The sequence below is a fragment of the Agrobacterium sp. NPDC058088 genome (genome assembly GCF_042885035.1).
In the GTDB taxonomy this organism is placed as follows: domain Bacteria; phylum Pseudomonadota; class Alphaproteobacteria; order Rhizobiales; family Rhizobiaceae; genus Agrobacterium.
On sequence record NZ_JBHVSU010000001.1, the window covers coordinates 616,231 to 669,776 of the forward strand.

The window sequence follows — 53,546 nt, forward strand, 5'->3', positions numbered from 1 at the left end:
AGGAAAACCCGCAGAAGCGTGGTGTTTGCACCCGCGTTTACACGACGACCCCGAAGAAGCCGAACTCGGCTCTCCGTAAGGTTGCCAAGATCCGCCTCACCAACGGCTTCGAAGTCATTGGCTACATTCCGGGCGAAGGTCACAACCTTCAGGAACACTCCGTAGTTATGATCCGCGGCGGCCGCGTAAAGGACTTGCCGGGCGTTCGTTACCACATCATCCGCGGTGTTCTCGATACCCAGGGCGTCAAGAACCGCAAGCAGCGCCGCTCCAAGTACGGTGCGAAGCGTCCGAAGTAATTCGGGTTTAAACAAATTCCGGCGCTGCGCGAGGTTCTCCGCGTGGTAAAGCGTCAATAACATTGAGAGACAAAGAATATGTCCCGTCGCCATAGTGCAGAAAAGCGTGAGATCAACCCGGACCCGAAGTTCGGCGATCTGGTCGTCACCAAGTTCATGAATGCCATCATGCTTCATGGCAAGAAGTCGGTTGCAGAAAGCATCGTTTACGGCGCGTTCGACGTCGTTCAGGGCAAGACGAAGCAGGAGCCGCTCGGCGTGTTCCACTCCGCCCTCGACAACGTTGCTCCGCACGTTGAAGTGCGTTCGCGCCGCGTTGGTGGTGCAACCTACCAGGTCCCGGTCGACGTTCGTCCGGAGCGCCGCCAGGCTCTCGCCATCCGCTGGCTGATCACTGCTGCTCGCAAGCGCAACGAAACGACCATGGTCGATCGCCTTTCCGGCGAACTCATGGACGCTGCGAACAACCGTGGTTCCGCTGTCAAGAAGCGCGAAGACACGCACAAGATGGCCGACGCCAACCGCGCATTCTCGCATTACCGCTGGTAATCTTAAACGGTCGCATATCGAAAGGCAGTCCATTATGGCTCGCGAATATAAAATCGAAGACTACCGCAATTTCGGTATCATGGCGCATATCGACGCCGGCAAGACGACGACCACCGAGCGTATTCTTTATTACACCGGTAAGTCGCACAAGATCGGCGAAGTTCATGATGGCGCTGCCACGATGGACTGGATGGAACAGGAGCAGGAGCGTGGTATCACCATCACGTCTGCTGCGACCACGACCTTCTGGAAGGGTCGCGACGGCAAGATGCGCCGTTTCAACATCATCGACACCCCCGGCCACGTTGACTTCACCATTGAAGTCGAGCGTTCGCTGCGCGTTCTCGACGGCGCCATCGCGCTGCTCGACGCCAACGCCGGTGTTGAGCCGCAGACGGAAACCGTCTGGCGTCAGGCTGAGAAGTATCATGTTCCGCGCATGATCTTCTGCAACAAGATGGACAAGACCGGTGCTGACTTCTACCGCTCGGTAGAAATGATCAAGACCCGTCTCGGCGCCATTGCCGTTGTCATGCAGCTGCCGATCGGCGCTGAGACCGAGTTCAAGGGCGTTATCGACCTGATCGAGATGAACGCACTCATCTGGCGCGACGAATCGCTCGGCGCTCAGTGGGACGTCGTCGAGATCCCTGAGGACATGAAGGCCAAGGCTGACGAATATCGCGAAAAGCTGATCGAGACCGTTGTCGAGATCGACGAAGAAGCGATGGAAGACTACCTGAACGGCATCATGCCCGACAACGACAAGATCCGTGCGCTCGTTCGCCGCGGCACCATCGACGTGAAGTTCCACCCGATGTTCTGCGGTACCGCGTTCAAGAACAAGGGCGTTCAGCCGCTTCTCGACGCCGTCGTCGACTACCTGCCTTCTCCGCTGGATATCCCGGCGATCAAGGGTATCGACTTCAAGACCGAAGCCGAAATCGAGCGTCATGCCGATGACAGCGAGCCGCTTTCCATGCTCGCGTTCAAGATCATGAACGACCCCTTCGTCGGTTCGCTGACCTTCGCACGCATCTACTCGGGCAAGCTCGAAAAGGGTACGTCTGTCATCAACACGGTCAAGGACAAGCGCGAGCGCGTCGGCCGTATGCTGCAGATGCACTCCAACAGCCGTGAAGACATCGAAGAAGCCTTTGCCGGCGACATCGTTGCTCTGGCTGGCCTCAAGGAAACCACCACTGGCGATACGCTCTGCGATCCGCTGAAGCCGGTTATCCTTGAGCGTATGGAATTCCCCGAGCCGGTCATCCAGATCGCGATCGAGCCGAAGACCAAGGGCGACCAGGAAAAGATGGGCCTCGCGCTCAACCGTCTGGCTGCTGAAGATCCTTCGTTCCGCGTCAAGACCGACGAAGAGTCCGGTCAGACGATCATCGCGGGCATGGGCGAACTTCACCTCGACATTCTCGTTGACCGTATGCGTCGCGAGTTCAAGGTTGAAGCCACCGTCGGCGCGCCGCAGGTTGCCTATCGCGAAACGATCACGCGTCAGCACGAAGAAGACTACACGCACAAGAAGCAGTCCGGTGGTACCGGTCAGTTCGCTCGCGTGAAGATCATCTTCGAACCGAACCCCGAAGGCGAAGACTTCAAGTTCGAGTCGAAGATCGTCGGTGGTGCTGTTCCGAAGGAATACATCCCGGGCGTTCAGAAGGGTATCGAAAGCGTTCTGTCTTCCGGTCCGCTCGCTGGCTTCCCGATGCTCGGCGTCAAGGCGACGCTGATCGACGGTGCATTCCACGATGTTGACTCGTCGGTTCTCGCCTTCGAAATCGCATCGCGTGCCTGCTTCCGTGAAGCAGCGAAGAAGGCTGGTGCACAGCTTCTCGAGCCGATGATGAAGGTCGAAGTCGTAACGCCGGAAGACTATGTCGGCGACGTTATCGGCGACCTGAACTCCCGTCGTGGTCAGATCCAGGGCCAGGAAAGCCGTGGTATCGCCGTCGTCATCAATGCACATGTTCCGCTCGCGAACATGTTCAAGTACGTCGACAACCTGCGCTCCATGTCGCAGGGTCGCGCTCAGTACTCGATGACGTTCGACCACTATTCGCCGGTTCCGTCGAACGTGGCGCAGGAAATCCAGGCTAAGTACTCCGGTCAGAAGTGATCGGGGTACGCCCCACCGAATTTTGAAGATTATTCCCGTCAAGGGACAAGAATGGAGAGCCACTAATGGCAAAGAGCAAGTTTGAGCGCAATAAGCCGCACGTCAACATTGGCACGATCGGTCACGTCGACCACGGCAAGACGTCGTTGACTGCTGCGATCACGAAGTATTTCGGCGAGTTCAAGGCGTATGACCAAATCGACGCCGCTCCTGAAGAGAAGGCTCGTGGTATCACGATTTCGACGGCCCACGTTGAGTATGAGACGCCGAACCGTCACTACGCTCACGTTGACTGCCCCGGCCACGCCGACTACGTGAAGAACATGATCACCGGTGCTGCCCAGATGGACGGCGCGATCCTGGTTTGCTCGGCTGCTGACGGCCCGATGCCGCAGACCCGCGAGCACATCCTGCTTGCCCGTCAGGTTGGCGTTCCGGCAATCGTCGTGTTCCTCAACAAGGTCGACCAGGTTGACGACGCCGAGCTTCTCGAGCTCGTCGAGCTCGAAGTTCGCGAACTTCTGTCGTCCTACGACTTCCCAGGCGACGATATCCCGATCATCAAGGGTTCGGCACTTGCTGCTCTTGAAGATTCCGACAAGAAGATCGGTGAAGACGCGATCCGCGAGCTGATGGCTGCTGTTGACGCCTACATCCCGACGCCTGAGCGTCCGATCGACCAGCCGTTCCTGATGCCGATCGAAGACGTGTTCTCGATCTCTGGCCGTGGTACGGTTGTGACGGGTCGCGTTGAGCGCGGTATCGTCAAGGTTGGTGAAGAAGTTGAAATCGTCGGCATCCGTCCGACTTCGAAGACGACTGTTACCGGCGTTGAAATGTTCCGCAAGCTGCTCGACCAGGGCCAGGCTGGCGACAACATCGGTGCACTCGTTCGCGGCGTTACCCGTGACGGCGTTGAGCGTGGTCAGATCCTGTGCAAGCCGGGTTCGGTCAAGCCGCACAAGAAGTTCATGGCAGAAGCCTACATCCTGACGAAGGAAGAAGGCGGCCGTCATACGCCGTTCTTCACGAACTACCGTCCGCAGTTCTACTTCCGCACGACGGACGTTACCGGTATCGTTTCCCTGCCGGAAGGCACGGAAATGGTTATGCCTGGCGACAACGTCACGGTTGCAGTTGAGCTGATCGTTCCGATCGCGATGGAAGAAAAGCTGCGCTTCGCTATCCGCGAAGGCGGCCGTACCGTCGGCGCCGGCATCGTGGCTTCGATCGTCGAGTAATTTCGACCGTTGAAATTCTGACTGGCGGCGGTGTGAACAACACCGCCGCCGGACTTTTCATAAAAAGCCTGGCGGCGTTGCATTTTTAGTGCTTGAAAAATTCGGTGAAAGCGCGTAAACGCGCACTCACAATCACCGCTGGATTCGCAAGCGATTGCGAAGCGCGGTGTTTTTAGCAATACAGACTACTGAAATGATTGGGGTGCGACGCGCATCTCCTCTCGATTTTTGAAAATCTGCGGCGCCACGATCAATAGAAGTTCATGTGTTTCCGCGTGCGGAAATGAATAACAAAGAACAAGGACAAGACGAATGAACGGCCAGAATATCCGTATCCGCCTCAAGGCGTTCGATCACCGGATCCTCGATGCCTCTACCCGTGAAATCGTGTCGACCGCAAAGCGCACCGGCGCCAGCGTTCGCGGCCCGGTTCCGCTCCCCACCCGCATCGAAAAGTTTACCGTCAACCGCTCTCCTCACGTTGATAAGAAGAGCCGTGAACAGTTCGAAATGCGGACGCACAAGCGTCTTCTCGATATCGTTGACCCCACCCCGCAGACTGTCGATGCTCTGATGAAGCTCGACCTCGCTGCTGGCGTTGACGTGGAAATCAAGCTCTAAGACCCGGCCCGATCCATCCAAGGTGAGGGCTGAAATAACAAGGAAGGTACGTGGAGCAATCCAACGACTTCCAAACCGGAGACCGGAAACATCGTGAGATGTCGAAGGGCACTCCTTAACAAAGGCCAGAGAGGGTTTTCCCTTCAAGGCTCGCAAGAGGATGAACCAATGCGTTCAGGTGTGATTGCACAGAAAGTGGGTATGACACGCGTCTATAACGACGCAGGTGAACATATCCCCGTAACAGTATTGCGACTGGATAACGTACAAGTCGTTGCCCAGCGCACGGAAGACAAGAATGGCTATACCGCAGTTCAGCTCGGTGCCGGCCAGTCCAAGGTCAAGAACACGACGAAGGCGCTTCGCGGTCACTTTGCCGCTGCCAATGTCGAACCGAAAGCCAAGCTCGTCGAGTTCCGGGTTTCCCCCGAGAACCTGATCGACATCGGTGCAACACTGACCGCAAATCATTTTCAGTCCGGCCAGCTGGTCGACGTCACTGGAACCACGATCGGTAAAGGTTTTGCCGGTGCTATGAAGCGTCACAACTTCGGTGGTGGCCGCGCTTCGCACGGTAACTCCGTATCGCATCGTGCACACGGTTCGACCGGTAACAACCAGGATCCGGGCCGCGTCTGGAAGGGCAAGCGCATGGCTGGTCATATGGGCCAGACGCGCGTTACGACCCAGAACCTCGAAGTCGTTTCGACCGATGAAGACCGTGGCCTCATCCTCGTGAAGGGTGCAGTTCCCGGCTCGAAGGGTTCCTGGATCATCGTCCGCGACGCCGTCAAGTCGGCTGCGAAGTAAGGGAGCCTTATCATGGAATTGAACGTCAAGACCCTCGAGGGAAAAGACGCCGGCAAGGTTTCTCTGTCGGATGAGATCTTCGGCCTCGACCCCCGCCAGGACATCCTGGCCCGCATGGTTCGCTGGCAGCTTGCAAAGAAGCAGCAGGGAACCCACAAGTCCAAGAACCGGTCGGAAGTTTCCCGCACCGGTGCGAAGATGTACAAGCAGAAGGGTACGGGCCGCGCTCGTCACCATTCGGCTCGCGCACCGCAGTTCCGCGGCGGCGGCAAGGCCCACGGCCCGGTCGTTCGCAGCCATGCACACGACCTTCCGAAGAAGGTTCGCGCGCTCGCTCTGCGTCACGCCCTGTCTGCAAAGCTGAAGGCTGAAGAACTGATCATCGTCGATCAGCTCGTTGCGTCCGAAGCAAAGACCAAGGCTCTGCTGGGCAGCTTCGCTTCGCTTGGCCTGACCAACGCTCTCGTTATCGGCGGCGCTGAACTTGATGGCAACTTCAAGCTCGCTGCTCAGAACATCCCGAACGTGGACGTTCTGCCGGTACAGGGCATCAATGTTTACGACATCCTGCGCCGTGGCAAGCTGGTGCTTTCCAAGGCTGCTGTAGAGGCTCTGGAGGAGCGGTTCAAATGACGGATCTTCGCCACTACGATGTGATCGTATCTCCTTCGATCACGGAAAAGTCGACGCTGGTATCCGAACAGAACCAGGTCGTATTCAACGTCGCCAAAAGCGCTTCCAAGCCTGAAATCAAGGCTGCCGTGGAAGCTCTCTTCGGCGTCAAAGTCACGGCTGTGAACACGCTTATCCGCAAGGGTAAGACCCGTCGTTTCCGTGGGTTCGCCGGTAAGCTTAAGGACGTCAAGAAAGCCGTCGTTACGCTCGCCGAAGGTCAATCCATCGACGTGTCCACCGGACTCTAAAGGTTAGGCCCAAGCGGGCAAAGACCCAAAAGGGAACAAGAATATGGCATTGAAAAGTTTCAATCCGACCACGCCGAGCCAGCGTCAGCTGGTTATCGTGGACCGCGCTTCGCTCTACAAGGGCAAGCCGGTAAAGGCTCTCACCCAGGGCCTCAGCTCCAAGGGTGGCCGTAACAACCAGGGCCGGATCACCGTCCGTTTCCAGGGTGGCGGTCACAAGCGGACCTACCGTCTGGTTGACTTCAAGCGTCGCAAGTTTGACGTTGAAGGCACCGTTGAACGTCTGGAATACGACCCCAACCGCACCGCGTTCATCGCGCTGGTTACGTATACCGACGGCGAACAGGCTTACATTCTCGCGCCACAGCGTCTCGCTGCTGGTGACAAGGTGATCGCCTCCGACAAGGCAGTGGACGTGAAGCCCGGCAATACCATGCCGCTTCAGTACATTCCGGTCGGTTCGATCATCCACAACGTCGAGATGAAGCCGGGCAAGGGCGGTCAGATCGCTCGCTCCGCCGGTACGTATGTCCAGCTCGTCGGCCGCGATGCCGGTATGGCCATCCTGCGTCTCAACTCGGGCGAACAGCGTCTGGTGCACGGCTCCTGCCTCGCATCGATCGGCGCTGTTTCGAACTCGGACCACGGCAACATCAACGACGGCAAGGCCGGTCGTTCTCGTTGGCGCGGCAAGCGTCCGCACGTTCGCGGCGTCGTCATGAACCCGGTCGACCACCCGCACGGTGGTGGTGAAGGTCGCACGTCGGGTGGTCGCCACCCGGTTACTCCGTGGGGCAAGCCCACGAAGGGCAAGCGCACCCGTTCGAACAAGTCGACCGACAAGTTCATCATGCGCTCGCGCCATCAGCGTAAGAAGTAAGAGAGGTAGTCACTCATGGCTCGTTCAGTATGGAAAGGTCCGTTTGTTGACGGCTATCTTCTCACCAAGGCTGAGAAGGTGCGCGAGAGCGGACGTAACGAAGTAATCAAGATCTGGAGCCGTCGCTCCACGATCCTGCCGCAGTTCGTCGGTCTGACGTTTGGCGTGTACAACGGCAGCAAGCATGTGCCCGTCTCGGTCAACGAAGACATGGTCGGACACAAGTTCGGTGAATTCTCTCCGACCCGTACCTATTACGGTCACGGCGCGGACAAGAAGGCAAAGAGGAAGTAATCATGGCGAAGGCTAAGACCGAACGCCGGCTGAAGGACAATGAGGCTCAGGCCATTGCCCGTACGCTCCGCGTCAGCCCCCAGAAACTGAACCTGGTTGCCGCTCTTATCCGTGGCAAGAAGGTTGATCGCGCTCTCGCCGAGCTCGAATTCTCCCGCAAGCGCATTGCAGGCACCGTCAAGAAGACGCTCGAATCTGCAATTGCCAATGCGGAAAACAACCATGACCTCGACGTCGACGCTCTCGTCGTCGCCGAGGCCTATGTTGGCAAGTCCATCACCATGAAGCGTTTCCACGCTCGTGGCCGTGGTCGTGCTTCCCGCATTGAAAAGCCGTTCGCTCACCTCACGATCGTTGTTCGTGAAGTTGAGGAAAAAGGGGAGGCCGCATAATGGGTCAGAAAATCAATCCGATCGGCTTCCGCCTCGGCATCAACCGTACCTGGGATAGCCGCTGGTACGCTGACACCGCAGAATACGGCAAGCTGCTGCATGAAGACCTCAAGATCCGGGCTTACCTGATCAAGGAACTCAAGCAGGCCGGTATCGCCAAGGTCGTCATCGAGCGTCCGCACAAGAAGTGCCGCGTCACGATCCACTCGGCTCGTCCGGGTCTGATCATCGGCAAGAAGGGTGCAGACATCGAGAAGCTTCGCAAGAAGCTTTCCGAGATGACCAACTCCGAAACGCACCTCAACATCGTTGAAGTGCGCAAGCCGGAAATCGACGCGACGCTGGTTGCCCAGTCGATCGCTCAGCAGCTCGAGCGCCGCGTGGCTTTCCGCCGTGCGATGAAGCGTGCTGTTCAGTCCGCAATGCGTCTTGGGGCCGAAGGCATCAAGATCACCTGCGGCGGCCGTCTCGGCGGTGCTGAAATCGCTCGTACCGAATGGTACCGCGAAGGTCGCGTTCCGCTGCACACGCTGCGTGCGGACATCGACTACGGCACGGCTGAAGCTGAAACCGCATTCGGCATCTGCGGCATCAAGGTCTGGATCTTCAAGGGCGAAATCCTTGAGCACGATCCGATGGCCTCTGAGCGTCGCGGTCTCGAAGGCGACGCACAGGGCCCTGCAAGCCGTGAGCGTGGCGATCGTGGCGATCGTCGTCGCGAAAACGCTTGATTGACGCTGGCGAAAGATAAGCTCGGAGAAGTAAGAAAATGTTGCAGCCAAAGCGTACTAAGTACCGTAAGCAGTTCAAGGGACGCATCAAGGGCGTCGCCAAGGGCGGCTTTGACCTGGCATTCGGTGAATTCGGCTTGAAGTCGCAGGAACCGAACCGCGTGAATGCACGCGAGATCGAAGCGGCCCGCCGCGCGATCACGCGTTACATGAAGCGCGCAGGTCGCGTGTGGATCCGCGTATTCCCCGACGTTCCGGTAACGGCAAAGCCGACCGAAGTTCGTATGGGTAAGGGCAAGGGTTCGGTCGATTACTGGGCATGCAAGGTCAAGCCCGGTCGTATGATGTTCGAGATCGACGGTGTGTCCGAGGAGATCGCCCGTGAGGCGCTTCGTCTCGGCGCTGCCAAGCTCTCGGTCAAGACGCGCTTCGTACAGCGCATCGCAGAGTAAGGAGCAAGGCACATGAAAGCCGATGAAGTTCGCGGCCTCAGCGCCGACCAGCTCAAGGACAAGCTCGCCGATCTGAAGAAGGAGCAGTTCAACCTGCGCTTCCAGAAGGCAACTGGTCAGCTGGAGAAGTCCTCGCGCATCAACGAAGTCCGCAAGGATATCGCCCGCGTTAAAACCATTGCCCGCCAGAAGGCGGCAGAAGCCAAGGCCTAAGGAAGAATAATATGCCGAAACGCATTCTGCAGGGCGTCGTTGTGTCCGACAAGAACGAGAAGACTGTCGTAGTTCGTGTTGAGCGTCGATTCGCTCACCCGCTGCTTCAGAAGACCGTTCGTCGTTCGAAGAAGTACAAGGCACACGACGAAAACAATCAGTATAAGGTCGGCGATGTCGTTTCCATCGAGGAATGCGCACCGATCTCCAAGGACAAGCGCTGGACGGTCGTTTCCGCCCAGGCTTAATTTCATCAGAATCGCGCCTTGTGTCTTGCACTTGGCGCGAATTCCTGTATGAAGCAGCGCAAGGACGCTCGTGACCCGAGCGTCTTTTGCTTTGATGCGCACGGAAGGTCCTTCGGGAAACCACCCTGTCACGATTTTTCCGCGCAAAAAAAGAGATATTCATAAGCTGGGGCAGGGGGCTCGCTCGGGAGAGTTTGCCCAACCGTTCCGGTAACAACAAGAAGGCGACCTGACATGATTCAGATGCAAACAAACCTCGACGTGGCGGATAATTCCGGCGCACGTCGTGTCATGTGCATCAAGGTGCTGGGCGGCTCGAAGCGCAAATATGCTTCTGTTGGCGACATTATTGTCGTTTCCATCAAGGAAGCTATTCCGCGCGGCCGCGTCAAGAAGGGCGACGTGATGAAGGCGGTTGTCGTGCGCACCGCCAAGGACATCCGCCGCGCTGACGGCAGCGTCATCCGTTTCGATAACAACGCAGCCGTTCTTATCGACAACAAGAAAGAGCCCATCGGCACCCGTATCTTCGGACCGGTTCCGCGCGAACTTCGCGCCAAGAACCACATGAAGATCATCTCGCTGGCTCCGGAAGTACTGTAAGGAGCGTATGCGATGCAGAAAATTCGTAAAGGCGACAAGGTTGTCGTATTGACCGGTAAGGACAAGGGCCGTACCGGCGAAGTAATCCAGGTTTTGCCGAAGGAAGATCGGGCCGTTGTGCGTGGCGTTAACATGGTGAAGCGTCACCAGCGCCAGACCCAGGCCCAGGAAGCCGGCATCATCAACAAGGAAGCATCCTTGCACATCTCCAACATCGCCATCGTCGACAGGGATGGCAAGCCGACCCGCGTTGGCTTCTCTGTTGTGGATGGCAAGAAGGTCCGCGTGGCCAAGCGTTCGGGAGAAGTGATCGATGGCTGATAAGTACGAGCCGCGTCTCAAGACGGAATACGTTTCCCGTATCCGTGGCGCCATGCAGGAGAAGTTCTCCTACGCAAACGTCATGATGATCCCGAAGCTTGAAAAGATCGTGATCAACATGGGCGTTGGCGAAGCGACTGCCGACTCCAAGAAGCCCACCATCGCTGCCGGTGATCTGGCTGCGATTGCCGGCCAGAAGCCGGTCGTTACCCGCGCTCGCAACTCGATCGCTGGTTTCAAGGTTCGCGAAGGCATGCCGATCGGTGCGAAGGTTACACTTCGTGGCGCCCGCATGTACGAATTCCTTGATCGTCTGGTCAACATCGCGCTGCCGCGCGTTCGCGACTTCCGGGGCCTGAACCCGAAGAGCTTTGACGGCCGTGGCAACTTCGCCATGGGCATCAAGGAACACATTGTGTTCCCTGAGATCAACTACGATAAGGTTGATCAGATGTGGGGCATGGACATCATCGTTTGCACGACGGCGACGTCGGACGACGAAGCTCGGGCTCTGCTGACAGAGTTCAACTTCCCGTTCCGTCACTAACCGTAACGACGAGCGTAGAAAAGGAACTCCGATATGGCGAAAACAAGCGCAGTTGAAAAGAACAAGCGCCGCCGCAAGTCGGTCGCTCAGCAGGCCAGCAAGCGCGCTGCCCTCAAGGCGATCGTGATGAACCAGTCCCTTCCGATCGAAGACCGGTTCAAGGCCACTCTGAAGCTCGCTTCGCTGCCGCGTGACGGCTCGAAGACGCGTATCCGCAACCGCTGCGAAGTAACGGGCCGTCCGCGCGCGTTCTATCGCAAGCTCAAGATGTCGCGTATCGCGCTTCGTGAGCTGGGCAATTCCGGCAAGGTGCCGGGCATTGTCAAGTCGAGCTGGTAAGGAGACGGGCACATGACCATGACTGATCCTTTGGGTGATATGCTCACCCGCATCCGCAATGGTGCTGCTCGCCGTAAGTCTTCGGTAAGCACGCCTGCTTCCAGCCTGCGCGCACGCGTTCTCGACGTGCTGCAGTCTGAAGGCTACATCCGCGGTTATTCCAAGGTCGATTTTGAAAACGGCAAGTCCGAATTCACCATCGAGCTGAAGTACTACGAAGGTGCGTCGGTGATCCGTGAGATCGGCCGCGTTTCCAAGCCGGGCCGCCGGGTTTATGTCTCGGTAAAGTCCATTCCGCAGGTCGCGAACGGCCTCGGCATCACCATCCTTTCGACCCCGAAGGGCGTGATGGCCGATCACCAGGCTCGCGAACAGAACGTTGGTGGCGAGGTTCTTTGCTCGGTCTTCTAAGGCCCGAGCAAGGATCTCCATAACGAACAGACAGGATTGAATAATGTCTCGTATCGGTAAAAAGCCCGTTCCGGTTCCAGCAGGTGTGACGGCCAATGTCGACGGCCAGAAGGTTACTGCTAAGGGCCCGAAGGGTGAACTGTTTTTCGTCGCTAACGACGACATTCAGCTGAAGCTCGAAGATAACGGCGTTTCCGTAACGCCGGCTAACGGCACCAAGGAAGCTCGTTCGAAGTGGGGCATGTCCCGCACGATGATCGAGAACATCTTCAAGGGTGTTAAGGACGGCTATGAGCGCAAGCTCGAAATCAACGGCGTTGGTTACCGTGCCGCCATGCAGGGCAAGAACCTGCAGCTGGCTCTCGGCTTCAGCCACGACGTTGTTTACGAGCCTCCGGTCGGCATCACCATTGCCGTTCCGAAGCCGACGGAAATCATCGTTTCCGGCATCAACAAGCAGCAGGTTGGCCAGGTAGCCGCGGAAATCCGCGAATACCGCGGTCCCGAGCCCTACAAGGGCAAGGGCGTGAAGTACGCTGAAGAGCGTATTGTCCGCAAAGAAGGCAAGAAGAAGTAAGGATCACGCGAAATGGCTAGCAGGAAAGAAGCACTTGCACGTCGCGCGAGCCGCGTGCGCCGCCAGATCAAGGCGGTTGCCAACGGCCGTCCGCGCCTGTCGGTTCATCGCTCGTCGAAGAACATCTATGCCCAGATCATCGATGACGTTGCTGGCAAGACGCTTGCGTCTGCCTCCACGCTCGAAGCTGATCTGCGCGGTTCGCTCAAGACCGGCGCCGACGTTGCAGCAGCAGCTGTTGTCGGCAAGCTGGTTGCCGAGCGCGCCGTCAAGGCTGGCGTCAAGGAAGTCGTTTTCGACCGTGGCGCGTTCATCTATCACGGCCGCATCAAGGCCGTGGCTGAAGCTGCCCGCGAAGGCGGTCTGAACTTCTGATCTTTTTCTGCCCGGACAACGATCCGGGCAGAATTTCACCGGACCATGCGGATCTCCTCGTTGAGGCCGCTGGTCTTTTCGTTTGCCGTTCCACCCGTAAAAGAAAAAGGACAAGGACAATGGCACAGGAAAAAAGAGGTTCTCGCGACGATCGCCAGAACCGTGAAGAGCGCGATAGCGAATTCGTCGACAAGCTGGTCGCGATCAACCGCGTTGCAAAGGTTGTTAAGGGTGGCCGTCGCTTCGGCTTCGCCGCTCTCGTTGTTGTTGGCGACCAGAAGGGGCGCGTTGGTTTCGGTCACGGCAAGGCTCGTGAAGTTCCGGAAGCAATCCGCAAGGCAACTGAAAGCGCAAAGCGCGATCTGATCTTCGTTCCGCTGCGTGATGGCCGTACGCTTCATCACGACGTCAATGGCCGTCACGGCGCAGGCAAGGTTCTGCTGCGTTCGGCCAAGGCCGGTACCGGTATCATCGCCGGTGGTCCGATGCGCGCCGTTTTCGAAACGCTCGGCGTTCACGACGTTGTTGCGAAGTCGACCGGTTCGTCGAACCCGTACAACATGGTTCGCGCTACGTTTGACGCTCTGAAGCATCAGGTTCATCCGAAGGACATCGCTGCACAGCGCGGTCTGAAGTATGCGACCCTTCAGGCTCGCCGTGCCGCTTCCGGCAACGCTTCTGAAGAATAAGGAGCTGGATCATGGCCAAGAAGACTACTGAAGCCAAGAAGACTGTTACGGTCGAACAGATCGGCAGCCCTATTCGCCGCCCGGCAATCCAGCGTCAGACGCTGGTGGGTCTGGGTCTCAACAAGATGCATCGTCAGCGTACCCTGGAAGATACTCCTGCGGTTCGCGGCATGATCCGCGCGGTCCAGCATCTCGTTCGCGTCGTTGACGAGAAGTGAGACGGAGTAACCTATCATGAAACTCAATGAAATCAGAGACAACGAAGGCGCCTCCAAGGATCGTATCCGCGTAGGTCGCGGTATCGGTTCCGGCAAGGGCAAGACCGGTGGTCGCGGTGTGAAGGGTCAGAAGGCTCGTTCGGGCGTCGCCATCAACGGCTTCGAAGGCGGTCAGATGCCAATCTACCGTCGCCTGCCGAAGCGCGGTTTCAACAACATCTTCGCTTCCGAATTTGTTGTCGTATCGCTCGGCCGCATTCAGACTGCCATCGACGCCAAGAAGCTTGATGCTTCCGCAACGATCGATGCCGCTGCTCTCAAGGCTGCCGGCGTCATCCGTCGCGCCAAGGACGGCGTACGCATTCTCGCCGACGGCGAGCTGAAGTCCAAGGTCTCGTTCGAAGTTGCCGGCGCTTCCAAGCCCGCGCTCGAAAAGATCGAAAAGGCTGGCGGCTCGATCAAGCTTCTCGCAGTTGCAGTTGAAGCTTCCGAGTAATATATAAACTTCAGACGCCCGGTGCGCATGTCGCTCCGGGCGTTTGCGCTCCCTGGCCGCTGTTGCTTTCGATCTAAATCGATTTATAGAGCATCAGGGCAATCTCTCGCGGTGTGCTTTCTTGGCCCCGCTTGCGGCAGAAAGTGCCGCAGGGAGAGCCTCACAGTTCTTGAACTTCCATAGGGGAGGGGATAGGACATAAAAAACAGGGTGAGGCATGATGGCGGCCAAGAGCTGCATTCGTCCGAAGCCCGGTTTTGACCAGTATCTTTTAGACCTTTCCGCATTGGCCGGTATTGCTGGCTGGCAAGGGTCATTCGGAGAAATTTATGGCTTCAGCAGCGGAACAACTGGCTTCGAACCTGAATTTTTCGACCTTCGCTAAGGCGGAGGATCTGAAAAAGCGTCTCTGGTTTACTCTTGCCGCACTTCTCGTCTACCGTCTCGGCACCCATATTCCGCTTCCGGGCCTGAACCCCGAAGCCTATGCGCAGGCCTTCCGTGGCCAGGCCAACGGTATTCTTGGTCTTTTCAACATGTTTGCGGGTGGCGCTGTCGAGCGCATGGCAATTTTCGCTCTCGGCATCATGCCTTACATCTCCGCTTCGATCATCGTGCAGCTCATGACCTCGGTCGTGCCCTCGCTCGAAGCGTTGAAGAAGGAAGGCGAAGCCGGCCGAAAGATCATCAACCAGTACACACGCTACGGCACGGTGCTGCTCGGTACGCTGCAGGCCTATGGCATTGCGGTCGGCCTTGAAAGCGGCAATGGCCTTGTGGTTGATCCGGGCATGTTCTTCCGCATTTCCACCGTCATCACGCTGCTCGGCGGCACGATGTTCCTGATGTGGCTTGGCGAGCAGATCACGTCGCGCGGTATCGGCAACGGTATTTCGCTGATCATCTTCGCGGGCATTGCCGCAGGTCTGCCCAAGGCGCTTGCCGGCACGCTTGAGCTCGGCCGTACCGGTGCGCTGTCGACGCCGCTCATTCTCATGGTCGTCATCGTCGCCATCGGCGTCATCGCGCTGATCGTCTTCGTGGAGCGCGCCCAGCGCCGCCTGCTGATACAATATCCGAAGCGCCAGGTGGGCAACCGGATGTTCCAGGGCGATACCTCGCATCTGCCGCTGAAGCTCAACACCGCCGGCGTCATTCCCGCGATCTTCGCATCGTCGCTGCTGCTTCTGCCGGCAACGGCTGCGGGCTTTGCAGGTAACACCAACCTGCCGACCTGGGCGACTTCGATCATCGCGTCGCTCCAGCATGGCCAACCGCTGTTCATGGTGCTCTACGGCTTGCTGATTGCTTTCTTCGCCTTCTTCTACACGGCGATCGTGTTCAATCCGAAGGATACGGCTGACAACCTCAAGAAGCATGGCGGCTTCATTCCGGGCATCCGTCCGGGCGAGCGCACCGCGGAGTACATTGATTACGTTCTGACCCGCATCACTGTGGTCGGCGCGATTTATCTGGTCTTCGTCTGTATCCTTCCTGAGACACTTATCGCACGTACGGGCATTCCATTAGCCCTTGGTGGTACTTCGCTTTTGATCGTTGTCAGTGTAACTCTGGATACGGTTGCGCAGATTCAGGGTCACCTGATCGCCCAGCAGTATGAAGGTCTGATCAAGAAGTCGAAGTTGCGTGGAGGAAAGAGGGGACGATGAGACTGATATTTTTGGGTCCGCCGGGTGCGGGCAAGGGAACCCAGGCCAAGCGGCTGACTGACAAGTACGGGATCCCCCAGCTTTCAACCGGTGACATGCTGCGCGCTGCGGTCAGCGCGGGCACCGAAATCGGCAAGCGCGCCAAGGCCGTCATGGACGCCGGCGGGCTGGTATCCGACGATATCGTCAATCAGATCGTTTCCGAGCGCATCGAAGCTCCGGACTGTGCCAAGGGTTTCATTCTCGACGGTTATCCGCGCACCGTTCCGCAGGCGAAGGCGCTTGCCGACAACATGCGCAAGAAGAACCTGGTTCTCGACGCCGTCATCGAGCTCAAAGTGGATGAAGAGGCGCTGATTCGCCGAATCGAAAACCGCGTGGCTGAAACCATTGCCGCCGGCGGTACTGTTCGCTCTGACGATAATCCGGAAGCTTTCCGCAAGCGCCTGACTGAATATCGCGAAAAGACTGCGCCGCTGTCCGCTTATTACAGCGAACAGGGCGAGCTCGTGACGCTGGATGGCATGGCGGATGTCGACGCCGTCACCGAGGCTATCGAGCGCGTTCTCGAGAAAGCCTCTGCCTGATCGAAGGAATGAATGGGTGAGGACTGTTGCGTTCTTGCCCATATTCCTTTTCCGAAAGGCGGCTGATCCTTTGGATCGCAAAAGAATCTTGGCGGAGCCGGTTGCTTTTTTGCGCTGATTCCGTTAAACACCGCGCCAACTCGCGACATCCCAAGCGACTGGCGCGGATTTCCCTTAGGGAAGGGAGATCCGGGTTCGGTCGTTTTGACTTGTCACGGACACCAATTTGAACTGGCGGTCTTTCGGCCGCTCAAATGGAATCACCACTTGCCGGATGGCAACTGGAACCAAGGAGAAAAGACGTGGCACGTATCGCTGGCGTCAACATCCCGACTGCGAAGCGCGTTGTTATTGCGCTGACCTACATTCATGGGATTGGTCCGAAATTTGCGCAGGAAATCATGGACAAGGTCGGTCTTCCGGCTGACAAGCGCGTTCATCAGCTGACGGATGCTGAAGTTCTTCAGATCCGCGAAGCTATCGACCGCGACTATCAGGTCGAAGGTGACCTGCGTCGTGAGACCTCGATGAACATCAAGCGTCTGATGGACCTCGGTTGCTACCGCGGCCTGCGTCACCGTCGTGGCCTTCCGGTCCGCGGTCAGCGCACGCACACCAACGCCCGCACCCGCAAGGGTCCGGCGAAGGCTATCGCTGGTAAGAAGAAGTAATTTTCCGGTTCTCCGGAAAGGGGAGGCTGGTGCAGTCCGCGCCAGCCTTTCTGAGTTTGGCGAAAAGCTCGAATACGGGCTGATTGCCGGTGTAGCCGCTGGTGTTACGGCGGTGAAGAGATCAATGAAAGGTATAAAATGGCCAAGGAAGCCGCACGCGTCCGTCGTCGCGAACGCAAAAATATCACGTCTGGCGTCGCGCACGTCAACTCGACCTTCAACAACACGATGATCACCATCACCGACGCACAGGGCAATGCTATTGCCTGGTCGTCCGCTGGTGCCAAGGGCTTCAAGGGTTCGCGTAAGTCGACCCCGTTTGCTGCTCAGATCGCTGCTGAAGATTGCGCGAAGAAGGCTCAGGAACACGGCATGAAGTCGCTTGAAGTTGAAGTTTGCGGTCCGGGTTCCGGTCGTGAATCGGCACTTCGCGCTCTGCAGGCTGCCGGTTTCATGATCACTTCCATTCGCGACGTGACGCCGATCCCGCACAACGGTTGCCGTCCGCGCAAGAAGCGCCGCGTCTGACGCGACCGTGGTTCGGAAATTCCGCCTTTCCTCAGGTCTGGCGGAATTTTCGTGTATCTGGCGTGTGCGCGTCGATTTCGATCGACGGACTTGCGCTCAAGAACCCACCGATGAACCACTGAATTAGGTTCCTCTCGGTGTTTTCATGCTCGGTCCGTCACGATTGGATGGTGGCGGCGAACGGAAGGTTTAAAGATGATTCAGAAGAACTGGCAGGAACTTATCAAGCCGAACAAGGTCGAGTTCACCTCGTCCAGCCGCACCAAGGCAACGCTGGTTGCCGAGCCGCTGGAGCGTGGTTTCGGTCTTACCCTCGGCAACGCGCTGCGTCGCGTTCTCTTGTCTTCTCTGCGCGGCGCCGCTGTTACGGCCGTGCAGATCGACGGTGTCCTGCACGAATTCTCCTCCATCCCCGGCGTTCGGGAAGATGTGACGGATATCGTGCTCAACATCAAGGAAATCGCCATCAAGATGGATGGTGACGATTCCAAGCGCATGGTCGTGCGCAAGCAGGGCCCGGGTGCCGTAACCGCTGGTGACATCCAGACGGTTGGCGACATCGAGATCCTGAACCCCGACCACGTGATCTGCACGCTCGACGATGGCGCTGAAATCCGCATGGAATTCACCGTCAACAACGGCAAGGGTTACGTACCGGCTGAGCGCAACCGCGCGGAAGATGCCCCGATTGGCCTCATTCCGGTGGACAGCCTCTATTCTCCGGTCAAGAAAGTGTCCTACAAGGTGGAAAACACCCGTGAAGGTCAGGTTCTCGACTATGACAAGCTGATCATGACGATCGAGACCAACGGTTCGGTTTCCGGCGAAGACGCCGTTGCCTTCGCCGCTCGCATTCTTCAGGACCAGCTGGGCGTCTTCGTCAACTTCGACGAGCCGCAAAAGGAAGCAGAAGAAGAATCGGTTACGGAACTCGCGTTCAACCCGGCGCTTCTCAAGAAGGTCGACGAGCTCGAGCTGTCGGTTCGTTCGGCAAACTGCCTGAAGAACGACAACATCGTTTACATCGGCGACCTGATCCAGAAGACCGAAGCCGAAATGCTCCGCACGCCGAACTTTGGTCGCAAGTCGCTGAACGAAATCAAGGAAGTTCTCGCTTCCATGGGTCTGCACCTCGGCATGGAAGTGCCGGCATGGCCGCCAGAGAACATCGAAGATCTCGCCAAGCGTTACGAAGACCAGTACTAACAATCAAAAAGGCAGACCTTAAAGACTGCCTTTCCCCGTCAAACAGCAGATAAGTCATCTGCATGTGCCAGGAAACGGCAGGCCTTAGAGAAGGAACCTGCGTAGAAGGAGAATAGCAATGCGCCACGGTAATTCAGGCCGCAAGCTCAATAGAACCGCCAGCCACCGCAAGGCAATGTTTGCCAACATGGCTGCTTCGCTCATCACCCATGAGCAGATCGTCACCACCCTTCCGAAGGCGAAGGAAATCCGTCCGATCGTCGAGCGTCTCGTGACGCTGGGCAAGCGCGGCGACCTGCACGCTCGTCGTCAGGCCATCTCGCAGATCAAGGATCAGGATGCCGTTCGCAAGCTGTTCGACGCGATTGCTTCGCGTTACGCAACCCGCAATGGCGGCTACCTGCGTATCATGAAGGCTGGCTTCCGCCAGGGCGACAACGCGGCTCTGGCCGTCGTTGAATTCGTCGAGCGCGACGTTGACGCCAAGGGCGCAGCCGACAAGGCTCGCGTTGCTGCTGAAGCTGCTGCTGCTGAAGCTGCATAAGGTCTGACGCCGTTCAGGCGTCGTGAGTTAAAAAAGCCGGGCGAGGATCGCCCGGCTTTTTTCGTTCAGATATCAACCGACAGAATAAATAAGATTTTGCACCGTGGCGAAGTGTTGGAGTGGGGATGGTTAAACCCATACTTAGCGATGCATCTACTCGTATCCGCCAACCATCACTAAACCCTCATCAGGCGCGATTAGGGTTATCGAGTTTGTTAGCTGGACTTGAAAATAGCCGCCGTTGGCTGATGTTCGCTCAAAGAGCGTTTGCAGCTTCTTGTCTTTGATGCAGTCCAAACTACTAACAAAATCAGCGATCCGGCGATCCATGGCGTAGTTCGCCTCCAGCACCGGTGCCTCAGCCCAGGGCGTAGATGTTGCCTTGTTTAGAGAAAGCAATCCATTCCGACGGACCTCATCCATGAAAACGGAGTCGAGCTTGTAAATGGCGACAGCGCATTCAAACCATCTGTTATTGTAGTATACCGTCTCACCAGCGGGGATGCCGTCCGGGATATCGCCGCGTAAACGATCAGGTGAATCCACACCACAACCGGCCAAAGCGATTAATAGGAATGCGAATATAGGGCCGCCAGTTCTATTGTTGGATTTCAGGCCCACGCGCTTGGCTGTAAAACTTGCGAGACTTGAAAAAGCCTTGGAGTAATTCATCTCTCTCACTCCGGGACGTGAATACGGGCCTTGATGTGCTTGAGATGGGCAACGATCGTGAAAGTCATGATTACCAGCAGCGACCATGAGCTCCATTTCCCGATATGCACCACGGACCAGGCGCCGAGTTGGTCCGGATATTTCCAGATGCCGAAGAAGGTGGAGATGTTTTCCGCCAGCCAGACGAAAAATCCTATGAGGACGAATGAGAGGAGCAGCGGCATCTTTCGATCACGGTCATAGGGGCGGTAAATCACGGTCGCGCGGGAATAGAGGCCGATGGCGCAGGCGGCGATATACCAGCGATAGTCGCCGATGAAGTGATGGGTGAAGAAGTTGGCGTAGATGGCGATGCCGATCAGCGTCGCCATCCAGTAGGTGGGATAGTGGCGAATGCGCACATCCAGCAGGCGCCATGCCTGAATGATATAACTGCCAACGGCGGCGTACATGAAGCCGGAGAAGAGCGGCACGCCGAGAACCTTGCTATAGGCGAAGTCGGGATATGACCAAGACTGTATGGCGCTTGACGTCTTAAACACCTCCAACGCGAAACCGACGATATGGAACAGCAGGATGGCCTTGGCTTCGTCAAGCGTTTCCAGCCTGCTCCAGATCATGAAGAACTGAATGCCCAGCGCAATGATCAGCAGCACGTCATAACGGGGGATGCCCAGCACTCCGCCATGCGGTACCACGAAGATGGAAACGAAAAACAATCCCGCGAACAGGCAAGCACGGGCTTCCTTGATGCCGAAATACAGAAACTCGACGATAAAACGCCTGATGCCCTTGAGTTCACCCCAGGGATAGGTATCGCAGAGAAGATTATCCAAGACGGAGAGGCGGCTTGCGGTCAGGCTGGTTGCTGTGCTCATTTTCCGTCCCGATCTTTGTTCGTCACTTTTCATACGAAAACCCGAAGGAACCCGTATGGGCAAGCCGCACGTATCCCCACCTTATTTTATCCGCATCCAGCTTCTCGCGGGGGCAATGGCGGTGATCGTGTGCGGCCTTTGCCTGCGGACCTTCGGTTACGATGCAGGACTACCGTTCGTGGTGGTAAAATATGGCGGATCCGTGCTCTGGGGGGCGATGATCTATCTGCTGCTGGCAGCCTTCTTTCCATCCCGCTGGCAAGGCTATGGGGTTCATATGGCCATTGTTGCCGTTGTTCTCGTGGAACTCGTCCGGCTTGTTCATTTTCCGGCACTGGACGCGTTTCGTGCGACGACGGCCGGCGCTTTGCTGCTCGGCCGTGTTTTTTCGCTGTGGAATATAGTCTGTTATGTCGCGGGGATTGGGGGCGCCGCCATCATCGCCGGACGGGTCTCGCGCGTTTGGCTCTTTTCATCGACATGATCGAGGGCCGTACCAGCCGATAGCCCAACAGCACCACCATCGTGCTGATATAAAATACCGGCTCCAGCGTGATCGATTTTCGCGCCAGCACGAAATGCAGCACGCCGACGATGAGCACGAGGTAGACGAGTTTATGCAGCGTGTTCCAGCGGCTTCCGAGCTTGCGGATGGAACAGCGATTGGAAGTGAGCGCCAGGGGCAGGAGCATGACGAGCCCCGCCATGCCGAACATGATATAAGGCCGCTTCAGGATATCACCAGCGATGGAACTGAAGACGAGGCCACGGTCCAGCACCAGATAGACGGTGAAATGCGCCAGTACGTAATAAAAGGCAATCAGGCCCAACGCCCGACGATAGGCGATGAGGTTGATGTTGAAGAGATCGCGCAGCGGCGTGACGAGCAGCCCGAGACAGAGGAAGCGCAGCGCCCAGATGCCGAGAAGGTGCTCGAAATCTTTGACCGGGTTGAAGCCGAGGCCTCCGGTTGCGGCGAGGTAGAAATACCAGACACCGGGAGCAAGGCCGATGACATACAGCGACCAGATTGCAGTCGGCTGATAGCGCTTCGGCAGTGAGGGTAAGGTGAGGGCGAAGGCCATGGTCAATAGTTCGCCTTCAGGTCCATTCCGGCATAAAGGCTCGCGACCTCGTCATAGCCGTTGAACATCAGGGTCGGGCGGTTCTGGGTGCCGAAAAAGCCGCCTTCGCCAATGCGCTGCTCCGTCGCCTGGCTCCAGCGCGGATGGTCCACATGCGGATTGACGTTTGAATAGAAGCCATATTCGCGGGCATTGGAGTTTTTCCAGGTCGTTTCCGGCTGTTTTTCGGTGAGCGAAATCCGGACGATGGATTTGATTCCCTTGAAACCGTATTTCCACGGCACGACGAGCCGGATCGGTGCGCCGTTCTGGTTCGGCAGGGTTTCCCCATAAAGCCCGACGGCGACGATGGTGAGCGGATGACGCGCTTCATCAAGACGCAGGCCTTCGACATAAGGCCATGAAAGAGGCTGGAACAGGCCGCTCTGGCCCGGCATTTCCTCAGGCCGCACGATCGTCTCGAAGGAGACGTATTTCGCGCTGCCCAGCGGCTCGACCTTGTCGAGCAGGCTGGCAAGCGGGAAGCCGATCCAGGGAATGACCATCGACCAGCCTTCGACGCAGCGCATGCGATAGGTGCGTTCCTCCAGCTGATATTTCATCAGCTCTTCTATGCCGAATTCCTGCGGCTTGGAGACGAGGCCGTCCACCTTCACGGTCCAGGGCGTGGGTTTGAACTTGCCTGAGTTTTCCTTGGGGTCTGATTTCCCGACGCCGAATTCGTAGAAATTATTGTAGCTCGTCACCGCGTCGAGCGGGGTGAGCTTCTCATCCAGCTTGTAAGCACTGGCCTTGGCGGACAGCGGCGCGGCGATGGCATCGCGTCCGGTCAATCCTATCGCAGCGAGGCCTGCCGCCGTTCCGAGGAAGTTGCGTCGGGACATATAAAAGGACTTAGGGGTGATCTCTGAAGACGCGATATGGGGCGGACGATAGGCGGGCATTGAAACCTCCACAAAAGCCGGGTGCATCGGCGATAAATCGATTATGATAGCCAATACGGTCGCTGCACAGATATGTTTCAGCGCGCTGCAGAAAAACAACGCCGAACAGGTGGTAATCGCGCATTTGTGATGGCGTGTCCTTTGCGGATGGCGCTGAATAGAAAGCGTACCGTACCGAACCGTACTGTTTTGCCCGAAGGTGACAGTGACAGGGCTTGCGGTTTGCGCTAGAAAAACCGCAAAATAGGGCAGGAGCTATTTTTAACCGCACTTGCGGAAATGCGCTTCTGGCCAGAGATCGAGGAAAACACCATGCCAGCCTATCGCTCCAGAACGACAACCCACGGCCGCAACATGGCGGGCGCGCGCGGCCTTTGGCGCGCCACCGGCATGAAAGACAGCGATTTCGGCAAGCCGATCATCGCGGTGGTCAATTCCTTCACGCAGTTCGTGCCCGGCCACGTGCATCTTAAGGATCTCGGTCAGCTGGTGGCCCGCGAGATTGAAGCGGCCGGCGGTGTTGCCAAGGAATTCAACACCATCGCGGTCGATGACGGCATCGCCATGGGCCATGACGGCATGCTTTATTCGCTGCCCTCGCGCGAGATCATCGCTGACTCGGTCGAATATATGGTCAACGCCCATTGCGCCGATGCGATGGTGTGCATTTCCAACTGCGACAAGATCACCCCCGGCATGCTGAATGCGGCCATGCGCCTTAACATCCCCGCGGTCTTCGTGTCCGGTGGCCCGATGGAAGCAGGCAAGGTTGTTCTGCACGGCAAGACAGTCGCGCTCGATCTCGTCGACGCCATGGTCGCTGCTGCTGATGACAAGATTTCCGACGAGGACGTCAAGGTCATCGAGCGTTCGGCCTGCCCGACCTGCGGTTCCTGTTCCGGCATGTTCACCGCCAATTCGATGAACTGTCTGACCGAGGCGCTGGGCCTGTCTTTGCCCGGTAACGGCTCGACGCTCGCGACCCATTCGGATCGCAAACGCCTGTTCGTTGAGGCCGGTCATCTGATCGTCGATCTTGCTCGCCGTTATTACGAGCAGGAAGACGAAACCGTCCTGCCGCGTACCATCGCCAACAAGGCGGCGTTTGAAAACGCCATGTCGCTGGATATCGCCATGGGCGGCTCTACCAACACGGTGCTGCATATCCTCGCTGCCGCGCACGAGGGCGGGGTGGATTTCACCATGGAAGACATCGACCGTCTTTCCCGTAAAGTTCCGTGCCTTTCGAAAGTTGCGCCCGCCAAGCAGGACGTTCACATGGAAGACGTTCACCGCGCCGGCGGCATCATGCGTATTCTCGGCGAGCTGGAACGCGGCGGTCTCATCAACCGCGATACCTATACGGTGCATGAAACGACGCTTGGCGACGCCATCGACCGCTGGGACATCACCCGCACTAACAGCGAGACGGTTCGCGAATTCTTCAAGGCGGCGCCCGGCGGCGTGCCGACGCAGGTTGCCTTCAGCCAGTCCTCGCGCTGGGACGATCTGGATACTGACAGCGACAATGGCGTCATCCGCTCGGTCGAGAAGCCATTCTCCAAGGATGGCGGTCTGGCCGTGCTTTACGGCAACATCGCTCTCGACGGCTGCATCGTGAAGACGGCGGGCGTTGATGAATCCATCCTGAAATTCAACGGTTCGGCGGTCGTTTACGAAAGCCAGGACGCGGCGGTTAAGGGCATTCTCGGCAACGAGGTCAAGGCGGGCGACGTCGTCGTCATCCGTTATGAAGGTCCGAAGGGCGGGCCGGGCATGCAGGAAATGCTCTATCCGACCAGCTACCTGAAATCCAAGGGCCTCGGCAAAGCCTGTGCGCTCATCACCGACGGTCGCTTCTCTGGTGGTACGTCAGGCCTTTCGATCGGCCATGCGTCTCCGGAAGCGGCACAGGGCGGCGCCATCGGCCTCGTGCGTCAGGGTGACCTGATCGAGATCGACATCCCGAACCGCACGATCAACCTGAAGGTTTCGGATGCGGAACTGGCCGCGCGCCGGGCCGAGCAGGAAGAAAAGGGCTGGAAACCGGAAGCGCCGCGCAAGCGCAATGTCACGACGGCGCTTAAGGCCTATGCGGCCTTTGCGTCTAGCGCGGACAAGGGTGCCGTGCGGATTCTGCCGGAGTAATCTGCGGGTTTTGCACGCGAATACCTCTCCGCCCTTATGCTCGGGCCTGTCCCGAGCATCTACACCCCTTCGACTTTGCGAGACGTGGATGGATCCTCGGGACAGGCCCGAGGATGACGTAGCGTTTGAGGCAAGATTGCCATCCTTTGGTCAGCCGCCTTCCGGGGCGGTTTTTTACTGGCCGTTCGGCGAATGCCACGTCGGGGTTCGCAAACCGATTCAACTGCCTCAAAGAATGATTCTGCAAGTGCGCGCAACGCGCTGTTTTCATAATGAAATTTGAAATTATCCAAGCGGGGGGTCGGCTTTCATTTTAGTCACATTGGAGTGATGTTTGGCCATCGGCTCTTTTCCGTAGCGCAACGATGCCTAACTTCATCACCATGAAAAGACGAACCGCACTGGCCCTCATGGCGTCGCTACCCTTTGCACGGCTTGCCCGCGCCCAAAGCGCTGGTGACAACATCCGTTTCGATCCGTTGTTGAGGCAGGCGGATGCGCTTTCCAGCCTCAAGGCGGTGATTGTCAGCATCGATGGCGAGGAGGTCGCCAGCCGCGCCTATCATGGTGCCAGCCTCAACGGCTCCACCAATATCAAGTCCGCCTCGAAATCGGTCATTTCGGCGCTGGTGGGCATGGCGATCGATCGCAGGATCATTGAGGGCGCGGACCAGCCGATCGCGACTATCCTGCGTAGTGACTTCCCGCAGAACCCTGACCCGCGACTGGAGCGGATCACCATCGGCAACCTTTTGTCCATGCAATCCGGTCTGGAGCGTATGTCCGGCCCCAATTATGGCCGCTGGGTTGCCAGCCGAAACTGGGTGAAAATGGCGCTGGGGTCCGGTTTTGCCGGGGAGCCCGGCGGAGGCATGCTTTATTCCACAGCGTCGACACATCTGCTCTCGGCGATATTGACGAAGGCATCCGGCCGTTCGACTCTTTCTCTCGCCCGAGACTGGTTTCGGCCGCTGGAAGGGTTTTCCATCGGCGGCTGGGAGCGCGATCCACAAGGCCTCTATCTTGGCGGCAACCAGATGGCGATGACGGCGCGCTCCCTGCTGGCCTTTGGGGAGCTTTATCGTCTTGGCGGGGTAACGCCTGATGGCGAGCGGCTGATCTCCCAGGAATGGATCAGCCAGTCCTGGCAGCAGCGCACCAACTCCGTCTTCAATGGCGATGGTTACGGTTATTGCTGGTTCATTAGAGAAATGGCCGGGGAGACGGTTTATTATGCCTGGGGTTACGGCGGGCAGATGCTCTATATCGCACCCGCCAGAAGGCTTTCCGTGGTCATGACCTCGCGGGAGGATGCGCCTTCGGCCAGAACCGGTTATCGCGACCAGTTGCACGGCCTCATGGAAGGCATCATCCGTGCGGTGTGAGGGTAGGCGATAACGATCAGAGCGGGCGGTTGATGCTCTGGAACGCTTCGCCGAGGCGCTTCATCCGTTCCTCATAGGCACCCGTCAGGCAGGGCACATCGGCTGCGCATTCCTGGCGCTTCTTCAGCCACTTGCTCTGTTCGTCGCGCAAGGTGTCGCGCGCGCCCATCGCCATCAGCTGGGTGAGGATGTCGAAGGTGGTGGCCATCTTCACATCCTGATCGTTCAGTGCGCGATTATCGCAGATCGCTTTTTCGTCGGCCGCCAGATCGGGCTTGGTGCAATCGAAGCTTGCCGCGCTGACCGGTGAAACGAGGGAGGAGGCGAGGAGAATGCCGGAGGCGAGGAAGGTGGGTTTCAGATGCATGGATCGTCTCTTTTAAGGACAGTATTGTCGGCTGAAACCGAAAAGGGGTTCTGTTGGTTCCAATTGCGTGAGACGACCCCTGCCTGGAAAATCATGGCCATCATCTTGCCGCTCTTTGCTTTACAGGCTTTGGCGTTATAACTCCATCATACTGATGACGATGAGGAATCACATGCGAAGCGTGTTGAAGTATTTGTCCACCGGCTTTCTCGCCGCGCTCGTTCTCCTGCCCGTGGGCGCCGGGGCGCAGGATAACAAGACCGTGCCGGCAAGCCACACGGAAATGCAACTTTCCTTCGCGCCGCTGGTGAAGCGTACCGCAGGTGCTGTGGTGAATGTCTATGCCGAGCGCGTCGTGCAGCGGCGTCTGTCGCCCTTTGCCGGTGATCCCTTCTTCGAGCAGTTCTTCGGCCAGCAGATGCCGAACCGCACGGAAAAGCAGTCATCGCTGGGGTCGGGCGTCATCGTAACGGCAGGCGGCCTTGTGGTGACCAACAATCACGTTATCGATGGCGCTGACGACATCAAGGTGGCGCTGGCGGATGGTCGTGAGTTTTCGTCCAAGGTGCTATTGAAGGACGATCGCGTCGATCTCGCCATATTGCAGATCGACGCCAAGGAGCAGTTCCCCGTGCTGTCGCTCGGCGATTCCGACAAGATCGAGGTCGGTGATCTGGTGCTCGCCATCGGCAACCCCTTCGGGGTCGGCCAGACGGTGACGAGCGGCATCGTCTCCGGCCTTGCCCGCAACCAGGTGACGCAGGGCGATTTCGGCTTCTTCATTCAGACTGACGCCTCCATCAACCCTGGTAATTCCGGCGGTGCGCTGATGAACATGGCGGGTGAACTGATCGGTATCAATACCGCGATCTTTTCCAAGGGCGGCGGGTCCAACGGCATCGGTTTCGCAATCCCGGCCAATCTGGTCCGGGTTTTCGTGGCTGCCGCCGAACGGGGCGATGCGAACTTCCAGCGTCCCTATATCGGCGCAACTTTCGATCCGGTGACGTCGGATGTCGCGGAAGCGCTCGGCCTGCACCGCGCCCGTGGCGCGCTTGTCGTCAGCGTCACGAAGGGCGGGCCGGCGGAAAAGGCGGGTATCGAACCCGGACAGGTGGTAATTGCCGTCAATGGCCTTGAAGTCGAGCATCCCGATGCGCTGGGTTATCGTCTGACGACGGCCGGCATCGGCAAATCGGCCGAATTGACGGTTGTGGAAAAGGGCAAAGAAAAGAAGGTGACCATCGCTCTCAATACGGCACCGGAAACCGCACCGCGTGACGAGCGTCTGCTCGAAGGCCGCAATCCCTTCGCGGGCGCTACCGTCGCCAACCTCTCGCCGAAGCTTGCGGATGAATTGCGCATGCCTTCACAGGTGACCGGCGTCGTCATTACCGATGTGAAGCGCGGCTCACCGGCCTATCGCGTCGGCTTCCAGCCAAAGGACGTCATCCTGTCGCTGAACGGTGCGGATATCGGTTCCACCGCTGCGGTTGAGAAGGCGCTGGATGACAATCCCGGTTTTTGGCGGGTGGAAATCCTGCGTGACGGGCAGCGTATCCGGCAGTTCCTGCGATGAGCGACGACCTCTTCGCCCCGCAAGTGCCCGTGGAGGTCGCCAACCGGCGGCCTCTTGCCGATCGCCTGCGTCCGAAAACGCTGGCGGAGGTGAGCGGGCAGCCACATCTGACGGGTGAAGAGGGCGTTCTGCGCCGCATGATCGACAGCGGCTCCCTGGGGTCGATGATATTCTGGGGGCCACCGGGAACCGGCAAGACGACGGTTGCCCGTCTGCTTTCCGGCGAGGCGGGGCTGGCTTTCGAGCAGATTTCGGCTATCTTTTCCGGTGTCGCTGACCTCAAGAAGGTTTTCGAGTCGGCGCGCACGCGCCGGATGAATGGCCGGCAGACGCTGCTTTTCGTCGACGAAATCCATCGTTTCAACCGTGCCCAGCAGGATAGTTTCCTGCCGGTCATGGAAGACGGCACCATAATTCTCGTGGGTGCCACCACGGAAAACCCGTCCTTCGAGCTTAATGCCGCTCTTCTGTCGCGGGCGCGTGTCCTGACCTTCGGTTCGCATGACGAGGATAGCCTCAGCGAACTTCTGAAGCGCGCCGAGGAGGCCGAGGGCAAGCCTCTGCCGTTGACGGAAGAGGCGCGGGCAAGCCTGATCCGCATGGCCGATGGCGACGGCCGCGCCGTGCTGACGCTTGCCGAAGAGGTCTGGCGGGCGGCGCGCAAGGACGAGACTTTCGATACCGAGGGGCTGACACGCATCGTGCAGCGCCGCGCACCGGTTTACGACAAGAGCCAGGACGGTCACTACAATCTCATATCGGCGCTGCATAAGTCCGTGCGCGGTTCGGACCCGGATGCGGCACTTTATTATCTCGCCCGCATGTTCGATGCCGGTGAAGACCCGCTTTATCTCGGGCGGCGGCTGGTACGTATGGCGGTGGAGGATATCGGCCTTGCCGATCCGCAGGCGCTCGTCGTCTGCAATGCCGCCAAGGATGCCTATGATTATCTCGGCTCACCGGAAGGGGAACTCGCATTGGCACAGGCCTGCGTTTATCTCGCCACCGCGCCGAAATCCAATGCCGTTTATACCGCCTTCAAGTCGGCGATGCGGGCAGCCAAGGAAAACGGCTCACTGGTGCCGCCAAAACATATTCTGAACGCGCCGACCAAGCTCATGAAGGGCGAGGGGTATGGCGACGGTTACCGTTACGACCATGACGAACCTGATGCCTTTTCCGGGCAGGATTATTTCCCGGAGAAAATGGGACGGACGACCTTTTACGATCCGCCGGACAGGGGGTTCGAGCGGGAAATCCGCAAACGTCTCGACTGGTGGGCAAAGCTGCGCCGCGAGCGCGGGGCGCGCTAGCGTTTATGCGGCCGGGGCGATGCCTGTATTCGCCGTGGAACTTGAGAAAATGAATCAGGTGACTTGCAAAGTGAGTCGTGAAATCGAAACAACTCACTGTTTTTAAAGGAAATCAGGATGCCTTGCGCTGGAGCGTTGCCTGCGGTTGCGCCGGCAGCATCTTGACTGAGGATTCCGCCAGGCCGCTATGGCCCTCGGCATCAATGATCAGGTGCCAGTGCATGGTTTCTGGAACGGCGATGCGGATCGGCGATTTTTTGGCGACGCCACCGAGATATTTGAAGTCGAGCAATTCGGTAAAACGCTGGAAATTTGCGCCCGTCATCAGCCGGACATTGTTGACGGCCGACAGCGATATTTCAAGGGTGGTGCCAGCCCGCAGTTCCTTCAGGTCATAATGCGTATAGCGGAAATTCGGCCGGGCCATCGAGCGCCTCCCTGTAGAGTCATTTCGGTCAAAGAGGATAGGGGCGGCAGGGTTAACGCTGTCTTTAAATGCCGACGACGGCCCTGAAATTTCACGCCTGTTGTCGCAATTTACAATGCGGAATTATATTCCCGTCGAGCTTCTGAATAAGACGATCGTATAATAATCGTATTTAGCAATAATAAATTTATTCCCTCTAAGATCGGCTGGTCGAAGTGCATTCGGCGATGTTGGGGGGAACATGAAAAACGTAACAATATCTATGCGCCTTTATGCGCTTGTCGCATTGTTTCTGGCAATACTGGCCGCGGCGCTCACATTCAGCCTGTTTGAAAGCTATCGCGAGATGGAGCGCGAGCGCAAGGCCGGGCTTGCGGCGATGAATGAGACAGCCGTCGCCATTCTCAAGCAATATTACCAGCTGGAGCAGGGCGGAAGCCTGACGCGGGAGGCGGCGCAACAGCAGGCGAAGACGACGATTGCGGCCATGCGCTACGGCAATGGCAGCGGCTATTTCTGGATCAACGACATGCATCCGACCATGGTGATGCATCCGATCAAGCCTGAAATGAACGGCACGGACCTCACCGCCAACAAGGATCCGAACGGCAAGGCGCTGTTCGTCGAATTCGTGAAGACGGTGAAGGCGGGCGGTCAGGGTTTTGTCGATTATTACTGGCCGAAGCCCGGTGCACCCGAGCCGGTCGAGAAATTTTCCCATGTAGCGGGCTTCGCTCCCTGGGGCTGGATTGTCGGCACCGGTGTTTATGTCGATGATCTCGAGGCGGTATTCTGGCGCGACGCCTATTTTAATGGCGGCCTTTGTGTCGTGGTGGGCCTTCTGGTCATTGGTGTCGCGGCCTTTGTGGTGCGCAGTGTGACGCGGCCGATCGATCTCATCCGCCAGAGCATGAAGCGTATCGCCGATGGTGACGGCACGGCCGAAATCCAGTTTGCCGACCGCCGCAATGAAATCGGTGCGATTGCCCAGACGCTTCTGGTGCTACGTGACAGCGTCAATGAGCGCAGCGCGTTACAGGCCCGCGAGGCAGACCAGCAGCGGGCGCTGGAGGAGGCGCGACATGGCAACGAGATGGTTCTGCGCTCCGCCTCCGAACGCCAGGCCCATGCCATGGAGCGGCTTGGCCATGCGCTCGAGGCGCTTGCCAATGGCGACCTGACGGTCGAACTTGCCGATATCGGCGCGGATTACGAAAAGCTGCGTGTGGATTTCAATCGTGCCGTCGGCGCGCTGCATGGCGCGATCGAGGCGATTGCCAGAACCGGGCATGTCGTCAATGACAGCGCCTCCGACATCAGCGGTGCCACCGGCAATCTCTCCCGCCGCACCGAACAGCAGGCGGCGGCGCTGGAGGAAACGGCGGCGGCTCTTGACGAGATCACCGCAACGGTGCGCACCGCCTCGGAACGGGCCAATGAAGCCCGGCAGATGGTGCAGGACACGAAAACAAGCGCCGGCCGTTCGGGTGAGATCGTCCGTAATGCCGTCGATGCCATGGGGCGCATTGAGGATTCCTCGAAACGCATCGGGCAGATCATCTCTGTCATCGACGAGATCGCTTTCCAGACCAATCTGCTGGCACTGAATGCCGGTGTCGAGGCAGCGCGAGCGGGCGAGGCGGGGCGTGGTTTTGCCGTGGTGGCGCAGGAGGTACGTGAACTCGCGCAACGCTCCGCCAACGCCGCCAAGGAGATCAAGGCGCTCATCAATCGCTCAGCCGAAGAGGTGGGCGGTGGTGTCGCGCTGGTGCGTTCCACAGGCGATGCGCTGGACGAGATCGTGGCGCTGGTCAACCGCGTTGAAGGCCATGTCAATTCCATCGCGACGGCGGCGCGGGAGCAGGCGACGGGCCTGCAGGAGATCAATACCTCCGTCAACCACATGGACCAGATGACCCAGCAGAATGCCGCCATGGTGGAAGAAACGACGGCGGCCAGCCAGACACTGGCCCAGGAGAGCCAGCAGCTGCGGGCACTGCTTTCGCGTTTCGAACTGGGTCAGGCCTCCGGGCACGCGGTGTCGCGGGCGGCTTGACGTCCATTTGAGATAGCGGGGAGGGCGCGGCTTTGGCGGCGCCCTTTCTGTTTGAAGCGGTACGAAACAGGACCATTCGTTATTTCCCGCAACCAATAAGGTTTCATTTACCTCATTTCTTTAAATTTACCCTGTATTGCCGCGATTGCGGCCGCTGAAGGTACTGGGTTCTCGTATGGCGTATGTTTCCCTTCCGCGTCGTCTTGTGACGTTGCTGATGATTTCCACGGTCATGGTGTCGTGTTCGGCGGAGGGTCTCGTGCCTCCGGCCGACGTGGACGGCACCACGCGCGTCAGCGCCATTCGCGCGTCGCGGCAGCAGGGCTACAGTGCGCCGGCGGGCGCGGTCAATCAGGCCGGGAGCGCCGGGCAGGGCGCTGATTATTCCTCCGCCGTTTCGCAGCCGATGCCGGAGCATTACGCCTCGCAGGATCCACTTCTGCAATCGCCGCAGGGCGCGCAGGGTTATTCGACACTCGAATCCCAGCATCAGGCGCGCATGGCGGCCAGCGGTCATGCGACCGCGCCGGCGCAGACCATGCAGAGCCAGCCCATGCCCGGGCAGCAGATGGCCAGCAACCAGATCGCTGAAGGCGAAGGCGGCGTGAACATGGATTCCATGCTGGGCGTGGAGCCGGTACGCGGGCTTGCCGAAGAGCAGGATGCCGATATTGCCGAAGGCGCGTCGGCGCAGCCGGTGGTGGACGGCATCGGCACCGACAATCCGGTTGCCGTTTCGCCCCCACGGCGGCAACCGGCCGCCAGCCAGTCGCGGCTCATTCCTCCGCCGCCACTCGGCTCCTCCTCCCGCCGCCAGCCGGTCGAGGAGGTCGCCATGCTCATGCCAAACGATCCGATGGCGGGCGGTGGGATGCAAAGCAACCGGTCGATGCCGCCTGGCGTCATGCCGTCTTCCGAAGTCGCCTGCCGCAGCGAATTGCGCCGCCTCGGCGTCGCCTTCCGCGACGTCGCCCGTATTGCCGACGGCCCGACCTGCGGCATCGATTATCCGATCGAACTCAGCGGACTTGCCAGCGGCGTCGCCATCCGCCCGGCCGTGAAGCTCAATTGCCAGGTCACGCTTGCTTTTGCCAAATGGGTGAAGTTCGAACTCGTACCATCCTCGCGCTTCCGTTACCTCTCGGGCGTCGGCCGCATCACGCCGATGGGTGGTTATTCCTGCCGCAAGATGAATTCGCGTTCCAGCAATCCCTGGTCCGAACATGCGCGTGGCAATGCCATCGATATCGGCACCATCACGCTGAAGAACGGCAAGGAGATCGACGTGCGCAGCAAGAGCTTCTTCGCTTTCCGCGAAAAGGCGCTGCTGAAGGCGGTGAGGTCCGACAGCTGCAAATACTTCTCGACCGTTCTCGGGCCGGGCAGCGATCCCAACCATTGGAATCATTTTCACTTCGACCTGCGCACCCGCAAGTCGGGTTACAGGCATTGTGATTAAGTCGCGCCGGTGGAGGTTGGCGGCTAAGTTTGAAAGCGTCTGCTCCGTCATGCTCGGGCCTGTCCCGAGCATCTGCAACGCCGCTATCGGCGATACGTTGGCAGATCCTCGGCACAAGGCCGAGGATGACGTCGAATACGGAGTGCGGCTTGTCATCGGGCTGCCGCCGATAACATAGGCGCCGGATTTTTGGATATGGACGGAATGACGAAGGTCGAGGATGTTTCGCTGCCGCTAGCTCGATAATCGCCCGTCTCATTCCCACAAAAAAAGACCGGCCCGAAGGCCGGTGAAGAAGACGGCCTTATCGGGGGGATGTCGGCGTCTTTGCAAGGGCATGCAATGGGAAAACGATCCCATGGAGTGGTCCATCCGGCGCGGATATGCGGCAAAAGACATCGCGCCGTACTGACCTGCGGCCAACATGGCTTGCCGCGCTTTTCTGATACGCTATGAGCGTCACATGTTTGTGACAACGGCCCCCGGGAGCCCGCTTTCATGCCCCCTGTTTCAGAGATAATGGTCTTCGTCGTCGCCCTTGCGGCCGCCGGTGTGGTGGCCGGACTTTTGGCGGGGCTGTTTGGCATTGGCGGCGGTGCGGTGCTGGTGCCGGTCTTCTACCACGTCTTCGGGCTTCTGGATGTGCCGGAGGCGGTGCGCATGCATCTGTCGCTTGGCACCTCGCTCGCCATCATCGTGCCGACCTCCATCCGTTCGTTCCTGACGCATCGCCAGAAGGGCGCGGTCGATATCGATCTGTTGAAGGGCTGGATCGTCGCCGTGCCGCTCGGCACCATCCTCGCATCCGTCGTGGCGGCATATGCTTCCAGCGTCGCATTGCGGCTGATCTTCGCCTTCATCGCGCTCGCGCTCGCCTTCCGCATGATCGTCAACCGGGCGAGCTGGCACCTCGGCTCCGATCTGCCGAAAAACCCGGCCCGGTTTCTGGTCGGCACGGGTATTGGTCTTTTGTCCGGCCTGATGGGCGTCGGTGGTGGGGTGATGAACAATACCTTCATGACGCTTTACGGACGAACGATCCATCAGGCCGTCGCCACCTCTTCCGGCGTCGGTGTGCTGATCTCGCTGCCGGGGCTTCTCGGCTATATCTGGGCCGGCTGGGGCGATGCGGGCCTGCCGCCGTTTTCGACCGGTTTCATTAACTGGATCGCCGTGGTGCTGCTCATCCCCATCACGCTTCTCGTCGCGCCCTATGGCGCGCGGCTTGCCCATGCGCTCAGCAAAAAGCAGCTGGAGCGGGCCTTCGGCGTATTTCTGGTCTTTGTCGCCGCGCAGTTTTTCTACAGCGTTTACGGCTGATTTTCCGTCTGCGTCGAACGCAGTGTTCAGCCTGCCGGGCTGGCTTTTGCAACCTCTGCGGCCTATATGGCGTTCATCTCACTCGATTTTCAAAAGAGTTCGTCATGAATGCCATTGTTTCGATACGGAATTTGACAAAATCCTACGCAAATGGCTTTCAGGCGCTCAAGGGTGTCAGCCTCGATATCAGGCAGGGTGAAATCCTTGCACTTCTTGGCCCGAACGGCGCCGGCAAGACGACGCTGATCTCCATCGTTTGCGGTCTCGTCAATCCGGGTGAAGGCTCGGTGCTTGTCGGCGGCTATAATGTGGTGAAGGACTTCCGACAGACCCGTGCGCTCATCGGCCTGGTGCCCCAGGAACTGACAACGGATATGTTCGAGACCGTGTGGAATACGGTCAGTTTCTCTCGCGGCCTGCACGGGCAGAAGAAGAACCCGGGACTGATCGAAAGCATTCTGAAGTCCCTCTCGCTGTGGGACAAGAAGGACAATATGCTGCGGGAACTGTCCGGCGGCATGAAGCGCCGCGTGCTGATCGCCAAGGCGCTTGCGCATGAGCCGAAGGTGCTCTTCCTTGACGAGCCGACCGCTGGCGTGGATGTGGCGTTGCGCCGCGACATGTGGAACGTCGTCGCCGATCTACGCTCCAGAGGCGTCACCATCATCCTCACCACCCATTACATCGAGGAGGCGGAAGAAATCGCCGACCGGGTGGGTGTCATCAATGGCGGCGAATTGCTGCTGGTGGAGGAAAAGACGGCGCTGATGAAGAAACTCGGCCGCAAGCAGCTTTTCCTCGCGCTTTCCCAGCCTGTGGAGACGTTGCCGGAAAGCCTTGCGCCCTTTGGACTGACGCTGTCCGAGGACGGATGCACCATCACCTATGAAATCGAGGATAATGGCGAGCAGGGCCGCATTGCCGATGTTCTCAGCGCTCTTTTCGCCGCCGACATCCATTTCAAGGATATTTCCACGCGGCAGAGCTCGCTTGAGGATATCTTCGTTTCGCTGGTGGGAGGCCAGAAATGAATTTCGAAGCCATGAAGTCCATCTACCTGTTTGAGATGGCGCGCACCCGCCGCACCCTGTTGCAGAGCGTCATTTCGCCTGTCATTTCCACCTCGCTTTATTTCATCGTGTTCGGAACGGCGATCGGTTCGCGGATTCAGGAGGTTGGTGGAGTTTCCTATGGCGCGTTCATAACGCCCGGCCTCATCATGCTGACGCTTCTGACGCAATGTATCAGCAACGGCTCCTTCGGCATCTATTTTCCCAAATTTACCGGCACGGTTTATGAGATATTGTCCGCGCCCGTGTCGATGACGGAAATCGTCGCTGGTTACGTTGGCGCGGCGGCGACCAAGGGGTTGATGATCGGCACGATCATCCTGATAACCGCATCGTTCTTCGTGGATATCACCATTGCGCACCCTTTCATGATGATCCTGTTTTTCGTGCTGACGGCTGTCAGTTTCAGCCTGTTCGGCTTCATCATCGGTATTTGGGCGTCGAATTTCGAGCAGCTGAACCTCATTCCCATGTTGGTCGTGCCACCGCTGACCTTCCTTGGCGGCAGCTTCTATTCCATCGACATGCTGCCGCCCTTCTGGCAGACGGTCAGCCACTTCAACCCGGTGCTTTATCTTATCAGCGGTTTTCGCTGGAGCTTCTACGAGATCGCCGACGTCAATCCCATCATCAGTCTGGCGATGATCACGCTGTTTCTGGCGGTCTGTCTCGGCGTTGTCGGCTGGATGTTCAAGACGGGGTATCGGCTGCGCAACTGACAGCCAGTTTGTTTCGGACCCTGTTCCATCAGATCGACGCCCGGCGCTTGCCGGGCGTTTTCGTATTCGGGACACAGTGCGTGCAGATCAGGCGACCTGCTTCTGCGCCACCTCTTCGACGATCTCACCCTTCAGATAGGAAACCAGATCCTTGATGGTTACGATGAGCAGGCCATGGCGTTCGGCGAAGAGCCTGAGCTGAGGCAGGCGGGCCATGGTGCCGTCATCATTGGCTATTTCGCAGATGGTGCCGCAAGGGTATTTTCCGGCAAGACGGCAGAGATCAACGGCCGCTTCGGTATGGCCGGTGCGGCCGAGAACGCCTTCCGGGTTGGCGCGCAGCGGGAAAATGTGGCCCGGGCGGGCGAAATCATCCGGGCGCGAAACCTCCGATACCAGCGCGCGTACGGTGTTTGCGCGGTCGGTGGCGGAAATGCCCGTCGTGGTACCTGGGATGTAATCCACGGACACGGTGAAGGCCGTCTTCATGGATTCGGTGTTGCGCGGCACCATCAGCGGAATGTCGAGCGCATCGAGGCGCTCGCCCGGCATGGCGACGCAGATCAGCCCGCGTGCATGGTTCATCATGAAGGCGATCTGCTGTGGCGTCATGCTGTCGGAGGCGGCGATGATATCGCCTTCGTTTTCGCGGTCTTCGTCGTCGACGACAATCACCATCTCGCCACGGGAAATGGCGGCGATGGCGTCTTCAATCTTGGCAATGGTCATTTTCTTTCAAGCCTTTCAAGGGTTATGCCGTTTTGCGGCATTTTCGCGCTTCACGAAGCGCCAAATATCCCTTGGGCGAACAATGCATTTCGAGCCCGCTACACGCGGGTATCCGATGCCTTGTCCTCTTCCATCCGGACTATACCGTCGGCTCCGGCCTCTCACCGGATCTGCTGACCTTCCGGCTTTGGAGACCGGAAGCGCTCGCGGGCTCCGGGAATATCCCGATACCGCCGGTGGGGAATTGCACCCCGCCCTGAGAACAAGCTCAACATAAATTATCAAATGAGAGGGAATCAAGAGGCAATGCTTTGCCGGATTCTACTTACGCGAAATTCATACCCCCATTATCGTCGAAACGGGGTATTTCTTTCCGGCGCCGTGTGGCGGGGGGAGTGCAGTCCGGGAGGGCTGGCCCTATCGGTCGCGCAGCCGCAATTCGTCGGTCTGCATCTGCAGCGAACCGAGCGTGGAGAGGTAGCTCATGCCGAGCAGGCTCTGGCCCAGTTGCCCATCCTGGGCAACGAGGGCGGGAATGTTGCGTCGGGTGATCGGGCCGATGCCGATTTCGGACAGGGTGACGGGTGCTGCTGCCGTGCGGCCGTTCGCAGTCATCACAGGCACGGTATAACGCAGGCCTCTCGTATCAATGCCGATTGCGTCTGCGTCGGCATTGGCGAGCACCACCGAGCTTGCGCCGGTATCGACCAGCATATGGATCGTCTTGCCTTCGACGGTGACATTCGCCTCGAAATGGCCGCTCATTGATTTATGCAGCACGATTTCCTGTTCGCCACCCGATGTCGTCACCACCACGGCGCGGCCGGGCATGAGGCCGCTCAGCAATCGGTCGCCGAAGGATTGCAGGTCGTAGCGATAGAGATAGAGCGAGGCGAGACCAAGGATGATGACCAGCCAGGCGGCGAGTTGGCGGATTACGGTACCGAGGCTGCCGCGCCTTCCCGCCAGAATGCCGGCCGACAGGAGGCCGGCGATGGGCAGAAGATAGAGGACCTGGGCGAATTGATCATTGTCGATACCGAGCGTCCGGCCGCCGTCGTGATTGATGAGCAGCAGGCCAAGGCCGACGGCCAGCAGAAGGAGAACGATGGTCAGCCTGTTCATGCGGTATGTGTCTCCTCGGCGGTCTTGCTCAAATTTTCCAGTCTCTGCGGCAGCGCCCGCATGATCGTGCGGCGTTTCTCGTCGCCAAAGCCCGCCCAGCCGCCGATTTCATCCAGCGTGCGGCCACAACCGATGCAGAGGCTGTTGGTCGCGTCCAGGCGGCAGATATGGATGCAGGGTGTTTCCATGGCGTTCTATATCAGGCCGTCACGCCGCAAGGGCAAGGGCGACGAGGGTAACGATCTCCGTGATCTGCTGGCAGGCGCCGATAGTGTCGCCGGTATGGCCGCCAATCTTGCTTTCGCAAAGCCGGCCGAACAGCACAGCCGCAAGGACGGCAGCGGCCAGCACGAATGCAATGGCAACAAGCGGCAGGGCGTGCAGCGTGAAAAGCAGGAAGAGCAGCAAACCCGCCACCATCGCGATGTTTCGTTCACTTTCGCCGGGCTGGCCGGCGTCGGCGGCGATGCCGGAGGTCTTGGCGCGGGGCAGGGCCTGCCAGTGCCACACCATCAGGGCGCGGCTGAGGACGAGTGCGGCAATCAGGCAGGCGGCGGCGGTTTTTCCCGGCAGGGTCTCGACCAGCGATGCGAGTGCGGTAGCGCGTAGCGCGAAGGACAGAACCATCGCGATGGTGCCATAGCTGCCAATGCGGCTGTCCTTCATGATCTCAAGGGTGCGGGCCTTGTCCTTGCCGCTGCCGAAACCGTCAGCCGTGTCGGCCAGCCCGTCCTCATGCAATGCACCTGTGATGAGCGCCGTCAGGCCGATGGCAAGCCAGCCGGTGAGCTCAGGCGATGCGTCGAAACCTGCGAAAATCACCACCAGGAAAGCGGCGGGCAGGGCGATCAGCAGGCCGGCGGCTGGAAAGGCGCGGGCGGTGCGCCGCATCGACACGCCGTCATCATTGTCGAAAAACCGCGAAGGAACCGGCAGGCGGCTGAGAAAGGCAACGGAATGCATGACATCTGTTATAAAATCCCCGGCCTTCATGCTCTCTCCGCTGCAGTCGCTGCATTTCCGGTTGTTCCGCGGCGCATCCGCGATTATGAGAGGCGCAACAAAGACCGATTTGCCGGAAAACACAAGTTCCGGACGCATGAGCCCATGCGAAAGCCAACCCGGTGACGAGAGAGACAGACATCATGAGCATGAGCGGATTGCCCTTCGACGATTTCCGCGCGCTGTTGCGCGAGCTTCCCGGCCCGGACACGCACGCGCTTGTGGCGGCCAAGGAGCGCAATGCGCAACTGACCAAGCCTGCCGGCTCGCTGGGTCGTCTGGAGGAAATCGCCATGTGGCTGGCCGCATGGTCCGGCCGTTCGCCCGCCGTCACCCGTCCACTGGTGGCGATCTTTGCCGGCAATCATGGCGTGACCCGGCACGGCGTCACGCCCTATCCGACCTCTGTGACCCAGCAGATGGTGGAAAATTTCGCGGCAGGCGGTGCGGCGATCAACCAGATCTGCGTTGCCAATGATCTCGGCCTGAAGATTTTCGATCTGGCTCTGGATTACCCGACCGGCGACATCACCTGCGAGCCGGCGCTTTCGGAGCGCGACTGTGCCGCCACCATGGCCTTCGGCATGGAAGCGATTGCCGGTGGGACCGATCTTCTCTGCGTCGGCGAAATGGGCATTGGCAACACTACGATTGCGGCTGCGATCAATCTGGCGCTTTATGGCGGCACGGCAGAAGAATGGACCGGCCCCGGCACCGGTTCGGAAGGCGAGGTCATGGCCCGCAAGATCGCCGCCGTGAAGGCTGCGGTGGAATTCCACAAGGACCACCTGTCGGATCCTCTGGAAATCATGCGCCGCCTCGGTGGGCGCGAGATCGCGGCGATTGCCGGCGCCATTCTTGCTGCCCGCGTGCAGCGCATTCCCGTGCTGATCGACGGTTACGTGGCGACGGCCGCTGCCGCGCTTCTGAAGGCTGCCAATTCTTCGGCGCTTGACCATTGCCTGATCGGCCATGTCTCGGGTGAGCCGGGTCACCTCGCCGCCGTCGAAAAGCTTGGCAAGACGCCGCTTCTCGCGCTTGGCATGCGGCTCGGTGAAGGTACGGGGGCAGCACTTGCCGCCGGCATCGTCAAGGCCGCTGCCGCCTGCCATTCCGGCATGGCGACGTTCGAGGCGGCGGGTGTGGACACCCGCATCAGCCCGCGTACCGATCATTGAGGCCTAAGATGGACGCGACGCCGCAAAACCCGCAACCGGAACCCGCCTTTCGCAAGGAAAAAGGCTGGCGGCATCTTTTCGCCGCCGCCCGTTATTCCGTGCAGGGGCTTGGCCGTCTGTGGCAGGAAGCGGCGTTCCGCCATGAAGTTCTCGCCTTCGGCGTGGGGCTCGCCCTGCTTCTGGTGGTCGGAGCACCCTTTGCGCATCTTCTCGTCTTCACGGTGCTGATGCTGCTCCTGTTTTCGGTTGAGGCGCTGAATACGGCGATCGAAGAGCTGGTGGACCGCATTTCGCCGGAAATCTCATCGGTTGGACGGCATGCCAAGGATCTCGGCTCCTTTGCCGTCTTCTGCCTGTTGCTGGCGAACGGATTTTTCGTGCTCTATTCGCTGGTGACGACGCTGTTCTTCTGAGGTCGTTAGCCTCAAGGCATTTCCGGACGGAAAACCGGGCCACTTTTCCTTGAAACACCCTAAGCGAAGGACCGGCGGCGTGGCTGGATGGCGTGGGTGTCTTCCACGGCCGGCAGGCTCTGCAACACACGTTTTGCCGGGAGGATGGCGATGCCTTCGGTGCCCTCGCGCAACTTCGATTTCAGGATGAACTGGCCATCATGCTTGGCGAGGATGGCTTGAACAATGGGCAGGCCAAGGCCGGTTCCCTGTTCCGCACTCTTGATCGCAATCGATCCCTGACCGAAGGCCGACAGCACCACGGGAATTTCCTCTTCGGGAATGCCGGGGCCGTTGTCCCTGATCGAAACATATTGTCCGCCGCCCGCCGTCCAGCCGGCCTTCACGAGAATCTCGCCGCCCTGCGGGGTGAATTTCACCGCATTGGAGAGCAGGTTGAGAATGACCTGGCGGATCGATTTCTCATCGGCCCAGACTTGGGGCAGGCTGCTTTCGAACTGCTGGGAAATCCGGATATTTTTGGCGCGGGCGCGCAGCTGGATCATGCCGATGCAGTCCTCGGCGATTTCCAGCATAGAGATGGATTCCTCGTTGAGATCGTAGCGACCGGCCTCGATGCGGGACAGGTCGAGGATTTCGTTGATGAGATCGAGCAGATGCTGGCCGGAGCGGTGGATATCGCCGGAATATTCCTTGTAGAGCGGGTTGTTGAGCGGGCCGAGCACCTCTGAAGACATGACCTCGGAAAAGCCGAGAATGGCGTTGAGCGGGGTTCTGAGCTCGTGCGACATGGAGGCGAGAAAGCGCGACTTTGCCAGATTGGCCTCTTCGGCGCGCCGCCGCGCTTCGTCGGACACCGAATTGGCGACTTCAAGTTCGGCGATCAGGTCGTCCTTCTCCGTCTGTGAGGAGAGGAGCTTGATGCTGGTCTGGTAAAGCCGGCTGGTGATGCGATGGCAGAACAGGATCGCCATGCCGAACATCAGCGCCAGACCGACATCGAAGGGATTACGCGAAAGTGCAGAAGTCATGCACAGTGCAGCCAGCACCGGCAGGAAGGTCATGAAAATTGCCCGCCGCAGCATGAAGCTGGTCATGGCGGTGAGCGAAAGGGCGATCAGCAGCGTCGCACCCTTGAAGAAAAGAACGAGTGTCGGGTCGTTGCGCACCGGCTCTGCCAGTGCGAACATGGCCCAGGCGCAGCCGACGAGGATCTGCATGCCAAGCAAGAGGTTTTTCCAATGCCGGAGATTGTCGTCCGTGATCTCCTGCTTGGCCGCCCGTTTCGCCAGCACCAGCGACATGGCGTGAAAGCTCAACGCAATCAGCGACCAGATGATCAGGCTGATATCGCGGGTTATGTAAACGCCGATGATGGAGGCAAGCACGATGAAAAGCGGCATGATCATCGCGCCCTGCAAGGCTTCGGCGATGTGCATGGTCAGCATTTCGCGTTCATAGGCTTCGTTTCCGCCGGCCCCCTGCTGCAGGCGTTCGCGCGTCGTCTTCACCGTGTCGAAAACCGCCTTGTTGCGGTGTTTTTTCGACCGGTCGACGATGATCTTGTCGGTGGACGTGCTGACGCTTTTACTCATTGTTACAACGCGGGGGTCACATGAACACTTGCAGGTTACGCCCAAAATCTTAAGAAGATGCTGCCGTGAAAGGATTTGTTTGCCATTTCTGACAAGGGTTTGTTGTGACATGAGACGAAATGGAGGCAGGCGCGGGAATTTTTCGGCAATTCGCGATGGCGGGCTTTTTCTCGCCACGGTTTTTTTCGGCATTCTCATTGCGGCCAAGCTCGACCAGATCAACAGCGAGACCCATGTCGGCCGTTTCTTCGTGATAGACGGCGATACGCTTTCCAAGGGAGACGAACGTTTCCGGCTTCTCGGCATCGACGCGCCGGAGCTTGCGCAGACATGCCTGCGTGGCGGCGAGAGCTGGCCGTGCGGCACGGAGGCGCGTGGGGTGCTGCGACGGCTGGTGACAGCGCGGGATTTTTCCTGTTCCGGCAGCTCGAGGGACCGTTACGGGCGGCAACTCGTTTATTGCACCGCGGATGGCAGGGATGTTTCTTCGGAAATGGTGTCGGCGGGTTTTGCCGTCGCATCAGGCTATTTTCAGTTTTCCAGCGAGCAGGCGAGGGCACGGCGGGAGGGGCGGGGCATCTGGGCGGGAGAATTCGAAAAACCCTCCGAATGGCGGCGTGAACACCGTGCGGCGGATTTGGAAACGCCGGCGGCAGGCTTTTTGACCGTCATCCGCCATTTTCTGGGGTGGGATCATGGCTGAGACGAAGCGATACCCGTCATTGCGGGATGACGGGCTGGATGGGCTGCGTGGCGAGATCGCCCGCTGTCGTGTCTGTCGCGACGCTCCACTGAGGGGAACGGCCGATCGCCTGCCGCATGAGCCGCGGCCGGTGGTCGTCATGTCGAGGACGGCGAGGATCGTGATCGCCGGGCAGGCACCGGGCTTGCGCGTGCACGAAACGGGAATACCCTTCAACGATGCCTCCGGCGACAGGCTGCGGCAATGGCTCGATGTCGACCGGGAGACGTTCTATGATCCGGACCGTTTCGCCATTGTGCCCATGGGCTTCTGTTTTCCCGGTTATGACGACAAGGGCAGCGACCTGCCGCCACGACGGGAATGTGCGCCGTTATGGCGTGAGAGGGTGATGGCGGCGATGCCGCAGGTGGAGCTGATCCTGGCGGTCGGGCAATATGCGCAGGCCTTTCACCTCGGTGAAAGGCGCCACAAAACCATGACCGAAACGGTGCAGAACTGGCGCAGCTACCTGCACGCCAATTCCGGCCCCGGCATCTTGCCGCTGCCACATCCAAGCTGGCGCAACACCGGCTGGCTGAAAAAGAACCCATGGTTCATGGAAGAGTTGCTTCCGGTTCTGCGGCAATATGTGGAAATGCGTATTTAGTGAAACAATTTTCTGTTTTTTTGCGAAAATTAGTGTAATGAAAGGAAATTAATTCAGGAGGGTAGACGCATTGGATCGCCTAGACCGTAAGATTTTGCGCATTCTGCAAGAGGATTCCACGCTGGCCGTTGCCGATCTGGCAAAAAAGGTCGGCCTTTCCACGACGCCCTGTTGGCGGCGTATCCAGAAGATGGAAGAAGATGGCGTTATCCGCCGGCGGGTGGCGCTGCTTGATCCGGTCAAGGTCAACACCAAGGTCACGGTTTTCGTCTCCATCCGCACCGCCTCCCATTCGATCGAATGGCTGAAGCGTTTCTCCGAGGTGGTTTCCGAATTCCCGGAAGTTGTCGAATTCTACCGCATGAGCGGTGATGTCGACTATCTGCTGCGCGTTGTCGTGCCCGATATCGCCGCCTATGATGCTTTCTACAAGCGGATGATCGCCAAGATCGAAATCCGCGACGTCTCCTCCGCCTTTGCGATGGAGCAGATCAAATATACGACGGAACTGCCGCTCGACTACATGCTGCTGGATAATCCCAAATCCGGCGAAGAGTGAGCCGTCGCCGGTCAGTTTTTTGATCAATGCCCTTTCCCGCCGCCGGGGAGGGCATTTTTATTTTGCCTGGCCTTCAGTCACTGATCGGGCGAGCTGGGGTCTGATCCTGCCGGAAGGTCCGTCCGGTATGCAGCGCGCCGGCGCGATAATCTTATTCCGCCCATACCGACAAATTCGCACATTCAATTCTCTTCGCGCCGTCTCCGCGCAAAGCGGGATTTTGATAAAATCTCTCAAATATCTACGCTTTTAATATCTGATGATGGCAACAGCGAGGGATATGGACATGATCACACGACGCGGAACATTGGGATTGCTTGCGGGTGCGACGGGGGCGGTGTTTCTGCCGCATATCCGCCGGGCAAGTGCCGCGACCACCACATTGCGGATTGGCTGGCAGAAAAATGGCGTAATCGCACTGGCGAAAAGCCAGGGTGCGCTGGAAGCGCTGTTGAAAGACCGGGGCATCGAGGTCAAATGGTCGGAGTTTTCTTCCGGACCGCCTCTTCTTGAAGCGTTGGGTGCCGGTGCGCTGGATATCGGGCCGACCGGCGATGTGCCGCCCCTTTTCGCGCAGGCCGCCGGCGGCAATCTGCGTTACGTCGGCACCTACAAGGCGGCGGCGGGCGGATCGGCAATCCTCGTACAGAAGGATTCGCCGCTGAAGACGCTGGAGGACCTGAAGGGCAAAAAGGTCGCCTTCAAGCGCGGCTCCAGCGCCCATAATGTCACCGTCAAGGCGCTGCGAAAGGCAGGGCTGACGTTGGCAGACATCACGCCCGTCGATCTTGCCCCGCCGGATGCGGCGGCCGCTTTCCGTAGCGGCAGCATCGACGCCTGGTCGATCTGGGATCCCTATTTTGCGGTGGCGGAAAAGGAGCCGACGACGCGGGTTCTTTCGACAGCCGAAGGTATCGTCGATCCGTGGAGCTACTTCCTCGCCAATGGCGATTTTGTTGAAAGCAATCCCGATCTTGTGCCGTTGATCCTCAAGGAACTGGCGAACGTCGGCGCGAAAGCGCAGACCAACATCGACGCGACAGCCAAATCACTCGCGGCCATTACCGGCGTTCCAGAGGACGTCACCAAGGTCTCGCTGACGCGACCGGGCGCCGATCTTGGGCGGGTGTCACTGGTTGCGGATGAAGCCATCGCCTACCAGCAGGCGCTTGCCGACGAGTTCTACGATCTGAAGATCGTGCCGAAAAAACTCAAGGTGACGGATATCGTCTGGCGGCCGAAGGCGAGTTGATGGGCGGAAAGTGGAGTCTCTTCAACCGGCTGGCGGATGTTGCTCAGAGGTTGATTCAGGCCGTTGGTGTTAAATGTGAGGCGATTGGATGCCGCTTGTTTCTTCTCCCCGCCGGGGAGAAGTCCGCGGTAGCGGAATGAGGGGGCAAGCGCTTCGCATCGCGCTGGCGTTGCTCCCTCATCCGACTCTTCGGGCCACCTTCTCCCCGGCAGGGAGAAGAAATTTGCCTCAAGGTCACCGCATCAGCCCTTAAGCTTTGCAATCACCAGATGACCGGGTGTCGGATTGCCGTCCTGCATGCGCACATTGATGTCGGTCACTTCAAGCACCTCGAAACCGGTCGCCGCCAGTCGTTCGCGGACATAGGTTTCGGCATGGGCGAAACGCTGGTGCGGACCGACCATATAGGGGCGTCCGGCCATGATCTCTTCGGGCAGGGTCTCTGACGAGAATATCAGCAGGCCGCCCGCATTCAGGTTTTCGGCGGCGCCGAAAAACAGCGGTTCCAGCGCGCCGAGATAGGGCAGCACATCGGTGGCGGTGATGATGTCGAAGGGCTCGTCGTCATTGTCCTCGAGGAAATCCTCTACTTCGGCGACGTAGAGCGTCTCGTAGAGGTCCTTCTCATGGGCGATCTCGACCATGTTTTCGGAAATATCGATGCCGGTAATGTCGTCAGCCATATCGCGCAGTGCTTCACCGGTGAGGCCGGTGCCGCAGCCGAGATCGAGCAGGCGTTTGAAAGGGCCGAGGTTGAGCGTCTGCAGCCGTTGGCGCACCATCATCGGCACGGCGTAGCCCAGTTGCTCGACAAGAATGTCCTCGAAGGCTTCGGCATGCTGATCGAACAGAGTTTCGACATAGGCGTCGGGCGCTTTAGAGGGCTGTTCGCCCCGGCCCATGGCGGCGATGCGCACGGCTGCGCCACCGTGGTCTTCCGGATCGATGGCAAGGACCTCCTCATAGGCCTTCACCGCCGCGTCCACATCACCGGCCTTTTCAAGCGCGAGTGCGCGGTTATAGGCCTCGGCGAGCGCCTCTTCGTTGATCTTCTGGTTCTTGGTCATCGTGCCTTATCCGTCAGCGTCTTCAATTGACGTTTGCTGTAAGCCGCATCGGGGACGGGCGCAATGTTTATGTGGCGTGAGGGCTTAGTGGAGGATGAACTCCCCTTTGAGCGCGCGCCATTCCTGCGCCGAGATAACCTGCCGATGCACATAGCGGACGGAGTGCAGGGGACCGTCGAGCTTTTCCTGCCAGAACTTGAGGAAGCCGTGCATTTCGGGGAAATCAGGGGCCAGGTCGTAGTTCTGCCAGACATAGGTCTGGAGAACCAGCGGATGGTCCGGCAGGCGGTAGAAAATCTCGGCGGTGGTGAGGCCGTAGCCTCGCAGCATCATTTCCATGTCCTTGTTCATGAGGGCGGTTCCCATATCGATGATGACCGATCACAGCATTGCCGCTGTAGCTGATATGGGAACACGGCATGGTTAACCCAACCTTGCCAAAGGCAGGGTTGCGTCACAAATTTGTTATATTTTTCAAAATGTTGGCAGCCTCTTGTGATGAGTGCTGCCAACCCTGCCGTTCAACGCTTGAGGTGCCGCGTCAGACGGGCTTCCAGCCAGGCCCAGACATGCCGCAACGTTTCTACGATCGTGAGATAGAAGATCGCGGCCCAGAGATAGGCCTGATAATCGAAGGTGCGGGAAAAGGCGTAACGGGTCTGTCCCATCAGATCGAAGACCGTGACGATGGAGACCACCGCCGAGCCCTTGATCATCAGGATGATCTCGTTGCCATAGGGACGCAAAGCGACTATGAGCGCCTGCGGCAGGATGATCTTGCGGAAGGTGATGAACTTGGAAATACCGAGCGAGGCTGCACCTTCGTGCTGGCCACGCGGCACGCTCTGGATCGCACCCCGCAGGATTTCTGCCTGATAGGCGGCGGTGTTGAGCGTCAGCGAGAGGAGGCCGCAATACCAGGCTTCGCGGAAGAACCACCAGAGATCGACGGCTTCCAGCGCCGGGCGGAAGCTGCCGAGGCCGTAATAGATCAGGAAAAGCTGCGCCAGAAGCGGCGTGCTGCGGAAAACATAGACATAGGCATAGGCGAGCGCGCCGATGACGCGGTTTTCCGACATACGGGCAAAGGCGATGGGCACTGACAGGATGGCGCCGAGGATGATCGAGCTGCCGACCAGCGTGATTGTGGTGATGAGGCCATCGATGTAGCGCGGCCCGTAGCGCTGGAACTTGTCCCAGTCCCAACCCTCGATCATCGCAAATAACAGCCCGGCGGCGAGAAGCAGCCAGAGCGTGATGACAGCGATGCCGACGACACGGGAGATGTTCAGCGGTTTGTCCGCAACGATGGGCGCTGGGCGTGGCGGAATGAGTTCCTGGATATGGCTCATCGGCGGGCCTCCGACTTGCGCGACCAGCGATCGATGAAGCCGATGCCGATGGATGAGAGGAGCGCGAGAATGAGGTAAAGCAGGCAGGCGATGCCGTAGAAGAAAAAGGCTTCCTTGCTGACGCGGGCGGCGATGCCGGTCTGGCGAATGATATCGGCAAGACCGATGATCGAAACGTAGGACGTATCCTTCAAGAGGATGACCCAGAGGTTGGTCATGCCGGGAAGGGCAATCCGCACCAGCTGCGGAATGATGATGAGTACCATGGTGCGGCTGCGGGAAAGACCGAGTGCATCGCCGGCCTCGTATTGCCCTTTCGGTATGGCCTTGAAGGCCGAGAGGAGCACCTCAGACGCATAGGATGAAAACACCACCGAAAGCGCCACCATGCCGGCCACGAAGGCGTTGATTTCGATGGGGCCACTGAAACCGACATAGGCTGCAAACGATTGCAGCAGCATCTGAATGCCGTAATAGACGATGAACAGCGTCAGCAGTTCCGGCAGGCCACGAAAGATGGTGGTGTAAATGCCAGCGGCCAGCCGCAGCGATTTTTCTTCCGACTGTGCGGCGAGTGCGATGAGGAAACCGATCAACAGCCCGACGGGCAGGGTCGCAAGCGCCAGCGAGATCGTGACCTTGACACCGAAGGCGATTTCGTCGCCCCAGCCCGCATCGCCGCAGGCGACGAGAGTGCCGTTTCCGAAAAGCGAGAAGAGACCGACCGGCCCGCAGAAGGGATCGAGAAGTGTCGAGACATAGGTCCAGAACGCACCTATGGCGGAAAATGCTCCGCTCATGCCAATTTTCCCCTGCGGTCTTAAGCCGCCGTGATTGTTATTGTGACGTTTTCAAACAAAAATGGCGGAAGGGCAAGCCTTCCGCCACGAGATTTCAACAGATCGAACCGGCTTAATCGCCGTAAACGTCGAAATCGAAGTATTTTTTGTTGATCTCCTGATACTTGCCACTGGCGCGGATACCGGCGATTGCGGCCGTAAACTTGTCAGCCAGCGCCGTGTCGCCCTTGCGCACAGCAATGCCTGCGCCATTGCCGTTGATCTCGGGATCGACCTTGAGCGGCGTCAGGATCTTGCAGCACTTGCCGGCATCGGTCTTCAGCCATTCCGACAGCACGACGATATCGTCGATAACGGCGTCGATGCGGCCATTGGCGATGTCGAGCTTATATTCGTCGGCGGTCGGATACATCTTCACATCCGCATCGGGGAAGTGCTTTTCGGCATAGTTGGAGTGGGTGGTGGAACCCTGCGCGCCGAGCGACTTGCCCTTGAGGTCTTCGACGGACTTGATCGGCGAATCCTTCGGCACGGCGATGGCCGGCGGGGTGTTGTAATATTTCTTGGAGAAGTCGACCTTCTGGAGGCGTTCCGGGGTGATCGACATGGACGCGATGATGGCGTCGAACTTCTTGGCCTGAAGGGCGGGGATGATGCCGTCCCAGTCATTGGTGACGAAGGTGCATTCGGCCTTCATTTGTTCGCACAGCGCCTTGGCGATGTCGATGTCGAAGCCGGTCAGCGTGCCGTCGGCTTCCAGATTGTTGAAAGGCGGGTAGGCGCCTTCGGTGCCGATGACGATCTTGTCCTGCGCGAGAGCCGCGCCGGAAAAGAGCGAGATGGCGGCAATCGATACGGCTGCGAGCAGACGGGTGGAAATAGGCATTTCGATCCTCTCTTTTGGTCGTTTATCCGCGGTCTGTTGTTGTTTTCAGTGCGGACGCCATGGTCGCTGGGCACTTCAGAACGGAGAATACCTCCTGAGGCCTTCAGCGCGGATGTGATTATTCATCCGCTTGGTCAAAAAATGCAACTGCAATATTAGTCACCGCGTTTGTGCCGCAGAGCTTCCACGAAAAGGCCTTGATCTGTTCATTTCCGGTACAGAAGCATCTGGTCATCATGGGAACCGGAGCGTGTGTTGGGCGTTGAATAGCGCCTGCGTGCCAAGCCGGGCCCACGACGTCGCGTATCATGCGACAAAGAAAATGACGGCAGATGAGGAAGCACTGATGCTGAAAAAGAAAAACACATTGCTGACCGGGGTGGTTTTTCCGCTCATGTCTCTCGCGATTGCGGTTGAGCCAGCAGCGGCAGGCTTTGCCGGCGCGGCCCGCGTCCAGGCGCCGGTGTCGCAGACCGTGCCCGGCCAGATAATCCTTGCCCAGGCGGAGCCGGCGCAGGAAAACCCTGAAGAAGAACTCAAGAAGAAGCGTCAGCGCGCCGAAGAAGCGCAACCTGCCGAACCGAAGCGTGAAGAGCGCGCCCCGGAGCCCCAGCGCGAGCCGGAGCCCAAGCGCGAGGCAGCGCCTGCCGAACCGCGCCCGGAACCCAAGCGCGAGGCGCCGCCAGAGCCGCAGCAGCGCGAGGCCCGTCCGGAACCGGCACCCGCCGAGCAGCCGCAGGAGCGTCCCCGCAAGCCTGAGCGCGCGCAGGAGCCGCAGGGTGAGGGCGAACAGCGCCCGGCCCGCCAGCGCGAAGCAGCCCCGGAAGCAGCACCTGCCGAACAGCAGCCGCAGGAACGCCCGCGCAAGCCCGCCCGCGCCGAACAGCCGGCCGCAGATGGCGAGCAGCGACCCGAGCGCCCGCGCCGGGAGCCAGCGAAGGAACCGGCCGCCGAGCAGCAGCCTGCTGCGCGGCCTGAAAATGCCGAGCAGCCAGCCAAGCCCGCGCCTGAGAAAAAGCCGGTAGAAGAAAAAGCACCGGAGCAGAAGGCCGCACCGGCCGAAAAGCCCGTGCCTGAGAAAAAACCCGCAGCTCCCGAGCCTGCGGCGAAGGAAGCACCGGTTCCGACCGAGGCGCCCACGCCCGCACGCCCGCCTGCTCCCGAGGCACAGCCCAACCCCGCTCCCGGCCAGCAGCCTTCAGAGCAGCCGCCGGTGAAGGGCGAACCCGCAGCACCGCTGCCGGGCGCGCCAACCCCGCCGCCGAGTGGCGCAACAACCGGACAGGCGCCGGCAGGCGAAGCCGTGCCCAATCAGGTCGCTGTTCCGCAGACCGAGGCACCGCCGATGAGCAAGGAGGAACTGGAAAAGGCCAAGGCGATCGCCAAGGACCCGTCCAAGACCGCCGACACCGTCATTCTGCCCGTCAACAAGGGCGCCGCGGTGCTCGACAGCGACAAGGAAGTCGAACGTTCCGGCAATCGCCAGACCCGCGAGGAACGTCGCCGCGAGCGCGAGCAGGCCGGTGACTTCAAGGTCCCGACCTCCGACGCCGAGGCGCAGCGCGCCGGTGCCGCCGAAGGCAAGGCCCCGCCGCCGCCCGTCAAGCTGGAAGCGGTCACCTCCCAGCAGGGCGAGCGTGTCGACCGTCGTCCGCAATATGAGCGGCCGGACGGCGTACGCGAATGGCAGCCGCGCGAAGGTCGTCCGCGTGATCGTGACGGCGATGCGCCGATCATCCTGCAGTTCGGTGACCGCGTCGTGGTGCGTGGCGACGACAACCAGCGCTTCATCCGCGATGGCGGCGAGCCCTACTACGAACGCCTGCCCGGCGGCCGTGTTCGCGAGACCGTGGAGCGCCGGGATGGCACGCAGGTCGTGACGATCCGTAACCGTTATGGCGACGTGATCCAGCGTTCGCGCATTGACGATCGCGGCCGCGAATATGTGCTGTTCTATGCACCGGAGCTGATGGACGATCCTGACCGCGATTATGTTTATCGCGACCCCGGTCTCGACCTGCCGCCCATGCGCCTGCGCATTCCCGTGACTGACTACATCATCGACACGTCGAGCGATCCGGATCGCGATTATTACCGCTTCCTGGAACAGCCGCCCGTCGAGCCGGTGGAACGTGTCTATTCGCTGGATGAAGTGCGCTATTCGGCCCGTATCCGTGACAAAGTGCGCCGTATCGACCTCGATACGATCACCTTTGCGACCGGCAGCGCCGAAATCCCGATGGCGCAGGCCCGCTCCTTGCGCAAGGTCGCCGACGCGATCAACAAGGCGCTGCAAAAGAACCCGGCGGAAACCTTCCTGATTGAAGGCCATACGGATGCCGTCGGTTCGGATGAAAGCAACCTCGTTCTTTCCGACGAGCGCGCCGCCTCCGTCGCCAACGTGCTGACCGACGTCTACGGCATCCCGCCGGAAAACCTCGCGACGCAGGGTTATGGCGAGCGTTACCTGAAGGTCCAGACACTTGGCCCGGAACAGCAGAATCGCCGCGTCACCATCCGCCGCGTGACGCCGCTGGTGAAGCCGGTCGCTCAGAACTGATCGGGTTCAAATAGAAAAAACAAGGCCCGGAAGCGCAAGCTCTCCGGGCCTTTTTTATTGATACACGCATTCCAAATACGCGACGTCATCCTTGCCCTTGAGGCGAGGATCTAATCACGTTTCCTCCAGTCGCCACGTAGCAGATGCTCGGGACAAGCCCGAGCATGATGGATGAAGTATTTATTCCAGCCTCCAAAGCAAAGCCCCGATGGCACTCCGTTTGCCGTAGCCAAATGAAACGAAAAGGAGATTTGCCCTTAGCTCAACGCCACCGCAATCTCAGCCGCCAGCTGCGCATTGTTGCGAACTAGCGCGATATTGGTCTCAAGGCTACGGCCATCCGTCAGGCGGAAAATATCACCCAGCAGATACGGCGTGACCGCCTTGCCGGTCACTTCATCCCGCTCGGCGTGCGAGATGGCGCGGTTGATGTAGATTTCCATCTCCTCGCGCGGAATTTCGTCGGCTTCTGGCACGGGATTGGCTACCAGCATGCCGCCATCGATGCCCAGCTGTTCGCGGGTTACCTGGAAATTGGCAATCGCCGCCGGGCTGTTGAGCGAAAGCGGGCTCGCCAGGCCCGAGGAACGAGACCAGAAGGCCGGGAATTCTTCCGAACCGAAGGTGACGACGGGTACGCCGTTGGTTTCGAGGACTTCGAGTGTCTTCGGGATATCAAGGATCGCCT

General features: G+C 59.1%; 66 protein-coding genes and 1 riboswitch (2 of these 67 only partly in view). Of the genes, 49 read left to right on the plus strand and 17 right to left on the minus strand.

Annotation, left to right across the window (positions count from 1 at the left end; all coding sequences use genetic code 11):
* From rpsL to rplQ, 32 genes are all read left to right on the plus strand, one after another.
* A protein-coding gene (gene rpsL / locus ACFVTJ_RS02975) for a 30S ribosomal protein S12 (RefSeq protein ID WP_003507760.1) crosses the window boundary here: on the plus strand, positions 1–299 show its 3' portion. It extends 73 nt beyond the left edge of the window; the window shows 299 of its 372 coding nt (coding positions 74–372); the start codon falls outside the window, past its left edge; it ends in the stop codon at positions 297–299.
* A 78-nt stretch (positions 300–377) separates the two neighbouring features.
* On the plus strand, positions 378–848 hold the full coding sequence (gene rpsG, locus ACFVTJ_RS02980; protein ID WP_003507761.1) for a 30S ribosomal protein S7: 471 nt from the start codon (positions 378–380) through the stop codon (positions 846–848).
* Between the two features lie 34 nt (positions 849–882).
* The gene (gene fusA / locus ACFVTJ_RS02985; protein WP_149744402.1) at positions 883–2,982 is read left to right on the plus strand and encodes an elongation factor G; all 2,100 of its coding nucleotides are present in this window, start codon (positions 883–885) and stop codon (positions 2,980–2,982) included.
* 65 nt (positions 2,983–3,047) lie between these two features.
* Positions 3,048–4,223: an elongation factor Tu gene (gene tuf / locus ACFVTJ_RS02990; protein ID WP_386904489.1), complete on the plus strand. Its 1,176-nt coding sequence runs from the start codon at positions 3,048–3,050 to the stop codon at positions 4,221–4,223.
* Between the two features lie 312 nt (positions 4,224–4,535).
* On the plus strand, positions 4,536–4,844 hold the full coding sequence (gene rpsJ, locus ACFVTJ_RS02995; protein WP_003507767.1) for a 30S ribosomal protein S10: 309 nt from the start codon (positions 4,536–4,538) through the stop codon (positions 4,842–4,844).
* 168 nt (positions 4,845–5,012) lie between these two features.
* A complete protein-coding gene (gene rplC, locus ACFVTJ_RS03000) occupies positions 5,013–5,654 on the plus strand; it encodes a 50S ribosomal protein L3 (protein ID WP_003507769.1) in 642 nt (213 codons plus the stop codon).
* Positions 5,655–5,666: 12 nt separating this feature from the next.
* Complete coding sequence (gene rplD / locus ACFVTJ_RS03005; RefSeq protein WP_003495173.1) at positions 5,667–6,287, plus strand: 50S ribosomal protein L4; 621 nt, start codon at positions 5,667–5,669, stop codon at positions 6,285–6,287.
* On the plus strand, positions 6,284–6,577 hold the full coding sequence (locus tag ACFVTJ_RS03010) for a 50S ribosomal protein L23 (protein WP_003495178.1): 294 nt from the start codon (positions 6,284–6,286) through the stop codon (positions 6,575–6,577). The genes rplD and ACFVTJ_RS03010 overlap by 4 nt, the downstream gene beginning before the upstream one ends.
* A gap of 43 nt (positions 6,578–6,620) precedes the next feature.
* Positions 6,621–7,457, plus strand: a complete 837-nt coding sequence (gene rplB / locus ACFVTJ_RS03015; RefSeq protein ID WP_003507771.1) for a 50S ribosomal protein L2 — start codon at positions 6,621–6,623, stop codon at positions 7,455–7,457.
* 15 nt (positions 7,458–7,472) lie between these two features.
* Positions 7,473–7,751, plus strand: a complete 279-nt coding sequence (gene rpsS, locus ACFVTJ_RS03020; RefSeq protein ID WP_003507772.1) for a 30S ribosomal protein S19 — start codon at positions 7,473–7,475, stop codon at positions 7,749–7,751.
* Between the two features lie 2 nt (positions 7,752–7,753).
* Positions 7,754–8,143, plus strand: coding sequence for a 50S ribosomal protein L22 (gene rplV / locus ACFVTJ_RS03025; RefSeq protein WP_006313972.1), 390 nt, complete (start codon positions 7,754–7,756; stop codon positions 8,141–8,143).
* On the plus strand, positions 8,143–8,874 hold the full coding sequence (rpsC, locus tag ACFVTJ_RS03030; RefSeq protein ID WP_004442600.1) for a 30S ribosomal protein S3: 732 nt from the start codon (positions 8,143–8,145) through the stop codon (positions 8,872–8,874). Before rplV ends, rpsC begins: the two co-directional genes overlap by 1 nt.
* A gap of 38 nt (positions 8,875–8,912) precedes the next feature.
* On the plus strand, positions 8,913–9,326 hold the full coding sequence (gene rplP / locus ACFVTJ_RS03035) for a 50S ribosomal protein L16 (protein WP_003495190.1): 414 nt from the start codon (positions 8,913–8,915) through the stop codon (positions 9,324–9,326).
* 12 nt (positions 9,327–9,338) lie between these two features.
* Entirely contained in the window at positions 9,339–9,539 is a 201-nt protein-coding gene (gene rpmC / locus ACFVTJ_RS03040) for a 50S ribosomal protein L29 (RefSeq protein WP_003495193.1), read from the plus strand.
* Positions 9,540–9,550: 11 nt separating this feature from the next.
* Positions 9,551–9,787 carry a 30S ribosomal protein S17 gene (rpsQ, locus tag ACFVTJ_RS03045; RefSeq protein WP_003495195.1) on the plus strand — a complete coding sequence of 79 codons (237 nt, stop codon included), beginning with the start codon at positions 9,551–9,553 and terminating at the stop codon, positions 9,785–9,787.
* 234 nt (positions 9,788–10,021) lie between these two features.
* On the plus strand, positions 10,022–10,390 hold the full coding sequence (rplN, locus tag ACFVTJ_RS03050) for a 50S ribosomal protein L14 (RefSeq protein WP_003495199.1): 369 nt from the start codon (positions 10,022–10,024) through the stop codon (positions 10,388–10,390).
* 12 nt (positions 10,391–10,402) lie between these two features.
* Positions 10,403–10,711: a 50S ribosomal protein L24 gene (gene rplX, locus ACFVTJ_RS03055; RefSeq protein ID WP_386904522.1), complete on the plus strand. Its 309-nt coding sequence runs from the start codon at positions 10,403–10,405 to the stop codon at positions 10,709–10,711.
* Complete coding sequence (gene rplE / locus ACFVTJ_RS03060) at positions 10,704–11,258, plus strand: 50S ribosomal protein L5 (RefSeq protein ID WP_003495201.1); 555 nt, start codon at positions 10,704–10,706, stop codon at positions 11,256–11,258. The genes rplX and rplE overlap by 8 nt, the downstream gene beginning before the upstream one ends.
* A 33-nt stretch (positions 11,259–11,291) precedes the next feature.
* Positions 11,292–11,597 carry a 30S ribosomal protein S14 gene (rpsN, locus tag ACFVTJ_RS03065; RefSeq protein ID WP_142845324.1) on the plus strand — a complete coding sequence of 102 codons (306 nt, stop codon included), beginning with the start codon at positions 11,292–11,294 and terminating at the stop codon, positions 11,595–11,597.
* Positions 11,598–11,609: 12 nt separating this feature from the next.
* Positions 11,610–12,008, plus strand: coding sequence for a 30S ribosomal protein S8 (gene rpsH / locus ACFVTJ_RS03070; RefSeq protein ID WP_004442588.1), 399 nt, complete (start codon positions 11,610–11,612; stop codon positions 12,006–12,008).
* Positions 12,009–12,051: 43 nt separating this feature from the next.
* Positions 12,052–12,585 (plus strand): 50S ribosomal protein L6, encoded by a 534-nt coding sequence (gene rplF / locus ACFVTJ_RS03075; protein WP_003495204.1) that lies wholly within the window; start codon positions 12,052–12,054, stop codon positions 12,583–12,585.
* 12 nt (positions 12,586–12,597) lie between these two features.
* Entirely contained in the window at positions 12,598–12,960 is a 363-nt protein-coding gene (gene rplR, locus ACFVTJ_RS03080; protein ID WP_386904526.1) for a 50S ribosomal protein L18, read from the plus strand.
* 119 nt (positions 12,961–13,079) lie between these two features.
* Positions 13,080–13,649, plus strand: coding sequence for a 30S ribosomal protein S5 (gene rpsE / locus ACFVTJ_RS03085; RefSeq protein ID WP_003495208.1), 570 nt, complete (start codon positions 13,080–13,082; stop codon positions 13,647–13,649).
* An 11-nt stretch (positions 13,650–13,660) separates the two neighbouring features.
* A complete protein-coding gene (gene rpmD / locus ACFVTJ_RS03090) occupies positions 13,661–13,867 on the plus strand; it encodes a 50S ribosomal protein L30 (protein WP_003495212.1) in 207 nt (68 codons plus the stop codon).
* Positions 13,868–13,883: 16 nt separating this feature from the next.
* Positions 13,884–14,363 (plus strand): 50S ribosomal protein L15, encoded by a 480-nt coding sequence (gene rplO, locus ACFVTJ_RS03095; protein WP_386904529.1) that lies wholly within the window; start codon positions 13,884–13,886, stop codon positions 14,361–14,363.
* A gap of 217 nt (positions 14,364–14,580) precedes the next feature.
* Positions 14,581–14,748 carry a hypothetical protein gene (locus tag ACFVTJ_RS03100; RefSeq protein ID WP_155737506.1) on the plus strand — a complete coding sequence of 56 codons (168 nt, stop codon included), beginning with the start codon at positions 14,581–14,583 and terminating at the stop codon, positions 14,746–14,748.
* Positions 14,693–16,033, plus strand: a complete 1,341-nt coding sequence (secY, locus tag ACFVTJ_RS03105; protein WP_386904531.1) for a preprotein translocase subunit SecY — start codon at positions 14,693–14,695, stop codon at positions 16,031–16,033. Before ACFVTJ_RS03100 ends, secY begins: the two co-directional genes overlap by 56 nt.
* Complete coding sequence (locus ACFVTJ_RS03110; RefSeq protein WP_003507790.1) at positions 16,030–16,620, plus strand: adenylate kinase; 591 nt, start codon at positions 16,030–16,032, stop codon at positions 16,618–16,620. The genes secY and ACFVTJ_RS03110 overlap by 4 nt, the downstream gene beginning before the upstream one ends.
* Before the next feature lie 302 nt (positions 16,621–16,922).
* Entirely contained in the window at positions 16,923–17,291 is a 369-nt protein-coding gene (rpsM, locus tag ACFVTJ_RS03115; RefSeq protein ID WP_003516122.1) for a 30S ribosomal protein S13, read from the plus strand.
* Positions 17,292–17,429: 138 nt separating this feature from the next.
* Entirely contained in the window at positions 17,430–17,819 is a 390-nt protein-coding gene (gene rpsK, locus ACFVTJ_RS03120) for a 30S ribosomal protein S11 (RefSeq protein WP_003495225.1), read from the plus strand.
* A 195-nt stretch (positions 17,820–18,014) separates the two neighbouring features.
* Positions 18,015–19,025, plus strand: coding sequence for a DNA-directed RNA polymerase subunit alpha (locus tag ACFVTJ_RS03125; protein WP_003495228.1), 1,011 nt, complete (start codon positions 18,015–18,017; stop codon positions 19,023–19,025).
* A gap of 118 nt (positions 19,026–19,143) precedes the next feature.
* Positions 19,144–19,569, plus strand: a complete 426-nt coding sequence (gene rplQ / locus ACFVTJ_RS03130) for a 50S ribosomal protein L17 (RefSeq protein ID WP_003495230.1) — start codon at positions 19,144–19,146, stop codon at positions 19,567–19,569.
* A 153-nt stretch (positions 19,570–19,722) separates the two neighbouring features.
* On the opposite strand, the gene ACFVTJ_RS03135 is transcribed toward rplQ, so the two are convergent.
* Together ACFVTJ_RS03135 and ACFVTJ_RS03140 are read right to left on the minus strand one after the other, a co-directional pair.
* The gene (locus ACFVTJ_RS03135) at positions 19,723–20,241 is read right to left on the minus strand and encodes a hypothetical protein (RefSeq protein ID WP_386904534.1); all 519 of its coding nucleotides are present in this window, start codon (positions 20,239–20,241) and stop codon (positions 19,723–19,725) included.
* 5 nt (positions 20,242–20,246) lie between these two features.
* Positions 20,247–21,119, minus strand: coding sequence for a DUF817 domain-containing protein (locus tag ACFVTJ_RS03140; RefSeq protein ID WP_386904536.1), 873 nt, complete (start codon positions 21,117–21,119; stop codon positions 20,247–20,249).
* A 55-nt stretch (positions 21,120–21,174) separates the two neighbouring features.
* Here ACFVTJ_RS03140 and ACFVTJ_RS03145 point away from each other — a divergent pair, with 55 nt between their 5' ends.
* Complete coding sequence (locus tag ACFVTJ_RS03145; protein ID WP_386904538.1) at positions 21,175–21,603, plus strand: DUF2809 domain-containing protein; 429 nt, start codon at positions 21,175–21,177, stop codon at positions 21,601–21,603.
* Here the strand turns inward: ACFVTJ_RS03145 and msrQ are convergent.
* A complete protein-coding gene (msrQ, locus tag ACFVTJ_RS03150; RefSeq protein WP_386904540.1) occupies positions 21,557–22,204 on the minus strand; it encodes a protein-methionine-sulfoxide reductase heme-binding subunit MsrQ in 648 nt (215 codons plus the stop codon). The two genes, ACFVTJ_RS03145 and msrQ, sit on opposite strands and share 47 nt — an antisense overlap.
* 2 nt (positions 22,205–22,206) lie before the next feature.
* Positions 22,207–23,148 carry a protein-methionine-sulfoxide reductase catalytic subunit MsrP gene (gene msrP / locus ACFVTJ_RS03155; RefSeq protein WP_386904542.1) on the minus strand — a complete coding sequence of 314 codons (942 nt, stop codon included), beginning with the start codon at positions 23,146–23,148 and terminating at the stop codon, positions 22,207–22,209.
* Between the two features lie 312 nt (positions 23,149–23,460).
* Between msrP and ilvD the strand changes: the two genes are divergently transcribed.
* Together ilvD and ACFVTJ_RS03165 are read left to right on the plus strand one after the other, a co-directional pair.
* On the plus strand, positions 23,461–25,296 hold the full coding sequence (gene ilvD / locus ACFVTJ_RS03160; protein WP_386904543.1) for a dihydroxy-acid dehydratase: 1,836 nt from the start codon (positions 23,461–23,463) through the stop codon (positions 25,294–25,296).
* Between the two features lie 383 nt (positions 25,297–25,679).
* The gene (locus ACFVTJ_RS03165) at positions 25,680–26,681 is read left to right on the plus strand and encodes a serine hydrolase domain-containing protein (protein WP_386904545.1); all 1,002 of its coding nucleotides are present in this window, start codon (positions 25,680–25,682) and stop codon (positions 26,679–26,681) included.
* A 16-nt stretch (positions 26,682–26,697) separates the two neighbouring features.
* Here ACFVTJ_RS03165 and ACFVTJ_RS03170 read toward each other — a convergent pair whose 3' ends face one another.
* Positions 26,698–27,048: a lysozyme inhibitor LprI family protein gene (locus ACFVTJ_RS03170; protein WP_386904547.1), complete on the minus strand. Its 351-nt coding sequence runs from the start codon at positions 27,046–27,048 to the stop codon at positions 26,698–26,700.
* 172 nt (positions 27,049–27,220) lie between these two features.
* On the opposite strand from ACFVTJ_RS03170, the gene ACFVTJ_RS03175 reads away from it, so the two are divergent.
* Positions 27,221–28,627 (plus strand): DegQ family serine endoprotease, encoded by a 1,407-nt coding sequence (locus tag ACFVTJ_RS03175; RefSeq protein WP_386904549.1) that lies wholly within the window; start codon positions 27,221–27,223, stop codon positions 28,625–28,627.
* Positions 28,624–29,940, plus strand: coding sequence for a replication-associated recombination protein A (locus ACFVTJ_RS03180; RefSeq protein WP_386904551.1), 1,317 nt, complete (start codon positions 28,624–28,626; stop codon positions 29,938–29,940). The genes ACFVTJ_RS03175 and ACFVTJ_RS03180 overlap by 4 nt, the downstream gene beginning before the upstream one ends.
* A 112-nt stretch (positions 29,941–30,052) precedes the next feature.
* Here the strand turns inward: ACFVTJ_RS03180 and ACFVTJ_RS03185 are convergent, their stop codons facing one another.
* Positions 30,053–30,367, minus strand: coding sequence for a DUF1883 domain-containing protein (locus ACFVTJ_RS03185; protein ID WP_386904553.1), 315 nt, complete (start codon positions 30,365–30,367; stop codon positions 30,053–30,055).
* A 241-nt stretch (positions 30,368–30,608) separates the two neighbouring features.
* Between ACFVTJ_RS03185 and ACFVTJ_RS03190 the strand changes: the two genes are divergently transcribed.
* The 5 genes from ACFVTJ_RS03190 to ACFVTJ_RS03210 all read left to right on the plus strand — a co-directional run bounded on the left by ACFVTJ_RS03190 (position 30,609) and on the right by ACFVTJ_RS03210 (position 36,991).
* Positions 30,609–32,423, plus strand: coding sequence for a methyl-accepting chemotaxis protein (locus tag ACFVTJ_RS03190; protein WP_386904555.1), 1,815 nt, complete (start codon positions 30,609–30,611; stop codon positions 32,421–32,423).
* Between the two features lie 175 nt (positions 32,424–32,598).
* Positions 32,599–33,882, plus strand: coding sequence for an extensin family protein (locus ACFVTJ_RS03195; RefSeq protein ID WP_386904557.1), 1,284 nt, complete (start codon positions 32,599–32,601; stop codon positions 33,880–33,882).
* Between the two features lie 498 nt (positions 33,883–34,380).
* The gene (locus ACFVTJ_RS03200) at positions 34,381–35,202 is read left to right on the plus strand and encodes a sulfite exporter TauE/SafE family protein (RefSeq protein WP_386904559.1); all 822 of its coding nucleotides are present in this window, start codon (positions 34,381–34,383) and stop codon (positions 35,200–35,202) included.
* A gap of 104 nt (positions 35,203–35,306) precedes the next feature.
* Positions 35,307–36,233 (plus strand): ABC transporter ATP-binding protein, encoded by a 927-nt coding sequence (locus tag ACFVTJ_RS03205; protein WP_386904561.1) that lies wholly within the window; start codon positions 35,307–35,309, stop codon positions 36,231–36,233.
* Positions 36,230–36,991, plus strand: coding sequence for an ABC transporter permease (locus tag ACFVTJ_RS03210; protein ID WP_386904563.1), 762 nt, complete (start codon positions 36,230–36,232; stop codon positions 36,989–36,991). The genes ACFVTJ_RS03205 and ACFVTJ_RS03210 overlap by 4 nt, the downstream gene beginning before the upstream one ends.
* A gap of 87 nt (positions 36,992–37,078) precedes the next feature.
* On the opposite strand, the gene ribB is transcribed toward ACFVTJ_RS03210, so the two are convergent.
* The 4 genes from ribB to ACFVTJ_RS03230 all read right to left on the minus strand — a co-directional run bounded on the left by ribB (position 37,079) and on the right by ACFVTJ_RS03230 (position 39,838).
* Positions 37,079–37,720, minus strand: a complete 642-nt coding sequence (gene ribB, locus ACFVTJ_RS03215; RefSeq protein WP_386904565.1) for a 3,4-dihydroxy-2-butanone-4-phosphate synthase — start codon at positions 37,718–37,720, stop codon at positions 37,079–37,081.
* A 118-nt stretch (positions 37,721–37,838) separates the two neighbouring features.
* Positions 37,839–37,988: riboswitch (FMN riboswitch) on the minus strand.
* A gap of 149 nt (positions 37,989–38,137) precedes the next feature.
* On the minus strand, positions 38,138–38,845 hold the full coding sequence (locus ACFVTJ_RS03220) for a TIGR02281 family clan AA aspartic protease (RefSeq protein ID WP_386904567.1): 708 nt from the start codon (positions 38,843–38,845) through the stop codon (positions 38,138–38,140).
* The gene (locus ACFVTJ_RS03225; protein ID WP_386904569.1) at positions 38,842–39,033 is read right to left on the minus strand and encodes a DUF1289 domain-containing protein; all 192 of its coding nucleotides are present in this window, start codon (positions 39,031–39,033) and stop codon (positions 38,842–38,844) included. The genes ACFVTJ_RS03220 and ACFVTJ_RS03225 overlap by 4 nt, the downstream gene beginning before the upstream one ends.
* A 19-nt stretch (positions 39,034–39,052) precedes the next feature.
* A complete protein-coding gene (locus ACFVTJ_RS03230) occupies positions 39,053–39,838 on the minus strand; it encodes an adenosylcobinamide-GDP ribazoletransferase (protein WP_386904571.1) in 786 nt (261 codons plus the stop codon).
* Between the two features lie 152 nt (positions 39,839–39,990).
* Here ACFVTJ_RS03230 and cobT point away from each other — a divergent pair, with 152 nt between their 5' ends.
* Positions 39,991–41,025 (plus strand): nicotinate-nucleotide--dimethylbenzimidazole phosphoribosyltransferase, encoded by a 1,035-nt coding sequence (gene cobT / locus ACFVTJ_RS03235; RefSeq protein WP_309591665.1) that lies wholly within the window; start codon positions 39,991–39,993, stop codon positions 41,023–41,025.
* Positions 41,026–41,033: 8 nt separating this feature from the next.
* Positions 41,034–41,438, plus strand: a complete 405-nt coding sequence (locus ACFVTJ_RS03240; RefSeq protein ID WP_386904573.1) for a diacylglycerol kinase — start codon at positions 41,034–41,036, stop codon at positions 41,436–41,438.
* 59 nt (positions 41,439–41,497) lie between these two features.
* Here ACFVTJ_RS03240 and pdhS2 read toward each other — a convergent pair whose 3' ends face one another.
* Positions 41,498–43,033, minus strand: coding sequence for a two-component system sensor histidine kinase PdhS2 (gene pdhS2, locus ACFVTJ_RS03245; protein ID WP_386904575.1), 1,536 nt, complete (start codon positions 43,031–43,033; stop codon positions 41,498–41,500).
* A gap of 109 nt (positions 43,034–43,142) precedes the next feature.
* On the opposite strand from pdhS2, the gene ACFVTJ_RS03250 reads away from it, so the two are divergent.
* From ACFVTJ_RS03250 to ACFVTJ_RS03265, 4 genes are all read left to right on the plus strand, one after another.
* A complete protein-coding gene (locus ACFVTJ_RS03250) occupies positions 43,143–43,736 on the plus strand; it encodes a thermonuclease family protein (protein ID WP_386904577.1) in 594 nt (197 codons plus the stop codon).
* On the plus strand, positions 43,729–44,382 hold the full coding sequence (locus ACFVTJ_RS03255; protein ID WP_386904579.1) for a uracil-DNA glycosylase family protein: 654 nt from the start codon (positions 43,729–43,731) through the stop codon (positions 44,380–44,382). The genes ACFVTJ_RS03250 and ACFVTJ_RS03255 overlap by 8 nt, the downstream gene beginning before the upstream one ends.
* Before the next feature lie 70 nt (positions 44,383–44,452).
* On the plus strand, positions 44,453–44,941 hold the full coding sequence (locus ACFVTJ_RS03260; protein ID WP_003507846.1) for an Lrp/AsnC family transcriptional regulator: 489 nt from the start codon (positions 44,453–44,455) through the stop codon (positions 44,939–44,941).
* A gap of 286 nt (positions 44,942–45,227) precedes the next feature.
* Entirely contained in the window at positions 45,228–46,193 is a 966-nt protein-coding gene (locus ACFVTJ_RS03265) for an aliphatic sulfonate ABC transporter substrate-binding protein (protein WP_386904582.1), read from the plus strand.
* Positions 46,194–46,435: 242 nt separating this feature from the next.
* On the opposite strand, the gene ACFVTJ_RS03270 is transcribed toward ACFVTJ_RS03265, so the two are convergent.
* The 5 genes from ACFVTJ_RS03270 to ACFVTJ_RS03290 form a co-directional block, all read right to left on the minus strand.
* Positions 46,436–47,260: a methyltransferase domain-containing protein gene (locus tag ACFVTJ_RS03270; protein ID WP_386904584.1), complete on the minus strand. Its 825-nt coding sequence runs from the start codon at positions 47,258–47,260 to the stop codon at positions 46,436–46,438.
* Positions 47,261–47,344: 84 nt separating this feature from the next.
* Entirely contained in the window at positions 47,345–47,611 is a 267-nt protein-coding gene (locus tag ACFVTJ_RS03275; protein ID WP_220329541.1) for an usg protein, read from the minus strand.
* Between the two features lie 170 nt (positions 47,612–47,781).
* The gene (locus tag ACFVTJ_RS03280) at positions 47,782–48,612 is read right to left on the minus strand and encodes an ABC transporter permease (RefSeq protein WP_386904586.1); all 831 of its coding nucleotides are present in this window, start codon (positions 48,610–48,612) and stop codon (positions 47,782–47,784) included.
* Positions 48,609–49,412: an ABC transporter permease gene (locus tag ACFVTJ_RS03285; protein WP_386904588.1), complete on the minus strand. Its 804-nt coding sequence runs from the start codon at positions 49,410–49,412 to the stop codon at positions 48,609–48,611. Before ACFVTJ_RS03285 ends, ACFVTJ_RS03280 begins: the two co-directional genes overlap by 4 nt.
* 112 nt (positions 49,413–49,524) lie before the next feature.
* Positions 49,525–50,298 (minus strand): ABC transporter substrate-binding protein, encoded by a 774-nt coding sequence (locus ACFVTJ_RS03290; RefSeq protein ID WP_386904590.1) that lies wholly within the window; start codon positions 50,296–50,298, stop codon positions 49,525–49,527.
* A 346-nt stretch (positions 50,299–50,644) separates the two neighbouring features.
* On the opposite strand from ACFVTJ_RS03290, the gene ACFVTJ_RS03295 reads away from it, so the two are divergent.
* Positions 50,645–52,858: an OmpA family protein gene (locus ACFVTJ_RS03295; RefSeq protein ID WP_386904591.1), complete on the plus strand. Its 2,214-nt coding sequence runs from the start codon at positions 50,645–50,647 to the stop codon at positions 52,856–52,858.
* Positions 52,859–53,115: 257 nt separating this feature from the next.
* On the opposite strand, the gene ACFVTJ_RS03300 is transcribed toward ACFVTJ_RS03295, so the two are convergent.
* Positions 53,116–53,546, minus strand: partial view of a pseudouridine-5'-phosphate glycosidase gene (locus ACFVTJ_RS03300; RefSeq protein WP_386904593.1) — the final stretch only. It continues 493 nt past the right edge of the window; only the last 431 of its 924 coding nucleotides appear in the window; the start codon falls outside the window, past its right edge; it ends in the stop codon at positions 53,116–53,118.

Coding starts and splice junctions, on each gene's coding strand:
- rpsG (WP_003507761.1), top strand. CDS start 378: ATGTCCCGTCGCCATAGTGCAGAAAAGCGTGAGATCAACCCGGACCCG.
- fusA (WP_149744402.1), top strand. CDS start 883: ATGGCTCGCGAATATAAAATCGAAGACTACCGCAATTTCGGTATCATG.
- tuf (WP_386904489.1), top strand. CDS start 3,048: ATGGCAAAGAGCAAGTTTGAGCGCAATAAGCCGCACGTCAACATTGGC.
- rpsJ (WP_003507767.1), top strand. CDS start 4,536: ATGAACGGCCAGAATATCCGTATCCGCCTCAAGGCGTTCGATCACCGG.
- rplC (WP_003507769.1), top strand. CDS start 5,013: ATGCGTTCAGGTGTGATTGCACAGAAAGTGGGTATGACACGCGTCTAT.
- rplD (WP_003495173.1), top strand. CDS start 5,667: ATGGAATTGAACGTCAAGACCCTCGAGGGAAAAGACGCCGGCAAGGTT.
- ACFVTJ_RS03010 (WP_003495178.1), top strand. CDS start 6,284: ATGACGGATCTTCGCCACTACGATGTGATCGTATCTCCTTCGATCACG.
- rplB (WP_003507771.1), top strand. CDS start 6,621: ATGGCATTGAAAAGTTTCAATCCGACCACGCCGAGCCAGCGTCAGCTG.
- rpsS (WP_003507772.1), top strand. CDS start 7,473: ATGGCTCGTTCAGTATGGAAAGGTCCGTTTGTTGACGGCTATCTTCTC.
- rplV (WP_006313972.1), top strand. CDS start 7,754: ATGGCGAAGGCTAAGACCGAACGCCGGCTGAAGGACAATGAGGCTCAG.
- rpsC (WP_004442600.1), top strand. CDS start 8,143: ATGGGTCAGAAAATCAATCCGATCGGCTTCCGCCTCGGCATCAACCGT.
- rplP (WP_003495190.1), top strand. CDS start 8,913: ATGTTGCAGCCAAAGCGTACTAAGTACCGTAAGCAGTTCAAGGGACGC.
- rpmC (WP_003495193.1), top strand. CDS start 9,339: ATGAAAGCCGATGAAGTTCGCGGCCTCAGCGCCGACCAGCTCAAGGAC.
- rpsQ (WP_003495195.1), top strand. CDS start 9,551: ATGCCGAAACGCATTCTGCAGGGCGTCGTTGTGTCCGACAAGAACGAG.
- rplN (WP_003495199.1), top strand. CDS start 10,022: ATGATTCAGATGCAAACAAACCTCGACGTGGCGGATAATTCCGGCGCA.
- rplX (WP_386904522.1), top strand. CDS start 10,403: ATGCAGAAAATTCGTAAAGGCGACAAGGTTGTCGTATTGACCGGTAAG.
- rplE (WP_003495201.1), top strand. CDS start 10,704: ATGGCTGATAAGTACGAGCCGCGTCTCAAGACGGAATACGTTTCCCGT.
- rpsN (WP_142845324.1), top strand. CDS start 11,292: ATGGCGAAAACAAGCGCAGTTGAAAAGAACAAGCGCCGCCGCAAGTCG.
- rpsH (WP_004442588.1), top strand. CDS start 11,610: ATGACCATGACTGATCCTTTGGGTGATATGCTCACCCGCATCCGCAAT.
- rplF (WP_003495204.1), top strand. CDS start 12,052: ATGTCTCGTATCGGTAAAAAGCCCGTTCCGGTTCCAGCAGGTGTGACG.
- rplR (WP_386904526.1), top strand. CDS start 12,598: ATGGCTAGCAGGAAAGAAGCACTTGCACGTCGCGCGAGCCGCGTGCGC.
- rpsE (WP_003495208.1), top strand. CDS start 13,080: ATGGCACAGGAAAAAAGAGGTTCTCGCGACGATCGCCAGAACCGTGAA.
- rpmD (WP_003495212.1), top strand. CDS start 13,661: ATGGCCAAGAAGACTACTGAAGCCAAGAAGACTGTTACGGTCGAACAG.
- rplO (WP_386904529.1), top strand. CDS start 13,884: ATGAAACTCAATGAAATCAGAGACAACGAAGGCGCCTCCAAGGATCGT.
- ACFVTJ_RS03100 (WP_155737506.1), top strand. CDS start 14,581: ATGATGGCGGCCAAGAGCTGCATTCGTCCGAAGCCCGGTTTTGACCAG.
- secY (WP_386904531.1), top strand. CDS start 14,693: ATGGCTTCAGCAGCGGAACAACTGGCTTCGAACCTGAATTTTTCGACC.
- ACFVTJ_RS03110 (WP_003507790.1), top strand. CDS start 16,030: ATGAGACTGATATTTTTGGGTCCGCCGGGTGCGGGCAAGGGAACCCAG.
- rpsK (WP_003495225.1), top strand. CDS start 17,430: ATGGCCAAGGAAGCCGCACGCGTCCGTCGTCGCGAACGCAAAAATATC.
- ACFVTJ_RS03125 (WP_003495228.1), top strand. CDS start 18,015: ATGATTCAGAAGAACTGGCAGGAACTTATCAAGCCGAACAAGGTCGAG.
- rplQ (WP_003495230.1), top strand. CDS start 19,144: ATGCGCCACGGTAATTCAGGCCGCAAGCTCAATAGAACCGCCAGCCAC.
- ACFVTJ_RS03135 (WP_386904534.1), bottom strand. CDS start 20,241: ATGAATTACTCCAAGGCTTTTTCAAGTCTCGCAAGTTTTACAGCCAAG.
- ACFVTJ_RS03140 (WP_386904536.1), bottom strand. CDS start 21,119: ATGAGCACAGCAACCAGCCTGACCGCAAGCCGCCTCTCCGTCTTGGAT.
- ACFVTJ_RS03145 (WP_386904538.1), top strand. CDS start 21,175: ATGGGCAAGCCGCACGTATCCCCACCTTATTTTATCCGCATCCAGCTT.
- msrQ (WP_386904540.1), bottom strand. CDS start 22,204: ATGGCCTTCGCCCTCACCTTACCCTCACTGCCGAAGCGCTATCAGCCG.
- msrP (WP_386904542.1), bottom strand. CDS start 23,148: ATGCCCGCCTATCGTCCGCCCCATATCGCGTCTTCAGAGATCACCCCT.
- ilvD (WP_386904543.1), top strand. CDS start 23,461: ATGCCAGCCTATCGCTCCAGAACGACAACCCACGGCCGCAACATGGCG.
- ACFVTJ_RS03165 (WP_386904545.1), top strand. CDS start 25,680: ATGAAAAGACGAACCGCACTGGCCCTCATGGCGTCGCTACCCTTTGCA.
- ACFVTJ_RS03170 (WP_386904547.1), bottom strand. CDS start 27,048: ATGCATCTGAAACCCACCTTCCTCGCCTCCGGCATTCTCCTCGCCTCC.
- ACFVTJ_RS03175 (WP_386904549.1), top strand. CDS start 27,221: ATGCGAAGCGTGTTGAAGTATTTGTCCACCGGCTTTCTCGCCGCGCTC.
- ACFVTJ_RS03180 (WP_386904551.1), top strand. CDS start 28,624: ATGAGCGACGACCTCTTCGCCCCGCAAGTGCCCGTGGAGGTCGCCAAC.
- ACFVTJ_RS03185 (WP_386904553.1), bottom strand. CDS start 30,367: ATGGCCCGGCCGAATTTCCGCTATACGCATTATGACCTGAAGGAACTG.
- ACFVTJ_RS03190 (WP_386904555.1), top strand. CDS start 30,609: ATGAAAAACGTAACAATATCTATGCGCCTTTATGCGCTTGTCGCATTG.
- ACFVTJ_RS03195 (WP_386904557.1), top strand. CDS start 32,599: ATGGCGTATGTTTCCCTTCCGCGTCGTCTTGTGACGTTGCTGATGATT.
- ACFVTJ_RS03200 (WP_386904559.1), top strand. CDS start 34,381: ATGCCCCCTGTTTCAGAGATAATGGTCTTCGTCGTCGCCCTTGCGGCC.
- ACFVTJ_RS03205 (WP_386904561.1), top strand. CDS start 35,307: ATGAATGCCATTGTTTCGATACGGAATTTGACAAAATCCTACGCAAAT.
- ACFVTJ_RS03210 (WP_386904563.1), top strand. CDS start 36,230: ATGAATTTCGAAGCCATGAAGTCCATCTACCTGTTTGAGATGGCGCGC.
- ribB (WP_386904565.1), bottom strand. CDS start 37,720: ATGACCATTGCCAAGATTGAAGACGCCATCGCCGCCATTTCCCGTGGC.
- ACFVTJ_RS03220 (WP_386904567.1), bottom strand. CDS start 38,845: ATGAACAGGCTGACCATCGTTCTCCTTCTGCTGGCCGTCGGCCTTGGC.
- ACFVTJ_RS03225 (WP_386904569.1), bottom strand. CDS start 39,033: ATGGAAACACCCTGCATCCATATCTGCCGCCTGGACGCGACCAACAGC.
- ACFVTJ_RS03230 (WP_386904571.1), bottom strand. CDS start 39,838: ATGAAGGCCGGGGATTTTATAACAGATGTCATGCATTCCGTTGCCTTT.
- cobT (WP_309591665.1), top strand. CDS start 39,991: ATGAGCATGAGCGGATTGCCCTTCGACGATTTCCGCGCGCTGTTGCGC.
- ACFVTJ_RS03240 (WP_386904573.1), top strand. CDS start 41,034: ATGGACGCGACGCCGCAAAACCCGCAACCGGAACCCGCCTTTCGCAAG.
- pdhS2 (WP_386904575.1), bottom strand. CDS start 43,033: ATGAGTAAAAGCGTCAGCACGTCCACCGACAAGATCATCGTCGACCGG.
- ACFVTJ_RS03250 (WP_386904577.1), top strand. CDS start 43,143: ATGAGACGAAATGGAGGCAGGCGCGGGAATTTTTCGGCAATTCGCGAT.
- ACFVTJ_RS03255 (WP_386904579.1), top strand. CDS start 43,729: ATGGCTGAGACGAAGCGATACCCGTCATTGCGGGATGACGGGCTGGAT.
- ACFVTJ_RS03265 (WP_386904582.1), top strand. CDS start 45,228: ATGATCACACGACGCGGAACATTGGGATTGCTTGCGGGTGCGACGGGG.
- ACFVTJ_RS03270 (WP_386904584.1), bottom strand. CDS start 47,260: ATGACCAAGAACCAGAAGATCAACGAAGAGGCGCTCGCCGAGGCCTAT.
- ACFVTJ_RS03275 (WP_220329541.1), bottom strand. CDS start 47,611: ATGAACAAGGACATGGAAATGATGCTGCGAGGCTACGGCCTCACCACC.
- ACFVTJ_RS03280 (WP_386904586.1), bottom strand. CDS start 48,612: ATGAGCCATATCCAGGAACTCATTCCGCCACGCCCAGCGCCCATCGTT.
- ACFVTJ_RS03285 (WP_386904588.1), bottom strand. CDS start 49,412: ATGAGCGGAGCATTTTCCGCCATAGGTGCGTTCTGGACCTATGTCTCG.
- ACFVTJ_RS03290 (WP_386904590.1), bottom strand. CDS start 50,298: ATGCCTATTTCCACCCGTCTGCTCGCAGCCGTATCGATTGCCGCCATC.
- ACFVTJ_RS03295 (WP_386904591.1), top strand. CDS start 50,645: ATGCTGAAAAAGAAAAACACATTGCTGACCGGGGTGGTTTTTCCGCTC.